Raw genomic sequence first — 42740 nt, forward strand, 5'->3', positions numbered from 1 at the left:
AGAATCGACGGAAAACTCGAGCCGACACGCCGACCTAACAAAGTACTACTAGGACACAACCAAGAATCAGCAGTCAGCGCAATAGTTGGTTTTTCAACTGCGCAACCTGCACGGTTTTCGGTCACAAATACGCGCTTATCTCGAGCTCGATGATTCATCACGAGGCGCGGCACCGAAGCGCTGTCATCATGCAGGAACGTTGCCCACTCCAGGGATCATGTGGGTCGTCACGCCGATTCGGTTCCAGGCATTGATCGTGAAGATCTGGGCGATCAACTGTGCGATCTGGTGCTCGTCGAAATGCTGCGCGACGCGCCCGTACACCTCGTCGGAAACTCCATCGTCGGAGATCAGTGTGACCGCCTCGGTCAGCGCCAGAACGGCCTGCTCTCGCTCGTCGAAGAAGTTCGGCGCATCGCGCCACACCGAGACGAGCGCGAGCCGCTCCTCGCTCTCCCCGGCTTTGCGAGCATCCGTGGTGTGCATGTGCACGCAGTATGCGCAGCCGTTGATCTGTGAAGCGCGAATCTTGATCAATTCGGCAATCGTGGGGTCGATACCGTCTCGGCTCGAAACGTCCAGCGCAACGAGCGCTGTGCGGACGGCAGGGGACGCGGCGGCGAAGTTGATTCGTGTTGTCATGGAGGAGAACGCTACGACCTAAGTTGACCATCTGTAAGGTGCAATTCGATGCCCAAACACGAGGTCAATTCCGGATTCGACCTGCACCTGAACCTGGCGGCCGACGGCTCCCGCAAAGCAGCCCTCGGACGGGCGCTGCGCGAGGCCGTCGGATCCGGTCGCCTCGAACCGGGCACGATGCTGCCGTCGTACCGCACTCTCGCGAAAGACCTGGACATCGCCCGCAACACCGTCGCAGAGACGTACGCCGAACTCGTGTCCGAAGGCTGGCTCGAAGCCCGACAGGGATCCGGCACCCGCGTCGCACACCGGGCCACGACCACGGCGGACATCCCTACCTCGACCGTGCCGCCTCAGCTGCGACCGACGTTCGACTTCCGTCCTGGCCGTCCCGACGCGGGGTCGTTCCCACGAACCGCCTGGCTTGCTGCGGCCAGGCGGGCGGTCGGCAAAGCACCCGTCGACGCCTTCGGACCGGGAGACCCACACGGACGCATCGAGTTACGGCGCGCGCTCGCGGGCTACCTCGCTCGGACCCGAGGTGTCTCGACGGATCCGCGTCGAATCTTCGTCTGTTCGGGGTTCATGCAGGCAGCGGGGTTCCTGACGCGGCTGCAGAGTACGGCTCCGTTCGCGCTCGAATCCTATGGTCTGCCGTTCCACCGCAGAATCTTCGAGGAGACCGGGCCGACGATCTCCGTTCCGGTAGACGAGAACGGCTGTTTCGTAGACCATCTGGCTTCGACACCTGCTCGGACGGTCGTCCTCACGCCGAGTCACCAGTTTCCGACGGGCGCTCCGCTGCACCCCGCGCGGCGAACCGCCGCAGTCAGATGGGCCCGTACACACGACGGTCTCGTCGTCGAGGACGACTACGACGGAGAGTTCCGCTACGACCGAAACCCGGTGGGAGCCATGCAGGCGCTCGACCCGGATCGGGTGTTGTACCTGGGATCGGTCTCCAAGAGCATGTCCCCGGCGATCCGTGTCGGGTGGATGGTCGTTCCCGAGCACCTTCACGATCCGATCCTCGCCATCAAGGGCGTCCGCGAGGGCACGGTCGGCGTCGTCGATCAGCTGACGCTCGCCGAGCTCATCACCAGCGGCGCATACGATCGCCATGTCCGCGCAATGCGGTCGAAGTATCGCAGGCGCCGCGACGAATTGTCACGGGTTCTCGCTCAGCACGCCCCGCACATCGGAACGATGGGAATCTCCGCCGGACTGCAAGCCGTCCTCACCCTTCCTGAAGGAACCGAGAAGACGGTACTGCGCATGGCCGGCGAGGCAGGAATCGCACTCGAGGGGCTGCAGTGGTTCCGGCACCCGCTTGCGCTGACCGACACCACGGATGCTGTACTCGTGGGCTTCTCGGCTCCGAGCGACGGCTCCTACACCGCGGCCGTGAACGCGCTCGTCTCGGTTCTTGCTCTCACCGCGCCGGACCGGCGGCGAGGGTAGGGCTCAGGCCCCCAACCCAGCACCCGCCCTCGTGACCACCAGACGCGGTACGACGGCTCGCGAGGACAGTCTCAGCACACTGGCCGCGAGCTCGACGATGTCACCGACGCGAATCATGGTGTCGGCGGGGATCTTGTCTTTCGTCCAGTCGCTCATATCGGTGTCGACATAGCCTGGCGCGATGGAGGTTCCGCTGATTCCATTTCCGCTTTCCTCTGCATTCAAGGTCTCGACCAGCGACAGCATCGCCGCCTTCGTCGCTCCGTAGACCGCCAAGCCCGCTTCCGAGTACACACCGGCCATGGAAGCGAGCGCGATGACCTTGGCGCCACTGTCAGGATTCTCTTCGACGCCGCGCCGCAGCAGCGGAATGGAGTTCTGCAGCACCTGGAACGGCGCCCGGAAGTTGACGTCGAGTGTCTTGTCGAACCTGCGCATCGGATAGTCGGCAATCGAACCTGCAGTTCCGACACCGGCATTGAGCACCAGCGCATCCATCGATCCGAACGCCGACGCGTGTGCCTCGACTATTCGGTCGGCGGCATCACGATCGGCGAGGTCGGCAGCCACCGTCACCACTCGCGGAGCACCCGCAGCCTCGAGCCCCTCGGCGACTGCGTCGAGTGCCGTCGAATCGCGCGCGGTGATCGTCAACGAATATCCCAATTCGGCCATGCGCATGGCGATTCCGTGTCCGATGCCGCGGGATCCGCCGGTGATCAGTGCAGACTTCATTCCTTGCCCTCCATCGCTCGAAGCCCAGCGGCCATGAACTCGTGCGTCGCTTCCGCTGCGGCAGCTGCACCGGACCCGGTGTCGGATCCAGCGAGTGCCCGATGCGTGATGCCCTCGCCGATGACTCCGAGCTTGAAATTCGCCAGCGCGAGGTAGAAGTTCCAGTCCGACAGCTCGGTTCCGGTTTCACGGCTGTAGCGTTCGGCGAGTTCGTCGGCCGACGGATAGCGGTCACTCGTCCACGCGGCACTCGCTCCCAGCACTGCGTCGAAGATCGGCTGTCGGTACACACACATCAATGCGACGTCGGTGAGCGGGTCACCGAGCGTCGACATTTCCCAGTCGACTACGGCAGCAATCGAACCCGGATTCCCCTCGGTCAGGATCACGTTGTCGACGCGGTAGTCGCCGTGCACGATCGAGGAGCCCGAACGCGCTGGAACAGCCGCTGCGAGCTTGTCGCGGAGACGCTCGACATCCGGCAGTTCCCGCGTCTTGACGGCTTCCCACTGTCGCGCCCAGGTCTTGACCTGACGTCCGACGAACCCTTCCGGCTTGCCGAAGGATCCTAGCCCGACGGACTCGAAGTCGACGCTGTGCAACAGGCCGAGAACGCGGATCAGTTCACTCGTGTTGGCGTCGATGTCGGCATCGGACAGGTCCTCGAGGTCCGCGCGCGTTCGGACGACCCGGCCCGGATCGAACTCGACAACCGTTGTGGGCGCACCTAATACCGTGCCCTCGGAGTCGAACGCGACCGTCTTCGCGACGGGGACGTCGGTCGACTGCAAGGCGCTCGTCACGGCCCATTCGCGAGCCATGTCGTGCGCGGATGGAGTGAGGCCACTCGTCGGAGGGCGGCGAACCACCCACGCCGATTTCTCGTCGTACGCCTTGAACGTCAGGTTGGATCGTCCGCCGCTGATCAGTTCGACCCGCAGGTCGCCGACGAGCGTCACGCCGCTGTCGGTGAGGAACTTCGTCAGCGCCGGCGTATTCATTCCGGCGAGCTCGGTCATCGTGCCGCCTTTTTCGCTGCTCCGACGACTCGCTTGGCGATCGCCCATCGATGGACCTCGGACGGGCCGTCGTAGACCCGGAACGGACGCACCTCCCGAGAGAGTCGCGCCAGAGGCAGATCGTCGGATACACCGAGTCCGCCACACATCTGGATGCTGCGGTCGACGATGCGGAATATCGCCTCGGCTGCAAAAGTCTTGGCGATCGAGGTCTCGTTGCCGGCATGCGAGCCCTGATCGAGCGCGAAGCACGCCTGAACCAGCAGGGCCCGCGTCGCGGCGATATCGATCTCGTTGTCGGCGACCATTTTCTGAACCATGCCGAGGTCGCCGAGCACCGATCCGAAGCCTTCACGCTGCGCCACCTGGGCGACGGCAATGTCGTGCCCGCGTCGTGCCGCACCGAGCCAACGCATCACGTGAGTCATGCGGGCGGGACCGAGCCGGACCTGCGCGTAGGAGAAGCCCTCGTCGACCGCCCCCAGTACGTTCTCGTCGGGCACGAACACGTTGTCGAAGAAGACCTCGCAGTGACCACCGATCATGGCCTTGTCGAGCGTTCCGATGTGCCGTCCGACCTCGATCCCTGCAGTATCGGCTGGAGCGAGGAACATCGTGGCGCCGCCGCGGTCCCCTGGCTTGCCTGCTGTGCGGGCCATGATGATGAAGAAGCCTGCCCCGTCGGCTCCGGTGATGAACCACTTGTGGCCGTCGACCTTCCACCCGCCGTCGACCTTCACCGCAGTGGTCGTCAGCGCAGACGGGTCGGAACCGGCTCCAGGGGCAGGCTCGGTCATCGCGAAGGCGGATCGAACGTCACCCGCCGCGAGGGGCGCGAGGAATTGCTCCTTCTGCGCGGCCGAGGCGATATGGGCGAGCATGTGGACGTTGCCTTCGTCGGGCGCGCCGATATTGAGGGCGACGGGACCGAACAGCGAGTAGCCACCTTCCTCGAACACAGGCGCACGGTCGCTCATGTTCAAGCCCGCTCCCCCGTACTCGACCGGTGCATGCGGAGCGAAGACACCCGCGTCCTTGGCTGCGCGCTGCATCGATACCCGCAGCTCGTCGCCGCCTGCGTCCTCGATGTTGCCGAGAAACTTGTCCTCGATCGGCAGGATCTCGTTCCGAACGAAGGTTCGCGTCTTGTCGATCAGGGCCTGAACTTCGGGCGAGTACGTCAGATCGATCGACACAGAAGCGCTCCTTCGGGCTTCGGGAACGACCGAGCGATCGCTCGGTCGGGGTTCAGATTTGCACGAGCAGTCGCTGCGCGTCAATACCCACGGTGCATGCTCGAGTGACGGTCGGCGGTGTTCATGCGCGCACCGGGGGCAGGGCGTCGAGAACCACCGCCTGCGCCGCGAGGAGTTTCACCCGCGCCTCCGCCACCGAGAACCAGGCGATCCTGTCGATCTCCGGAAACGACTGCATCCGACCCGACCTCGGCGGCCACTCGGTCTCGAACGTGTTGCTGACGAAGTGCGCCGTACTCGAGCCCACAGCATCCAAATCAGCTTCGACTGCGAACACGGTCACCACCTTCCCGCCCTTCTGGACGATCTTCGGCAGTTCCACCGCCTCGCCGTCGGGAACCTCGATGCCCGTCTCCTCGCGGAACTCACGTCGAGCAGCGGCCAGGGGGTCCTCGTCCGTGTACTCGCCTTTGATCACGGACCAGGCGCCGTCGTCCTTCCGTGCCCAGAACGGGCCGCCCGGGTGGCCGATCAGCACTTCCACTACATCGCCTCGTCGTCGGAACGGGAGAATCCCAGCGCTCGTTTTCGGCATCGCCCTACTGTGTCAGTCGAGGGTCGTGATTCGCCACGTGCGTCCACCGTGCCGTTTGGCGCGGTACAGCATCGAATCCGCCGATTCGACGACGAAATCGGGTGCGTGCCGACCCGACGCCCGTGCGGTAACAGCGCATACTCCGACGGACATGCCCACCCGATCCGAGTGCACGCCACTGTCCTCGTCCCGCGCATGGTCGTCTCGTGCATCGTCGCTGGCGCACCTATCAGCCAGGTCCTCGATCTCCTCGATCGTTTCGCGGGTCGCGACGACAGCGAATTCGTCCCCGCCAAGTCGACACACCCTGTCGTCGACGTGGGCGCAGCCCGCGATGCGGGCCGCGATGTCCACCAGGACCTGATCGCCGACGAGGTGGCCGTACTCGTCGTTGATCGCTTTGAAGCCGTCGAGATCGCAGTACAGGAACGCAACCACCTCGGTGTCGCGGAGGTCTCGCATCCGGTCGGCCAGCTCGATCAGCGCAACGCTGCGGATCCACAGACCGGTGAGGTCGTCACGCTCGGCTCGGAGCCGTAGGCCGTCGAGGGCTCGGTGCTCGGCGGTACGGTCCTCCGCCGTGCACACGTATCGGGTGCCCGACGCTCCCTCGATCTTCTGCAGCCTCACGTGGGCCCAACGGTCCTCTCCGTCCGTTCGCAGCACCTGCTGATCGAGGATGCCGAGGTGCTCGCCTTCGCCGCCGAACACTGCGCTGAGGTCGAGCCCACGCAGTTCCTGATCGGACTTCCCCACGAGCTGTTCGAAAGCCTGGTTCACCTCGACGATGCAAGAATCCAACCCGAGCATTGCAGTGGGAATGGGGGAATCGAGGAACACGACACGGTACTGAAGTTGCTCGTCGTGTGCGCTTCCAATACGCGCTGCTTCGGCGATGGCAGCACCAGCTTGACCGGCGAACAGCTCGAGCATCGCGCGCTGCTCGGCATCCGGGACGAGTCCCGACGCGGGAAGATCGACGCTGAGAACTCCGAGCAATTCCTTCGGCCCGGACCACATCGGAGCCAGAAGGGCGTACTCGGGACGCCACACATGGTCGGCATCCGCCTCGGGTGGAGCGAGGTAGTGCTCGCGGTTGGGGTCGCGGTAGGCGACGTCACCGTCCACGTCGACCTTCGAGAGGTTCTCGTGGAACCGCAGCTCACCCCACTGCTCACACACCGCAAGCAAGTCGATCCACGTCTCGTGCGACATCGTCTCGCCCACCATGTCACGCACCTCCGGCGGCCCCACCGCAGTCGTGACGACCAGGCCGCCACCAGGCACTTTCACGTTGACGACCACCGCTCCGAATCCCAGTACGTCGACGACGGCGTCGGTGATGCGAGCGAGAATGACGTCGAGACTGTCCCCGACACCGAGGCCTCTGACGACGGCAAGAATCCGCACCAACGATTCGCGGCGCAACGCCCTGTGGTCGACCACTCGTCGATTGTTCCAGACGGAGACGTGTATCACCGTTGTATATGGCACTCTCGTGAGGTGCACGAAGCGGACAAACACCCCGAAACGCCGGTGGAAGGGCCACCTGCGACTCGCGGCGTCCGGGATGTCGGTTGGGTGATCGGCGTCGGACTGGCGCCGCTGTTGCTGCTGGCGCTGACCACACCCGCCGTGGTGATCCTGGGGAGTCGTGACGGACTGATTCCGGCGGTGCTGAGCAACTGGAACCTCTACGCCGTATTCGGTCTCGTGATCTTCGCGCCCATCATGGTGGTTTCGTGCATCGGCGCGCTTGTGATGATCTCCAGATTTCGAGCCGGACGATGGATCTCGACGGCAGGAAACGTCGCGACGGCTGTGAGCATGGCAATCCTCGTGTACGCCGGTACGGCAGACCTCGTCGTTCGCCCTGCTGATCCCGGCCCCGACAGCTGGGTGTCGGCGCTGACACCCGTCGGCACAGTCTTGTTCGTCGTGCCCTACGTGGCACTGCTCGCCGCAAATCTGTACGTCATTCGCCGCCTGTGGAGGCAGTGACCCGTATCGTCTGAACCCATGAGCGGAGATTGGCGCAAGGACATCGTCGATGCGGTTCGCGATTCGATCGTGACCGCAGCTCCAGGCGTCGTCGAGGAAGCCAAGTGGCGCAAGGCGTCCAATCCCGACGGCGTGCCGACCTTCAGTCTCGACGGCCTGATCTGCACCGTGGAGACCTACAAGGACAAGGTCAAGGTGACCTTCGCGAAGGGTGCATCGCTGGAGGATCCGTCGAACATCTTCAATGCCAGCCTCGATGCAGGCACGCGGCGAGCGATCGATATCCACGACGGTGATCTCCTCCATACCGAGGCGTTCGAGGACCTGGTGCGGAGCGCCGTAGAGGCCAACCGGGGTTGAACCCCTGGGCTGAACCCTTGCTGGAGCCTGCACGCCCCCTCTGTACGGTGGACAAGACGACCTGACCGAAAGATCCCCGACGGAAAGGACTTGTATGCCGCAGCCCACACGACTGGAGAAGAATCCGGACAAGGGCTACGTCGCACTGCTGGGCTGGAGCCTGGCGGCAGTGGAAGCACTGGATGCATTCGACCGTAGATACCTGGTAGTGGCCCCGGAATGGGCCGAGCCGTACTGCACCGAGCACGACATTCCCTTCCTCCCGTGGAACTTCGAACGCCTCAACGATCGTTCGCTGGAGATCGCCGAAACGCTGCAGGACGAAGGCGTCGACGTCGCGATCCCGCTGTACGAAGAGACGGTGGAGTGGGCCGGGGCGATCAATTCCGTATTGCTCGGCAACCCACGACTGTTCGGCCAGGCCATGCTCCTGCGCGACAAGGCGCTGATGAAGCGACGCGCGCAGCTCGGCGGTATCCGCGTCGGAATCTTCGAGGAAGCGCACGACCGCGAGGACGTCATACGATTCCTGCGCCGGGTCAACCAGACGCTGCTCAAGCTCGACGGCGATCCCAACGACCCCATCCACCTCAAGGCCTTCGACAAGGCCGGGTGCCTCGGACACCGAGTCATCAGGACTCCCGACGAGGTCGACTCGATTCCCGACGACGAATTCCCCGTGCTGATGGAATCGCACCTCGACGGTTGGGAATTCGCAGTCGAGGCGTGGATCCACAATGGAAAGATCAAGTTCCTCAACATATCCGAGTACGTGACGCTCGGCTACTCGGTATTCGTTCCTGCCACACCGGAACTGGAGCGATACCGGCCGCAGATCACCGCTCAGATCGAGAAGCTCATCAAGACCTTCGACATCGAATTCGGGTTCGTTCATCCCGAGTACTTCGTCACGAGTGACGGTGAGATGTACTTCGGCGAAGTTGCGTATCGGCCACCGGGATTCAAGGTATTCGAACTTCTCGAGCGGGCGTACGGGTTCAACGCCTACCAGGGTCTTGCTCTGGCCTTCGACCCCAAGACGACCGAGGAGGAAATCGACGCCTTCTTCCCTCGCGAGGTCGTCGATGCCGCCGGTCACGCCGGATGCTTCGGCGTCTACCCGCGTCGACGCGTCGTCAGCCATCTCGAGATCCCGGAAGCGACCGCAGAAGACGACTACTACGAGACGAACGACTTGTCCGCGCCGGTCGAGGAGACCGTCACCAAGCGCACAGCGTTCGGAACTCACTGGGGTCTGCTGTATTTCTTCGGCGACGACCCCTACCGAATGCGGGATCTGTTGAAGCACCAGGAAGAACTGGACTTCTACGTGTGAGGCAGGATCTCGGGAACGCCGACAACGGACCGTCGCAAACACTGGACGCGCCCGTCGACCAAGCGCTGGTTTCGCGACTCGCGCAGCTCGATCACGCCACCCATGCACTGGCTGCCGCGCCGGACTTCTCCAAGGGCACGAAGGTACGACGAGTCCTCGACTCGCTTCATCGGGTGTTGACGCGTCCTGGTGGCTGCGCCGAAGTTCGTTCCCGCGCTGCAGTTCTCGACGAAGCGGGCTTGTTCATCGGTACCGACTGGGCACACCCGGATATTCTCGTGCCGGGCTTCGTCGGACCGAGTTTGCGCAGCGGCGTGATCGACACGGTCGTACTCGAGGCAACCAGCGAGCTGCGGTTGGTCGCGATCGCCGCGGGCGAGTACGACCATCCGGCGATCAGCGCCGAGGACGCCAAGCGATTCCTGTCGCAGATTCTGGCGATGAACCTGGAGGTGTTGTTCTCGTCGCCGTCGGAGGCGGAGCGAGTGCGACTCGGCCGCGTAGCGCATCTGATTCGTGACCTGTTCGCGTACGTCGCTGACCAGATCGGCTACGACAGCGTGCTCGGAGAACTCGGCGACGAGATCTGGCGAGTGTTGCGCCAACGGCCGATTCAGGTCGATCACGTCAAGGCGATGGTCACTCGCATCGCGGTGTACCGAGAAGATCCCGACGTCGATCTCGGCGCATCAGGCCAAGGACTCGATCGTCTGATCTCGGCGTTGTTCGGGCCGACCGAGGCGTGCCGTGAGGATCCTGGCGTCGACGTCTATCGCTCGCGTCTCGGCGCGATGGACGCCGAGGGTCTGGAGTTCGAGGCGCGCGGTTTTGCGCGCGCCATGCACGACACCGGCCTCGTGTCGCCGTACCACGCGACGCTCGCGCGCTTCCTGATCGAGCACAACACGTACCTGCTCGGCGAGGCGCTCGGTGTCTCCGAAACCGGTCGGACCTGCCTGCAGCGATATCCAGAGTTGGTGCACTGCTTGATCGTCGAGGCCGTGCACCCCGAATCCGCACAATGCCTGTACGGAATCGCGCTACTTCTCGACCGTGGAATTCTGCACCAGCCCCCGATCGTTCCGTCACTGTGGCGCCAACTGGCTCTCCGTCTCGCGCCCGAGGTACGTCAACGCCTGCTCGACATCTTCGGACCGACTCCGGAGCCCGAGGCCAGATTGCTCGGAGGCTTGCTGTCGATGCTCGGGCAACCCCTCGGCATCGGACAGGGCGACAATCCGACCTGTCAATCCGCACGGGCACTGTCGATGTGGGCGTACAACGACCCGGACTACCTGCTGCAGATGGTCGTGTGGGCGGCGCGCGACGACGAGATCGTGATGCATTTCGAGGGGCAGCCGCTCTCGTCCAACGACAGCTCGGGAGGAGTCGCGACTTCCTCACCGGTGGACCTCGATCCCGTGTCACAGTTGGTGGTGCCGCACCTCGACCGTATCTACGCCGAGATGATCAGGCAGTGCGCAAATCGGCCGGGCGATCCGCATCGCTGGGTCAACCCCGAGTTCCACGGGTGGTGGTCGGCGCGCGGATTCAACATCAACGTCGACGTCGAGACCGGAAAGCTGATCGACCTCGACGAGTTCCTGCGTGGGTTCTATGCGTCGTATCACTTGGAGTACAACGGCGGTCAGCCTCTTGTCCACCCGCAACCGGCGGGAATTGCCGTCACCGACAGCGCAGCTCGGTACGTCGGCTGGCATGCCATCACGATCTTGCGCGTCGCACTCGATCCCGATGCTGTCATGCGGGTCTACTTCTTCAACCCCAACAACGACAGCGGACAGGACTGGGGAGACGGCGTCGTCGTCGGGACGGCGAGCAACGGCGAACGAGCGGGCGAGGGCTCACTTCCGTTCGAGCAGTTCGCGTCTCGGCTGTACATCTTCCACACCGATCCGCTCGAACACGGTGAGCCGGAGAAGGTTCCCGCTGCAGACATCGAGGCGACGGTCGGGTACATCGAGCGTAGCTGGGGTGCAGATCGGATGCCCGGAGCGTCGACTTAGGTTCTGCCGCCGAGCTAGGTTGCCGAGCTAGCACGGTTTTTGCAAAGCTGGCACGGTTTTTGCAAAGCTGGCACGGGTTTTCACGTCATAGCGCCTGTGCTAGGTCGGCAAAAAAGGTGCTAGCTCGCCGCGCGCTTCGACCGGCGAACTCCGAACACGGCCAGTGCCAACGCAGTACAGCCAGTCACGACGGACACGATCGGCCCGTGTTGCGGCGCGGTGAAAATCGACACTGCTCCCGCAAACGATCCGACGACCAGCGCTGCGATAGCACCGATCCGCAGCGCCAGGTATTCGGTGTCACCGCGGGCAAGGTCGTCGACGACGTTCACCATCGTTCCGGTGACGAATGTCGTCGACAGCCCACCACCTACCGCGGACGTGCGTGCGACGACTGTCTGGAGTGCCATCGCCGCCGCCGACAGCGCGACGAGTCCGTCGACGACGATCGGATCGGTCGGACTGTGCAGGATCCACCAGGCCGCGAGGCTCGCGACCTGGACTCCCGCCGCCACGCCGAGCAACATTCTCGTCGACCGAACGGGTGATCGAGTCGTCGTGTGCGCGTAGCGGAATCCGACGAGAAGCACGACGAAGAACACAGCGATCGAAACGGCCGCTCCGACAAAGGTGGCGAGGTAGTCGTCTCGTCCTACTAGTCCGACCAACACCAGGTTGCCGGTCATGTTGGCAGTGAAGATTCCACCCAGAGCCAGGAACGCGAACGCGTCGGTTGCGCCTGCTCCGAACGAGAGCACCAGCAGGAGCCACGGTGAGCGCGTCTTGTCGGTCATGCGAAAACCTTAGTGGCGCTCCGCACCAGTCGTGCAGTGGCGCTCCGCACCAGTCGTGCAGTGGCGCTCCGCACCAGTGGCGCGGTTGAGTGCAGCCCAGTGCGCTTAACCGTGCTACTGGAGGCGGAGCCTCCCAGACCAACTGGAGTCAGAGTTGGCGACCCAGCAACGCCAACGTCGCCGACCATGCCAACGCGAACAGATCACGCACCGCCCCGAACGACGATGCCGTCGACCAGACCGTCGTGATGCCTGACGGTGGTACCGGCCGACCGTCGAACCTGTCCTGCAGCCAGTCGAGCGTCAACGGCGCCGACAGTGGATGCAGGGACAGATGCTCGCTGAGCCGATCACGCAGATACGTCACGTGTGCGCCGTTGTCGAGGTAGCGATCCACCTGACCGTCGACGTCGTCGACCGCAATGATCTGGTCGTGTACCGCCTGGACGACGAGCATAGGTACGGCGGGTGCACTACGTCCCGGCTGAATCTCCTCGAACACGTCGAGAATTTCGGGCTTGGCCAGCAGGTCCGCCAGCGGGATGTCGATGTACCTGTCGAGGTCGTGTCGCGCGAGTTTCCGGACTGCCGCGACGGTGGTGAGGTCGTCGACGGAGTCGAGCAGTGCCAGACCTTCGGCGTTGACGTGTTCACGCACGACTCGGTCCAGGTCAGGGTAGGTACGCCGAAGACCCTCCACAACCAACGTAGGCAGTCCCGCGTGCAGCGTCGCGTTGAGCCGCATGAAGGCTGACGCGGGGTCTCCGACGGGTGATCCGAGGGCGGCACCGACGATGTCGATCTCGGGCGCATATGTCTCGGCCATCTCGGCAGCCCACGACGTCGCTAGTCCGCCACCGGAGTATCCCCACAGTCCGACCGGAGTGTCGTACGACAATCCGAGTGGCGCGAATCTCAGCGACGCCCGCACTGCGTCGAGCGTGCAGTATCCGGGCTCGCGGGGTGATCCCCAGTGCCCGTCCGGCCCCTCGTGGTCGGGAATGGAGATGACCCAGCCGCGGCGCAACGCGTGCAGCACGAGTACGAACTCGAATTGCGGTACAGCTCCCCATGCCTTCGCGCCGCGCTGCATTGCATACGACGGGAAGCACACAGAAGACACGGCATCGATGGCGCACTGATAGGACAACAGACGGGGAGCTTCCGCGACGCTTCCGCGCTGCATCAAGATCGTCGTGACGCTGACCTGCGGGTTGTCGTGGAGATCGTTGGTTCGATACAGCAGTTGCCACGCATCGACCTGCTGCGGGATCGCTCCGTAGAGGGCGACCTCGACCTCACGATGACGCAGAACGGTCCCTGGCTCAGCCGTCTCGAAGCCTTCCGGCGCGGTGTAGAACGGGTCGTCGGCAGGCAGTATCGCCCGTCGGGGCCGAGGTGACTCCTCGGACTGCCACGGCGCACTGCCGGTTTCTCTGTCGACGCTCATCCCACACCCTTTTTATCCGGTTCTTACAGTCACAGTAACCCGATTCGACCGGGAGCAGCCTTCTGCATCCGACCGGGAGGACTCGAACAGGACAAAAGGGTTGCTTCTACGCAGCGTGTTTCGATCTGCCTTTGCACAGTGGGTGTGCGCTGCACATTGTGCACAATCAACAATCGAATTACTGTGCATCGGAATAGTCGACAGCGGTATCACGTGCGCACCGGACTGGACGTGATCGGCAGGTGAGCGAGCGTCGCCGTTAGCCGCTGCACGTGCTCCTGCGGCGACTCGACCAGTGGAAGTCGCACTGCCGCATCGTCGATGACACCGAGGGCGTGCAGCGCCACCTTTGCCATGATTGCCCCCTGCGATGTCCTCATGACTGCATCGGCGAACGGCAGCAGTCGCGACTGCAGACGACGAGCCGATTCGAGATCGCCGTCACGGACCAGATATATGAGTTCGCCGTTCTGTTCTGCCACAACGTTTCCCACGACGCTGACGAGTCCCGTTGCACCGATGGCAAGGTACGGCAAGTTCAGCTCGTCGATGCCGCAGTAGTAGTCGAGCGAAGTCCGCGACATCACTGACATGGCCTCGAACACATCGCCTTTCGCGTCTTTGACAGCGCGAATGTTCGGGTGACCCGCAAGTTCGACGAGTGTCGCCGCTTCCATCGCGGTCCCAGTGCGCGCAGGGACGTCGTAAAGCATCACCGGCAGGTCCGTCGCGTCGGCCACCGCTGTGCAATGTGCAACGATTCCGGCCTGCGTCGGCCGCGAGTAGTACGGGCAGACGACCAGCAGCGCATCCGCCCCTGCCACCTCGGCCCGACGAGCACGCTCGACGCTCGACGCAGTGTCGTTGGTGCCGACTCCTGCGATCACCCGTGCTCGGCCGTTCGCCTTCGCAGCCACCGATTCGATCAGCCCCGCCGTCTCGGTATCGGTGAGCGTGGGTGCCTCACCTGCCGTGCCTGCCACGACGACGCCGTCGCACCGGGTGGCAATCAAGTGTTCGACGAGCCGGTCCAGGCTGGATCCATCCACGGCGCCGCCAGCGCCCATCGGCGTGACCATGGCGACGAGGTTGGACCCGAAGAGCTGTTCACTGTTCATAGGCCGAGTGTGCGCACTCCGATACCAATGGTCCAGCGATGCTTTCTTTGCAATATTGCGTAATCTTGCTTCATGATCGATGTTGCCGCATTGCACGCGCTGCGCACGGTTGCCGCGCTCGGGACTCTGGCGCGGGCAGCCCGCGAACTCGGATTCACCGCATCCGCGGTGTCGCAGCAGATCAAGCGACTGGAACGCCAAGTCGGGGTCGAGGTGCTCGCACCTGCGGGCCGGGGAGTCGTGCTGACGCCCGCAGGCCGGGCCATCGTCGACTCGTCCCCCGACGTGTTCGACGCCCTCGAGCGGTGCGCGGGGGCAGCGCAGTCCGTGGCCGAAGGCGATCCGCGGGGCACCCTGCGCATCGTCGCTTTCTCGACCGCCATTCGCGGCCTACTGGCGACCGCGGCGGGCAGGCTGGCGAGCGAGTGCCCGGATCTCGAAATCCGAATCACCGAGCAGGATCCCGAGCGCGCACTGCACAGCGTGGACACCGGATCCGCCGATGTCGCGCTGGTCCACGACGCGGACGGTCTGCCCGCACCGATGCCTTTCTCGCTCGATCGGAGCCTCGTACACACCGACTTCGGCGACATCGTCGTACACCGACGACATCCCCTCGCACAGCTCACTCTGCCGCTGACTCCCGCAGCACTGCAGGGCCACTCATGGGTGACGAGCCCATCGGGAACCGTGTGTCACCAATGGTTTCGACGGCTGGTAGCGGACCTCCCCGAGGCTCCTGACGTTCGACATCTCGTCGACGACTTCTCCAGCCAACTCGCATTGGTTGCATCCACGAATGTCATCGCACTCATCCCCCGCCTCGCCCGCCCGCCTCTCGGAGATGATCTCGTCGCACTGGCACTGCAGCGGCCACCGACGCGAGAGGTGCATGCAGCGTGGCGTCGTAGCGCACAGTCGAGCCCGTCGATCCGAGCATTGGTCACCGAATTGTCAGGCGCGGCGTCAAGTTCGTTCGTATGAAGCATGTCGGCGCGGGCTATTCTGTGGTCGTTCGCACGACAGCCGACACCGGCCGACCATACCCGAGGAGACGCCGTGAGCACCGACAGCTTCTGGGACGATGCCGATCGCCATCTCGTTCGTTACGGCACTAGCTTCACCCCTCGCATTATCGAGCGTGCAGCAGGGGCGTACGTGTACGACAGCGAGGGTCGCGCAATCCTCGACTTCACTTCGGGGCAGATGAGCGCGGTCCTCGGTCACTCTCACCCCGATATCGTCAGGGCGGTGTCCGAGTCGGTCGCAACACTCGACCACCTGTTCAGCGGCATGCTGAGCAGGCCGGTGGTGGATTTGGCGAAGAAGCTTGCGGCAACCTTGCCTGCGGACTTGACCAGAACACTGCTGCTGACAACCGGCGCCGAGGCCAACGAGGCCGCGCTGAAGATGGCCAAGCTCTACACCGGTGGGTACGAGGTCGTCTCTTTCGACCGGTCCTGGCACGGCATGACCTCTGGCGCCGCAGCAGCAACCTTCTCCGCCGGCCGCCGGGGATACGGCCCGACGATGCCGGGCAATCTGACCCTGCCGACCCCGGACTCCTATCGCCCACAGTTCCGGCATATCGACGGCTCCTATGACTGGGAAACCGAACTGGCGTATGGCTTCTCGTTGGTGGACAGGCAGTCGACCGGCGCGCTCGCGGCATGCCTGGTCGAACCGATCCTGTCGTCCGGAGGCATCATCGATCCGCCTGTCGGCTACCTCGCGCGCCTGAAGGAGTTGTGTGTCGAGCGCGGGATGCTGCTCATCCTCGATGAAGCCCAGACCGGACTCGGTCGGACCGGTCAGATGTATGCGTTCGAGCGTGACGGCGTCGTGCCGGACATTCTGACGCTGTCGAAGACACTCGGCGCCGGCCTTCCGGTGGCCGCCGTCGTCACCGGCGACAGGATCGAGGAGGTGTGTCGCGAGCGTGGGTTCTTGTTCCTCACCACGCATGCGTCCGATCCCCTCGCCGCCACTGTTGCCAACACCGTCCTCGACGTCATCGAACGCGACAGCCTGGTCGAACGCGCCGCGAAGTTGGGCGAGCAACTCGTGGATCGACTCGACGCGCTGCGCGATACCTACGAGGTGGTCGGTGATGTTCGGGGCCGCGGATTGCTGCGTGGGATCGAGTTCGTCACCGACAAAACCACCAAGGCGCCTGCCGACGCCCTGGGGCACGCTGTGACAACTGCGTGCCTCGAACGCGGGCTGCACCTCAACATCGTGCAACTGCCCGGCATGGGAGGCATCTTCCGAATCGCGCCCCCGTTGACGACGAACGAAGACGAACTACACGACGGAATCGACATCCTCGACGCGTCCATCAAAGCGGTTCTCGCTGCTTCGTGAGCACCACTTCGACGCTAGGGACCCACGGCTCCACCATAGGTGGCGATCTTGTATTCGGTTGCCGCCAAGGATAATTGAAGCTCCCGTATCTGCCGACGGATGGTGTCGCGGTGTTCGACGAGGATGTCGAGCCGTTCCGGGACAGTGACGTCCCCGCGGTCGACGAGTTGGATGTACTGCTGCAGGTCCCGCATCGGCATGCCCGACAGGCGCATTCGCGAGAGAAATACGAGCCTTCGCACCGCCACGGCGTCGTACTGCCGGTGACCGTGCGAATCGCGGTCCACCTCGATCAGGCCACATCTCTCGTAGTAGCGCAGCGTGTGCGGTGAAAGATCGAGCAGTTCGGCCACCTCGGAGATAGCGAGAGGATCGGTTACCTCACCAGGGTCGACCAGCCCGTGAACGACGTCCATCGTCATCGGTGTGTCCGCTGCCGCCAGCGCTGCCAGCGCCTTACCCATCAAATCCACGGTCGCCATGACTCGAAGGTAGCCCTGGTTCAGCGCGCCGTACACCGCCGAGCCAAGGAATGACTACCTGCGAACCGGGTGACGCGGACGGGTTCGGGTTCTTCCGTTCGCGACGCCGCGCACCATCGGCCTCATCAGGAACTCATGAGGGAATCCAAGATCCACTGCGCTGACGTCGTCGAGCCTCTTCCAGTGCTCGTCGTCTAGTTCGATATCGAGCGCGCCAAGGTTGTCCTGCAACTGTTCCGGCGTGCGAGCACCGATCAGCGAACTGACCACCGCTGGATTCCGGAGCGTCCAGGCGAGCGCGATTCGCGCTGCAGTCACGCCGGTTTCTCGTGCGATCTCGACGACAACGTCCGAAATCTCCAGGCCTCGGGTGGTCAATGTCTGGTTCGCTACCGCGTGTTCGCGACGGGTGCCACCCGGGACGTCAGGTCCAGGAGCTATCAGGTCTGCGGCGGTGTACTTACCGGTGAGCACGCCACCACCCAGTGGCGCCCAAGGAATCACGCCGAGACCGAGATCTGCGGCCATCGGAATCAGGTCACGTTCGGTCGATCGCTCGATGAGGCTGTACTCGACTTGCAATGCCGCAAGAGTGGGCCACCCCCGAAGCTCGGCGATGGTCTGCATTCGGGAGACCTCCCACGCAGGAGTGTCGGAGATGCCCAGATAGAGGACTTTGCCGCCGCGGACCAGTTCACCCAGCGCAGCGATGATCTCGTCGCCGGGGGTGAGTCCATCCCACGCGTGCAGATACAGCAGGTCGATGTAGTCAGTTCCGAGGTTGCGGAGGCTGGCTTCGACAGATCCGATCAGACTCTTGCGATTTCCACCTCCCGCGTTGGGGTCAGTCGGATTGCGGGTTCCCGAATATTTCGTCGCGATCACCACCGACTCCCGACGGTCCCGGACGAACTCGCCAAGATACTGCTCGGACTGGCCGTCGGTGTAGATGCTGGCGGTATCGACCATGTTGCCGCCGGCCTCGACATACGCGTCGAAGATCTGCCGTGACGTTTCCCTGTCAGCTCCCCAACCCCAAGCGTCACCGAATGTCATGGTTCCCAGCGATAGTGGTGAAACGCGCAGCCCGGATCGTCCTAGCAACCGGTACTCGTCCAAAGTCGTCATTGCAGCCCTTTCGTCGGTGTGTCGGCCCCACCGACCGTGTTCTCTCCGCCGTCGTCGGGGAAGGGCGTGAATATCCTGGGAAGTTCTGTACCAGGCTGATTGCCGCAGTCTCGCCTAGCCTGGAGACCGTGAATCCGTCGCCGCCGTCCATCGCACGCCAGGAGCTGGCGGTATTCCTGCGCACACGACGCGAAGCGCTACAACCAGCCGATGTTGGGCTCCCGCCGCGCATCAGTTCGACGCGGACACCGGGACTTCGACGCGAAGAGGTAGCAGCGCTCGCGGGAGTGAGCGTCGACTACCTGATTCGATTGGAGCAGGCACGCGAGGTTCGGCCGTCACCCCAGGTAGTTCGGTCGTTGTCCGTCGCACTGAAGCTGACGACCGACCAGACCGGATATTTGTTCACTCTGGCCGGGCACCGGCTCCCGGAGCGATTCACCCGACCGAGCGTGCCCAGCGGACTTGCACAGCTGGTTTTCGACGTCAGCCCTCTGCCCGCCATGGTCCTCAACCATCGACTCGACATCCTGGCCTGGAACGACGTCATGGCCACGCTGCTGCTCGACCTCGGTGACCGATCCGATCACGATCGCAATGTCCTGCGAATGTGTTTCCTGGACAGTCGCTTCGACGGCTTCTACGGCCAACGCGACGACGTTGTCCGGGGTGCCGTCTCCGATCTGCGTGCAGCCTGGGCAGGTCATGCGCACGACGACGAGTTGGCACGACTCATCCAGGAACTCGAAGAGGGTAGCGACGAGTTCGCACGCTACTGGCGCTCACGCGAAGTCTCGGTACGGGCGCAGGGCGACAAGCCGATGGACCACCCACTCGTCGGACCTGTCACCGTGAGCTTCGACGTACTCAACCCACTCGGAGACCCAGATCTTCGCCTCATCATCTACCGAGCTGCCGACCCTCGATCACAGTCCGCGCTCGACGAACTCGCACGCATCGCCGAACAGCGAAAGAAGCGACACCTGCGGACGATCTGAGTCAGGCTCCAACCGGTTCGCGTAGTGCCAATCCGGGATAGTCGAGGATCAATCCTGTTTCGTCGTAGTGCAAGTCGGCTGTGAAGTCGAACCGAGGCGCGGTGTACGCGCAGTGAAATCGGTTTGAATCGATGGCCGGGATGTCGTAGGTCTGATCCAAGACGTCGACCGTGCAGTCGCTTCGCACCTACACCGCTTTCAGCGCGTGCACACCCGAATTTTCGCCGAGCCTATGGATGGGCAGGGTGTTGGTCACGACGGATGCTTCGAGATCGATATCGATGCAGCCCGCGAGATCCGGCCGGGCCCTTCCGTCGACGGTCCAACTGCCTCGCTCGTCGCGTAGGAGTTGGGTCGTCCGCGTCGACTCTCGGGTGTGCGTCTCGATGGTGGCCTCGCAGGTCTTCCAGTTCTCGTCGACGCTGACGCTGTAGGGCACTGCGTAGCCGACCCCGTCTTCCACGATCAGGCTGTTTCCCCACAGCCGGGTCATGCCGTCTCTGGTGCTGGTCGCGAAGTGCGCGATCTCGAAGCCGGCTCGGAGTCCGAGGTGCCTCCACGCTGCGGTCGCAGGGAGTGCAGCGAGCCGACCCGTGTCGATTGCCATCGTGCGGTCTCCTTCTCCGTCGAATGAACAGCGTGCCGAAACCTATCGATGCGGTCTTCCGGGCGGTCGAGGTCGGCGTCAGTGGCCCAAAACTTCGACCGGGTGACTCAGGCCTGCGCGGCCAACGCACGACCAGCCTGTCGCCCGCCGAAGATGCACCCACCGAGGAAAGTACCTTCGAGTGATCGGTAGCCGTGTACGCCGCCGCCACCGAACCCAGCGATCTCACCGGCCGCCCACAAGCCGGGCACAGCGGAGCCTTCGGCATCGAGGACCCGCCCGTCGAGGTCGGTCTGAATGCCTCCCAATGTCTTCCGGGTGATGATGTTCAGCCGCACCGCGATCAGTGGACCGGACTTCGGATCGAGGATCTTGTGCGGCGCGGCAGTACGCGCGATTCGCTCACCGCGCGATCGTCGGGAGTTGTGGATAGCCGAAATCTGCAGATCCTTGGTGAACGGATTGTCGACTTCACGGTCACGAGCAACGATCTGACGCTGCAGATCGGCAAGGTCGATCAGGTCGTCCCCGGAGATCCTGTTCATGCCCACCACAAGCTCACGCAGGGAATCCGCGACGACGAAGTCCTCCCCGTTCTTCTTGAAGGCCTCGACCGGTTCGCTGGCTCCGGGCAGAACCCGTCCGAGCACGAGTTTGAGGTTCTTGCCGGTGATGTCGGGGTTCTGCTCCGACCCGGACAGCGCGAATTCCTTCTCGACGATCTTCTGCGTAAGGACGAACCAGGAGTAGTCGTACCCGCTGTCCTGGATGGCTTTCAGTGTGCCGAGGGTGTCGAACCCGGGGAAGTTCGGAACCGGGAATCGTTGCCCACGCGCATCGAACCACATCGACGACGGCCCGGGAATGATGCGAATTCCATGGTTCTTCCAGATCGGGTTCCAGTTCTTGATGCCCTCGGTGTAGTGCCACATTCGATCCTTGTTGACGAGCCGACCGCCTGCACGCTCGGTGATCCCAAGCATCCGACCATCGACATGCTCGGGCACGCCGGAGATCATCCGTTTCGGAGCCGTACCCAAACGCGCGGGCCAATTCTCGCGCACCAGATCGTGATTCGAGCCGATGCCACCTGCTGTCACCAACACGGCACCTGCACGTAGGTCGAACTCGCCGACCTCGACGCGGGTACTCCCCGAGCCACGCTCGGAAGTACTGGGCTCGAGGACTGCGCCTCGGACGCCGTCGACGACGCCTGCCGTGGCGGTCAACTCGTCGACTCGATGACGAAATGCAAAGCGCACCAAGCCTTTGGCGGCCGCCTCGCGGACCCTCCGTTCGAACGGCGCCACTACACCAGGGCCGGTGCCCCAGGTCAGATGAAAGCGGGGAACCGAATTTCCGTGGCCTTCGGCGAGGTAGCCGCCGCGCTCGGCCCACCCGACGATCGGAACCCACCGCACGCCTTGTGCGTGGAGCCAGGACCGCTTCTCCCCTGCTGCGAAGTTCAGGTAGGCCTGCGCCCACTGGTGTCCCCAGTAATCCTCGCCCGCGGGATCGTCGACTCCTCGGTCGAATGTCGCGCTTCCGAGCCAGTCCTGCCACGCCAATTCGGGTGAGTCTTTGATGCCCATGCGCCGCTGCTCGGGGGTGTCGACCATGAACAAACCGCCGAGCGACCAGAACGCCTGCCCACCCAGGTTCTGCTCCGGTTCCTGATCGAGCAACAGGACTCGCTTGCCTGCATCGGCGAGCTCCGCGGTCGCCACCAATCCGGCAAGTCCCGCTCCGACCACGATGACGTCTGCGTCCATACCCCACTCCTTCACTCGGCACCCGTTCCTTCCCTCGCCCCTCGACTGTGCTCATGGTGCACGGAGAACTCAACGAATTGGTGTGAACTGACGATATGGTTTGTCACTGGATGACAAACACGTCACGCAGGGGGGTAACTCGATGGCCAGTGCTCGCGAGAACGTCGTCGCACACATCGAACAAGACCTGACCAGCGTCGTCGCGACGGCCGTCGACGCGATCCGGACGTCGATCCCCGCGTATCGAGATCTGCATGGGCCCCAGTTGGCCGATGTCGAAGCCATCGCGTTCTGGTCACTACGACGGTTGATCACAGTGTGGTCGGACGGATCCGAGGTGGTCGACCAACGAGATCAGAGCCGCTTCCGAGCGATCGGCGCCGCACGCGCATCGGACGGACGACCGTTGACCGACGTCCTCCGGGCGTATCGCGTCGCGTCGAGTGTGTTCCTACGGCACGTCGGAGGGGTATACCTCGACGATCTCGATCCCTCCGATGTCGTCGAACTCAGCGTCACCGTGCTCGAGGCCGTCGATGCGATTTCCGAGGAGATCACCGAGGCGTACACCACTGCCCGCGAACAACTTACGTCGAATCGCAATCAAGCACAGGCAACGTTGCTCGATGATCTCGTCGTCGGCCGTCGAACATCTCCCGGCGCCCTCTCCGACCGCTCCCGCGAACTCGGAATCGAGCTACCGGCGCACCCGCATCTTCTCATCGCACAGTCGATCGACGCGCCGATCACGGACAAAACCATCGACGCGCTGCTGACAAGGTTCGAACTGACAACACACACCCGCCCCAGCCACCTCTGTACCCGGCGCGAACAACGCGCAATTCTGCTGCTTCCCAACACTGTCACCCTCGAGAAGGTCGACGACGCCTGTCGGACGCTGCTGGTGCATGGATGCCTCGTCGAGAGACGACCGCTCGGAGACGTCAGCGTCTCGTACAGGGTGGCCTCGGAAGCGCTCGACACCGCTCCCGCGCACGCGTTTCAGGACAGGTCTGTGCTCGACGAGGGCGATGCGCAGTTGCTGGCCCTCCTGACGGCCCGGCCCACAGCGGATACGACGGCGGTAGTGCGGGCCGTGCTCGGACCGCTGACCGAGGCCGCCAACGGTCATATTCTCGACGGTGTGTCGGCGTTCATAGCCACCGGCACCGCAACCGCCGCGGCGTCCGAGCTGCGGATTCATCCGCAAACTCTGCGCTACCGGCTCCGTCGTGCCCGCGAGCTGACCGGCAGAGATCCACGACATGGATGGCACCGGCTCGCCCTCGACACCGCGCTCCAGCTCCGCCAACTCGCCAATACCTGAATCGATCATGATCGGTGTGGTGCACCCTGCTCGAGGCGCGGCTATCGGAGACGGCACGAGACAACCTCGCGTCCACGGACCTGGGGTGACGTCGGATTCGGACCCTCCCGTAACGTGAGTTTCATGTCGAGAACCTCACGCTCACGAAAGTCACCGGCCAAGTCGGGGCCGCGGCCCGCCGCTGCACCCAAGCCAGGACACCTTCGCGTCGTCGCGACCGGTGGCCTCGGCGAGATCGGCCGAAACATGACTGTGTTCGAGTACGAGGGCAAACTGCTCATCGTCGATTGCGGAGTGCTGTTCCCTGAAGAGCATCAACCGGGCGTCGACGTCATTCTTCCCGACTGGAGTTTCATCCGCGATCGGCTCGACGACGTCATCGCAATTGTGCTGACGCACGGCCACGAGGACCACATCGGTGGTGTCCCCTATCTCCTTCGTGAGCGCGGCGACATACCCGTCATCGGCTCCAGGCTGACGCTTCACTTCCTGGCCGCCAAGTTCGAAGAGTTCAAGGTCTCGACCAAATTGGTCGAGGTGACGGCCGGCGAGACGCGCCAGGAAGGCCCCTTCGAACTCGAATTCCTCGCCGTCAATCACTCCATCCCGGACGGGCTCGCGATCGCGATCCGCACCGATGCTGGACTTGTACTACATACCGGCGACTTCAAGATGGACCAGTTCCCGCTGGACGGCCGGATCACGGACCTGCGGGGCTTCGCCAGACTCGGCGAGGAGGGTCTCGACCTTCTGCTCATCGATTCCACCAACGCCGAAGTGCCGGGATTCATGGTCTCGGAACGAGATCTGGTCCCGGCCATCGAGAAGGTGTTCCGCGAAACGTCGGGACGGGTGATCGTCTCGAGCTTCGCCAGCCACGTCCACCGCATCCAACAGGTCCTCGACGCCGCACACGCGCAGGGACGCAAAGTTGCGTTCGTCGGACGTTCGATGGTGCGCAACATGAAGATTGCAACGGATCTCGGCTACCTCACCGTGCCGGACGGCCTGGTGGTCGACCTCCCGAAGCTCAATCGCCTACCGGCGCACAAGATCACACTCATCTGCACCGGGTCACAGGGCGAACCACTGGCTGCACTCTCGCGCATGGCCTCCGGCGAACACCAGATCAAGGTCGGCGACGGCGATACCGTCCTGATGGCCAGCAGCCTGATCCCGGGCAACGAAAACGCCATCTACCGGGTGATCAACGGTCTCGTCGACAAGGGTGCGCACGTGGTCCACAAGGGCAACGCCAAGGTGCACGTCTCCGGGCACGCGAGCGCCGGAGAGCTCGTGTACTGCTACAACATCCTTGAGCCCGCCAATGTGCTTCCCGTTCACGGTGAATCACGACACCTGCGCGCCAATGCCGACCTCGCGATCCGCACCGGAGTCCCCCGAGATCGTGTGCTCATCGCCGAGAACGGTAGCGTGATCGATCTGCACGACGGCATCGCCAGCATCACCGGCCGCACACCGATCGAGCTGATCTACGTCGACGCCAGCTCCGTCGGTGGAGTGACCGAGGATTCACTTGCCGAGCGTCGACTTCTCGGCAGCGAAGGCGTCCTGACCGTCATTGCCATCGTCGACCCCGATACCGGATTGCTGGTCGACGACGTCGACTTTATCGGTCGCGGATTCGCCCACGACGCAAATACTTTCAATGCGCTCGGGCCTGCGATCGGCAAAGCACTCACCCGTGAGAGCGACAGCAGCGTTGCATCGAGGGAGAGAATCGAAAGGCGAATCGTTCAGGAAGCTGCCCGCTGGGCCAAGCAGAGTCTGGGTCGTCAGCCCCTCGTCGTTCCGGTCGTCGTAGACGGCTAGAGCGTCGAAGGCTGGCAAGCATCAAATCTGCGCGGCAGCTCCGCGCGTCGACAGCAGCTCGGTGAGCTCTTCGGCGTAGGCGAGCTGCCTGCGCAGGTTGTTACAACTCTCCTCGGCCTTGGCATGACACTGCCGAACGAATGCAGCAGCCGAAGCACGGGCGTCATCGTCGGACGAACGGTCGGATGCACCATCGGACAACGTATCCAAGGATTCGAGGAGTTGCTTCATCTCGGCGAGCGTGAAATCGAGCGGCTTCATCCGCCGAATGACGAGCAACCGTTCGACGTCGGCTTCGGTGTAGAGCCGGAATCCGCCGACGCTACGAGCCGACGGTGTGACCAGCCCGACGTCGTCGTAGTGGCGAACCGTGCGAATGGACAGTTCGGTTCGCTGCGCCACTTCACCGATCTGCATGTGCAGATCGCGGTCTTCCACCATGTGCTGCCTTCCTTGCCCGATCACGTTCGAACCCCGGGCCGTTGTTGCCGAAGGGCTCGATCGTTCGCCCTGGCGGTCCCACTCTAGCCATCAGCTCCCAGGTTTCCGCTCAGACGGTCGTGACGCTCGATCGACGAGGCGTTCAACCCCACGATCGTCGCGGTCTTCCCCTTGGCTGCATACTTGGTGGTGATCGCGTCGAGGGTGGCGACGGTGGATGCGTCCCAGATATGCGAATCGGACATGTCGATGATGACGTTCTTCGGATCGCCAACGTAGTCGAACTGATAGACCAAGTCGTTGCTCGACGCGAAGAACAGCTCCCCCTTCACCGCGTAGACACGGGTGTCCTCATCCGGGTGGGCGACGTCGACAACCTCCGTCAGGTGCGCGACTCGTCGCGCGAAGAGCACCATCGCGGTCACGACTCCGACGACCACACCGTAGGCGAGGTTGTGGGTGATGACGGTGACAGCCACGGTAGCGACCATCACGAGAGTTTCGCTCTTGGGCATCCGCCGCAGCGTCTTCGGGTTGATGCTGTGCCAGTCCAGTGTGCCGACCGAGACCATGATCATGACTGCGACGAGCGCGGCCATCGGAATCAACGCGACGATGTCGCCGAGTCCGACGACGAGGATCAGCAAGAACAATCCGGCGAGGAACGTCGAGATGCGAGTACGCGCACCGGAAACCTTCACGTTGATCATCGTCTGACCGATCATCGCGCAGCCGCCCATGCCGCCGGTGAAGCCGGTGACGAGATTGGCGACGCCCTGGCCCCAGCCTTCGCGGGTCTTGTTCGAGTGCGAATCGGTGATGTCGTCGACCAACTTGGCGGTCATCAGGGATTCGAGCAGCCCGACCAGCGCGATGGCCAGCGCGAACGGAGCGATGATCGACAGTGTGTCGAGGGTGTACGGCACATCAGGGATCAGGAACGACGGCAGCGACGACGGCAGTTCCCCCTCGTCGCCGACGTCCGGGACGCCAAACGCGAACACGATGGTCGCCGCAGTGAGCAGCACGATCGCGATCAACGGCGCCGGAACGATCGTCGTCAGCTTGGGCAGGAAGAACATGATGACCAACCCCACCGCGACCATCGGATAGACCAGCCACGGAACGCCGATCAAATACGGGAGCTGCGAGGAGAAGATCAAGATCGCCAGAGCGTTGACGAACCCGACCATGACGCTGCGCGGAATGAACCGCATCAGTTTTGCCACGCCGAGGACACTGAGAACGATCTGCAGGACGCCACCGAGAATGACGGCCGCGATGAGATAGTCGAGCCCGTAATCCATGGACAACGGGGCCACTACCAGCGCAATCGCCCCGGTCGCAGCCGATATCATCGCCGGACGACCACCCACGATGGAGATGGTCACCGCCATCGTGAACGACGCGAACAAACCGACCCGCGGGTCGACGCCGGCAATGATCGAGAAGGAAATGGCCTCCGGAATCAGTGCCAGTGCGACGACGAGACCAGCCAGCACCTCCGTCTTCAGGCGCCGGGGCGAACGCAACGCGCCGAGTACCGAGGTGTCTTCGACTTCGGCGACAGACGTCCGGGCAGGTGTGGACACGACGAACTCCATTCGAATACGCAGCAGAAGGCGAAGCAGCAGCGAATCTACTCTCACCGGAGAGAAGGTTGTGAATCGGATCGGGGCCACCGGACTGTGGCCGCGGTCTGGCCCAGCGATGTGAGGACTTTGTGCTCTGCAAGGAATACAGGCAGCGATACAGACTGGGCTGGACAGCGCGTATCCGATCCGAGGAGATCATCTTGAGCAACGAACCAGTGGACTCGACCCGCGCGAACAGCATCTGCGTGGGCATCGACGGCTCACCGGACGAGGCAGGAGCCGTCCGATGGGCGGTGCGACTTGCACAGTTGCAACATTCGCACATCCACCTCGTGCACGCACTCCCCAGCGTCGAGTGGGTCTTCGGTGACACCGTGTTCGCCGCCCGTCAAGGGCTCGATTCCGAACTGCACCATGTCGGCCAGGGCTACCTCGACAAGGCTGTCCGACTCGTGCATGAGCTCGACCCGGATATCGAGGTACAGAGTTCCATTTCGGATGCGTCGTCGGTCGAACTGATGAAGTCTCTATCGGCGAACGCAAACATGATGGTTCTCACTTCCGTCGAGTCCGGGCCGTTGCGCGACTTCGCCTTCGGCTACTCCATCGTCGAGATGGTCAATGCGGCACAGTGTCCCGTGCTTGCGTGGCGGCCACGAACCGACGAGAACATGTCCGAGTCCCTTCCGATCGTGGTGGGCGTCGACGGTTCCGAACCTTCCCGACGCGCATTGGCGGCTGCATTCGAACTCGCCGACACACTCAGTGCCGCACTGATTGCAGTGCATGTCGGAGCTGTCCGGGAGAAGGACGAACTCGACTACGGCGGCGCAGTGGACTGGCAACATCTGCGTCAGGCCGAACGCACGTGGTTGCAGAAGATCGTCGATCCGCTTCGGGAGAAGTATCCATCCGTTCAGGCGACAACCCAGTCTTCGGGTTCGACGGTCGCCCGCGAACTGCGCGCTCTGTCTGCGGCCGCCCAGGTCATCGTCGTCGGAAGTCGTGGGCGCGGTCGCCTGTCCGGAGCGATTCTCGGTTCGGTGAGTCAAAACCTCATCCACCACGCCGAATGTCCTGTGCTCGTCGTCCACTGAGACGCTAGCCCCCCCACACGAAGGAGTCGATATGACCAACAACGCCCCGATAGTCGTCGGCGTCGATGGATCCGGCAGCTCGTTCGACGCCGTCCGGTGGGCCGCCCGCGCCGCGGAACTCCGCGGGGCTCCGCTGAAGCTGGTGTCGGCTTACCAGAACACCAACGTCTATACGACGCTCATCGCGATTCCGCCCAACATCGGCAGCGAGATGAAAGCCGCAACGACCAAAATACTGGAGGCCGCTTCCGAGATCGCATCGGCGACGGTCGACGACCCCGCAACGCTGTCGGTGACTGCCGAGGCCATCGTAGGTCCCGCGATTCCAGTACTGCTCGAACGGGCGTCGACGGCACGGATGCTCGTCGTGGGGTCACGAGGGAATGGTGAGTACTTCGCCGAATTACTCGGTTCGGTGAGCGCCGGGGTCTCCACACATGCGCACTGTCCGGTAGCCATTGTTCGCGGGGTGCCGGTCTCCGGCTACTTGTCCGGCCCGGTCGTCGTGGGTGTCGATGGATCCGAGCAGAACGAGATTGCGATCGGTGTCGCATTCGAAGAGGCGTCGCTTCGCGGCGCCGAACTCATTGCCGTTCATGCCTGGGCGGACCATGTTCTACTACGCCAGTTTCCCGACGACACCGACGAGCCTGTCGATGTGCCGGCTCTGGTTGCGGCGGGGCAGGCAATTCTGGCGGAAAGCCTCGCCGGGTGGCAAGAGCGATATCCGGAGGTGAAAGTGGAACGGATAGTGGTGCGCGACAGTGCAGTGAGCAAACTCCTCGAGCTGTCGAAGGGAGCGCAGGAGGTCGTAGTGGGCTCACGAGGAAGAGGCGGCTTCAGTGGGCTCATGCTCGGATCCACCAGTCGTTCGCTCTCTCACCTCGTCGACTGTCCGATGATCATTGCGCGAGAGCCCTCGGCATGAGATGACGTCGCCTGGTAACGGGAGGTCAGGCATGACGAGGACGACCGGACGCACCACAGGAATCGACCTGTATTGGCTTCCACTCGGTGCCGGTGGCCACTCGGTCCGCTGGAACGGCAGAATCTTCGAGGGCGTGCGCGCGCTGATCGAGCGCCGTTCAGCCCTCGCCCTGTATCACTCCGCCCTGATCGTAACCATTCCTCCGGACGAATACGTGGTCGAAATGACCCCGGTGTGGGGTGGACCGGATGTCGATCGAGGCGTTGCACTGGAAGGTCCGGTAGGACTCCGAGCAGCGGGATTCTCGAGTTTCTTCAGATACGAGGTCCATTGTTGGAAGAACGGATCGATCGCAGACCTGGAATACGCAGCCGATAGTCCGCGGCGGCTCGCGAAGGACACCGAGACTTGTCGACGGGTGCTCGAGGTTGCCGCGACGGTTCCTGCTCTGGTCTGGGGTCGCGACGAACTGAGAACCGGCGAGATGTGGAATTCGAATTCCGTCATCTCATGGGTGTTGATGCGCTGCGGTATCGACGCAGCATCCATCGCCCCGCCGATCGGTGGAGCTGCACCCGGATGGAATGCAGGCGTCGTCGCCGCCGAGAACGGAACCATGAGTAGGCCGTGATCGTGACGCCTATTCGAAATACCTTCGGCGGTCGCGTCGGGCACAAAGTCCCTTCTCGCATCGACGGGTCGGGGGCCACACTCGAGCCGGACGTTCTGCCGACCGACACCAGCACTTCGCCAGCAAAGGACAGGTGGCCATGCCGTATCAGCAAGGCACCGAGCGAAAGCAGCACAGCGACAACAAGTCCGAGTCGAGTTACCGGATCGAGGTCAGTGAACTCAGCAAGAGCTACGGCGACAAGCTGGTAATCGACCGACTGTCCTTCGTCGTCGAACCCGGAAAGGTGACGGGTTTCCTCGGACCGAACGGCTCGGGTAAGTCCACCACGATGCGCCTTATCGTCGGGCTCGACCACCCAAGTCACGGGCGTGCACTGATCGGAGGTGTGGACTACGTCCATCTCCGACAACCGCTACGCACGGTCGGTACGCTTCTCGACTCCGAGGCTGTCCATCCGGGTAGATCTGCGTACCACCACCTGCTGTATCTGGCTCAAACGCAATCCATCCCCCGTCGGCGAATCGATGAAGTTCTCGAACTCGTCGGTTTACGAGAGAACAAGAACGAACGCGCAGGATCGTTCTCCCTGGGAATGCGAAAGCGACTTGGGCTCGCCGCAGCATTGCTGGGTGATCCGCCGGTGTTGATCCTGGACGAACCGATCAACGGGCTCGATCCGGACGGCATCTACTGGATGCGCAACCTGATGCGGCACCTGGCGAGCGAGGGAAGAACAGTGTTCGTCTCCAGCCACCTCATGGGTGAAATGGCGCAAACCGCAGATAATCTCGTCGTCATCGAGAACGGTCGGCTGATCGCCGAGTGCACCACCGAAGAGTTGATCGCCAGAGCCAGTCACCCGTCCGTCGTAGTCAAGTCCTCCGATTCGACCGCTCTCGGCGAATACATCGAACAAGACGGCGGTCGAACCCTCCCGGGATTCGACGACGCACTGACGGTGCGTGGGATCCCTGCTCGCCGGATCGGTGAACTGGCCGACATGCATCGCATTGTCATTTACGAGCTGCGGCCAGTGGAGGCATCGCTGGAGCAGGCGTTCATGGCACTCACACATCCCGTTTCGTCGCACGATCCGTCGCCCGTTCCGTCGACCCTAGTATCCGCCACCCAAGGACCAGCGAGATGAGCCGTCCCTCCGAACTTGCGCTTTCGCCTGCACCTGTCGCGCGCCGGGAACCCACTACAGCTGCATCGCTAGCAATTGCACTGTTGAAGTCCGAGTGGACCAAGCTCGTGTCTCTGAGGTCGACCACCTGGTCTCTCGCACTGTTCGTGCTGATCACAATCGGATTCACCACCTTGTTCACGTGGTTGACCGTGGAGTACTGGGACAACGTCGATCCAGTGGGGCAGGGGCAGATCCTGGCTGATCCCGCCCGACAGATTCTCGGCACAGGTTTTCTGCTCGGGCAGTTGGCCGTATGCGTTCTCGGCGTCCTCGTGGTGACGAGCGAATACGCCAGCGGCACCATCAGGGCGAGCCTGATGGCAGTCCCGAAACGCACACCCGTCTTGGCCGCCAAATCTGGAGTGTTCGTCGTCGTGATCTTTGTCGTCAGCGAGATCGCCGCATTCCCAGCGTTCTTCATCGGGTCTGCGCTGATGCACTCACGTGCACCGGTATCTCTCGGCGATCCTGGTGTGGCGAGGGCCGTAATCGGCGCCGGGCTCTACCTTTCGCTGCTGGGCATCATGGCCATTGCTATCGGCACAATCGTGCGGCACACAGCAGGAGCGGTCACTGGCATCATCGGATTCGTACTGGTGTTGGCGCCGCTGGCCCAACTGTTGCCCGGCACCGTAGGACGACACATCTACGCCTATCTCCCTTCGCAGGCCGGGAGTCTGATCACCTCGCCCAAACAAGCGTCGACAGATCTCCTCTCGCCATGGCAGGGATTCGGTGTCGCAGCAATCTGGACAGTCCTGCTGATCTCAGTGGCTGCGTGGATCCTCAGGCGGCGCGATGCATGAACCTAATCCACTCCGATTCCCTGCGTCCGGGCGAGATGTGATGAGAGAGCCCTCGACAGCCGAAGACGCTGTGCACCAGTGGCCGGACGATGTCGAGTTCGACGAAACACTGATGCGCAGTCCGCTGGCCGCCCAACTTCGCGTCGTCGAGCATCGGATCGGACTCATGATGTCTCAGCAAGGGGTGTCGCACCCGAGTGAACTCGAGTGGCCACCTACGAGTACGAAACGATAGATCGTGTGTCGGCCCCGATAGTCCTTGGCGATCGGGACGAAAGACTCTGCTGAGATATCGATTTCGTGCCGAGAATCAGGAGGCGCGTCGAACAACTTACGAGAGGCCGACCATGAACTCAGCCACACAAATAGTCGTCGGAGTCGACGGATCAGCTTCCTCGTTGGACGCGGTTCGCTGGGCAACGGAGGAGGCCATCAGTCGTCGGGCACCGCTGCTGATTGCGACCTCGATATTTCTAACCACGGGAACCTACGCCGACGCGATGAACCTCGGCGCTGGAATCTTCTCCCAACAGAAATCGGCGGGGACCGCTGTACTGGTCGAAGCGACCGAAACCGCACGCAAGGCGGCGCAGGGCCGAACACTGAGCGTCGATACGACACTGCGCGAGGGTCCGGCAGCGCAATCCCTGATGGAACTCTCCGAGAGCGCTGCCATGGTTGTCGTCGGATCCCACGGTCGCGGAGAATTCACCGGCGGATTGTTCGGCTCGGTCAGTACCGCGATCGCCACTCACGCCCGTTGTCCGGTCGTCGTGGTGAAAGGGTCGCCCTCCGCTGATCAACCACTACGGGAAGGACCGGTCGTCGTCGGAGTCGACGGAGCTGCCACCAGCGAACCTGCCATCAGGGCAGCGCTGGAAGAAGCATCACTGCGTTCGGTTCCACTCGTGGCAGTTCATGCTTGGAGTGACTTCGACCTCAGTAGCGGATACATGCAGGGAATCGAATCCAATTGGGCCAGAATCGAAGCCGAAGAAGATGTCGCCCTGGCTCAAAGCATGGCCGGATGGCAGGAAAAGTACCCCGAGGTGTCCATCCGTCGTATCGTCGTCAAAGACAGGCCTGTCAGGGAGCTCGTCAAGGCTGCCGAAGCGGCGCAACTGATCGTCGTGGGCAGTCGCGGCCGCGGAGGCTTCACTTCACTGTTGCTGGGTTCGACCAGCCGAGCAGTACTGCACACAGTCGACATACCCGTGATGATCGTCTCGGGGCGAAACCAATGACACGCAACTAATAGCACGGATCGCCAGTTCCCTTCTGACATTACCGACACCGAGGAAGACCGCTGATGCGCATACTTATCGCCACCGCAAGCCGCCACGGTTCCACACGTGAACTAGGTCGCTGGTTGGGCACTTCCATCACCGACAGGCTCGCCACCGGCGACACTTCGGTCGAAATTCGCGACGCAGCAGATGTCGACAGCATCGCCGAGTACGACGCCGTCATCATCGGAAGTGCTGTCTACATGGGTCGCTGGTTGCGCGAGGCCCGGTCGTTGGTAGAGCGCGAACAGACCGAGCTCGAAAGCAGGCCAGTGTGGCTGTTCTCGAGCGGTCCGATCGGGAAAGATTCCAATGATGCCGCGTCTTCCAGTGATGCAGCGTCTTCCAAGTGGGACAAAGCACCCTGGGCTATCGAACACCGGGTATTCGGAGGCAAGCTCGACAGGTCGACGCTGTCTCGGTTCGAGCGCCTGGTTGTCCGCATGGTTCGCGCCGGCGACGGTGACGACCGATCACACGATGCAGTCGACGCCTGGGCCGACACCATCTGTACGACTCTGAAGACCGGCGCGTCCAGGTCAGCGACCGAACAATGAACCTGAAGACCGTCGGTGATCCTGGTTCGGCGCGGTGTCCTCACTGCAGGTACAGCGGGCGGTGACGGGGACAGAACGCATGACGTCGTCGACATGTTGGCCGCAGCCGTCCCAGCCGGTCTTGCCGCATGTCGAGCACGAGATTGGATAGCACATTCGAGTTCTCCTAGGTTGCGAGTCAACATGACTCAGGTTCGGTGTCAGGCGGGTTCAGTGTCATGCGGGGATGGTGTCAAGCAGGAACGTGCGCCTCGGACCAGGCGTCATAGCCGCCGAGCAGGTCCGAGACACTGTCGAAACCCTGTGCGCGGAGCAGCGATGCGGCCACACTCGAGCGCCATCCGCCGGCGCAGTGCACGACGATCGGCTTGTCGGTGGGGACTTGTTCGAGCCGGGTTCGCAGCTGTGCCAGTGGAATCGGAACCGATCCTGGGATCGTGCCGAATTCGCGTTCACCGGGGTTGCGGATATCGACCAGCGTCACCCCGTCTGCTGCCAGCAACTCCTCGAGCTCGTCAACCGTGGTGCGTGGAGCGCTGCGAACCAGCTCGGCCAGTTCCGCGGGGAACAGCCCGTCACGATCGACGCTGAGGTAGCCGACCACATGGTCCGAACCAATTCTGGCCAAGCGCATCGCTGCCTCTTGCTCGTCACCGGGATAGGCGATGAGCACGATCCTTGCGCCGACCTCGGCAACCATGCCGCCGGTCTCGGCGAAGCGACCATCGAAACCGACGTTGACGGACATGCGCAGATGCCCGGCCGCGAAATCATCGACGCTGCGCGCATCGAGTACGCGGGTGCCCGCCGCGAGTTCCTCCTTCACCGTTGCTGGCGTCAATTCTGGGACGACATGGTCTCGGGACAACAGCGGGTGCACGCGCTTGTTCATGGCAGCGTCCGCGGAGAAGTACGACGGTGCGGCCGGTTGCCCGTGGGTGACCAGCGCAACGAACGTGTCTTCGTCCATCGGCTGCACCGAAGGATTCGTCCTACGCTGCTCACCGATGGTGGAGGTCAGATCAGTGGACAAGTTCTTTCCGCACGAGGAACCGGCGCCATGGGCTGGCATGACAGTGACCTGATCGGGCAGCGTCAGCAGCTTGTCGTGCACCGTGTGGTACATCGCCCTGGCCAGATCAGCTGTGGATCCGTCACCGAGGTTGACCAGATCGGGGCGGCCGACATCGCCGATGAACAGGGAGTCACCGGTGAGCACGGCGGTAGGGATGGCGCTCGGGTTCTCACGGACCAACACCGAGATCGACTCCCACGTGTGGCCAGGGGTGGACAGGATTTCGAGTTCGACCTCTCCAAGGGAGATGCGCTCGCCGTCTCGGAGTCGACGGATGGGGTAGTCGGTTTCGGCGGCCTCACCGAAACCGATCCACGCGCCGGTGGCGTCGACCAATTCGAGATGCCCGGAGACGAAGTCTGCATGGAAGTGCGTATTGATGACGCCCTCGATGGTGAGGCCATGTTCGACGGCGTCGTCCAGGTATTCGGCGATGTCGCGGCGCGGATCGACGACAACTGCCCGACCGGTGCTTTCGTCGCCGATCAGGTAGGACGCGTGCGAAAGGCATTCGATGTAGTACTGCTCGAGAATCATGATTCCTCCGTAGGGCTGGACCCAGTTTCTGCGAGGGCCATAGACACAGTGTCGTATACCCCCTAGGGTATGTCAAGTACCCCTGGGGGTATATCAGTTAGGATGGCAGGAGTTCGGACATGAAGAATGGCGAAATACGCGGACGACCGGGTCCGGAGCGGAGAATTACCCCATGACGTTAGTGCTGGCGCTCGGATTCGGCGCCGTGATCGGTGTGCTGCTCGGCTTACTCGGCGGCGGCGGCTCGATCCTGGCGGTGCCCGTCCTGGTGTTCGCTCTTGGGCTGGAGATGGAACAAGCAATCCCCATCTCGCTGGTCGTCGTCGGCGCGGCTTCCGCGATGGGTGCGATTCCGAAGGTGCGCGCGAGCCAGGTCGAATGGCGACTGGCCGGCGTCTTCGCTGCGACCGGCATTCCTGCCACGTTCGCGGGCAGCGCCGTGGGACAACTACTTCCAGAATCAGTTCTGCTGGTCGGATTCGCGGTCGTGATGATTGCGGCCGGAGCCCGCATGCTCGCCGAGCGAGGAAATGCCGGAACAGCCTGCAGCACAGGAGGATCAGGAATCAACTGGAGACGGTGCGCGCCACGTTCCATCCCGGCAGGCCTGGCCGTGGGATTCATGACCGGACTGTTCGGCGTGGGAGGCGGGTTTCTGATCATCCCGGTTCTGGTGCTGATGCTCGGGATCGAGATGTCCGTAGCGGTGGGCACATCTCTTGTCATCATCGTTGCCAACTCCGCGGCCGGACTGGTTTCCCACCTGAGCGGTACGAGCATCGACTGGGCGATCACAGCTGCTTTCGCAGGCACCGCCATCGTGGGATCGGTGTTGGCCGGGCACTTCGGAACCCGAGTGAACACGGCCCGACTTCAACATTGGTTCGCGTACCTCGTCTTCGCCGTCGCCGCGTACGTGCTCGTCGACGCGTTCTTTCTGAGCTGACCTCGATAGCGCCGACGCCAACGGAATATCCGACTTCGATACGCCGCGACGTCAGAACGCTCGGTCACACGCCATGAGTCCAATTCTGCAGCGGCTTTGGTCTAGTTGCTTGCGTTCGAAGCGATCTCGGCAGCGATCGGCGGAACCCATACGCTCTAGTCCAACATCTCGGCCTGGCCGGCTACAACCGTGGACAAGATCGAGCGCGCCGTCGCCAACAGCTCGGCGATGTCGGGAGAAGTGAGCACGTACGACACGGAGAGCCCCTCCCTGCGGGAGGAAACAAGACCGGCGCGCTTGAGGATCGACAGCTGCTGCGACAGGTTGGCAGGCTCGATCCCGACTTCTGGCAGCATTTCCGACACCGCGTATTCGCGTTCGCTGAGCAACTCCAGGACGCGAATTCGGGCCGGGTGGCCGAGCGTCTTGAAGAAGTCGGCCTTCATCTGATTCAGCGGCTTTCGCACTTTCTGGGCCACGGTCACTCTCCTGCACTCCATCGGATCACCGGCGCAACGAGTCCTTCGCCTGAAGGGACGCACGAGCTGCGCTGTTTGCGAACTTTAGCAACACAGCAAAATGCTGCTGGTTGCAGCGCATCGATGACAGATACGTCACAGCTTTGCTACTTGCTAAACTTAGAAATTAAGTAGATCGTGTAGTTATAAAGTAATAAACCAGAAGGTCTGCAGTCAACCAGGAGGTCAGCGACATGAGGACACCACATATCCACGACGAGGTCTCGTCCTGGCGCGCTGTCCGACTTCCCGGCGTCGACGGACCGAACACCGTGACATGCGCTACCGAAGTCGGTGCGATCACAGTCGCGTTGGCGGCGGCTGTGGTGTCCACGCTCGCCAATCGTGGTGTTCCTGGAGGCAGTGGATGCGTGGTCATAGCGTGCCCAGAACACGCTCCGCTGCTGGGCCCGGTACTCCTCGCGTGCGGAATCGGCAGCATCACCAGCTGGAACACCCGTGACACCCAGGACTTCTCGCTGAGGCGCGTGAGCTCACACAACCACATTCTGGTCGACCTGCGTGTTCCGGAGGACCTCGACGACGAGATCGAGGACGCGATCACCGCCGGTCCCGATGTCATGTCTGCAGCCACAGTCTCGCTGGCGGGACTGTCCGACGCGCTCGGTAGACAACTGATCGCGCAGATCGATACACCGGTTCTGGCCGCGTGTGCTCGCGCGATGGTTCTGCAGACAACCCCCGGTGACGTCCTACCGACCTAGGCGAGCTGCTCGCCGCCCACGACGGCCACCCGATATCCACACCAGAGCCCTCTCCGAAGGAGCACACCATGACTACAGCGAGCACAGTGGACCTCGACTTCAGCCGCGGACCGACCTCGCATCCGGAGTTACAACGATGGGTGAACGAGGTCGTAGCACTCACGACTCCCGACCGGGTCGCATGGTGCGACGGCAGTCCCGAGGAATGGAGTCGATTGACAGCTGTTCTCGTCGATCGCGGCACCTTCGTCGAACTGAGCGAACCCGCGAACTCCTTCCGATGCGTCTCCGATCCAGACGATGTGGCACGCGTGGAAGATCGCACCTTCATTTGCTCGGACAACGAATCCGATGCAGGCCCGACGAACAACTGGATGGATCCGGTCGACATGACGACCGTGTTGACGGAGCAGTTTCGGGGCGCAATGGCAGGACGCACGATGTACGTCGTTGCGTACTGCATGGGCCCCTTGGACTCGAAAGATTCCGAAATAGGAGTCGAGATTACCGATTCCGAGTACGTCGCGGTGTCGATGAGCGTGATGGCGCGCACCGGCACACCAGTTTGGCAACGCATGGGCACCGAGACACCTTTCGTCAAAGGGCTACATTCAGTCGGCGCCCCCCTCTCTCCCGGCCAGCAGGACGTGCCGTGGCCGTGTGACCACACCAAATACATCAGCCACTTCCCGCAGACCCGGACCATCTGGAGCTACGGATCCGGCTACGGCGGCAACGCACTCCTCGGCAAGAAGTCGTTTGCCCTGCGTATCGCCTCTACCATGGCCAGGGACGAAGGCTGGCTGGCGGAACACATGCTCATCCTCAAGCTCACGTCACCCACCAAGGACGTCCGCTACATCGCGGCGGCGTTCCCGTCGTCCTGCGGCAAGACCAACCTGGCGATGCTCGAACCGACTCTCGACGGCTGGACCGCAGAAACGATCGGCGACGACATCGCCTGGATGCGCTTCGGCGCAGGCGGGCAGCTCTACGCCGTCAACCCCGAAGCCGGCTTTTTCGGGGTGGCCCCCGGGACAGGGATGAAGACGAACCCGAACGCGATGCGCACCATCGCCGGCGGCAACTCCATCTTCACCAACGTCGCACTGACCGACGACGGCGGAGTGTGGTGGGAGGGCATGACGAAACAGGCACCAGATCACCTGATCGACTGGCGCGGCAATGATTGGACTCCGGACACCAAAACCGCAGCTGCACATCCAAATTCGCGCTACTGCACCCCCATCGACCAATGCCCGACGGCTGCTCCGGAGTGGAACGACCCGCAGGGAGTCCCCATCTCGGCCATCTTCTTCGGGGGCAGACGCTCCACAACCATTCCCTTGATCACCGAGGCATTCGACTGGAAGCACGGGGTTTTTCTGGCCTCGATCCTCTCGTCGGAGACGACGGCGGCCTCGACAGGAACTGTCGGCGTGCTCCGCCGCGACCCCATGGCGATGCTGCCGTTCATCGGATACCACGTCGGCGACTACTTCCAGCATTGGCTCGACATCGGGGCTGACGCGATTGCCCCCAGAGCCCTACCGAAGATTTTCTACGTCAACTGGTTTCGCCGTGGCGACGACGGAAATTTTCTGTGGCCGGGCTTCGGCGAGAACCTCCGAGTCATCGACTGGGCGCTGCGCCGAATCGATGGTAGGGCCGATGCCACGCATACCCCTCTCGGCTTCGTCCCCACATCCGATTCACTCGACCTCACCGGACTCGACCTCGACCTCGCAGACCTCGACGAGGCGCTCGCAATCCAATCCGAGGAAATGCTCCGGGAACTCGCCCTCATCGATCAGTGGTACGCAACCATTGGCGGCAACAAACTTCCCGATGACCTTCGGCAAGAACTCAATTGGCTCAAAGTTCGCCTGAGCACCTACCCGAGTGGCGCCGCCACCGCCGCCGCCGAGCACCGCGATGTGCCGTACTCGCCTTCGTCCGACAGGAACCCCACACGATGACACCCGCACCTCGACCCAATCGTAGGCAGATCGCACGCTACATAGCGGGGCGGCCGTTACCCGAGCAGTTCAATGCCTGGGTGATCAACGACATCACCGGCCCCGGATCGACGCGGCACTACGCCACGCGGTGCATCGTCCCGCTGCTCCCGCTCTTGGGCGCGTGTCTGCTCGTGCCCGGTCCGCTGTTCATACGTGCAGGAATGTCGCTGATCCTCCTACTGCCCTTCGTTTACTTCATGATTGCTCTTCAGCCCATCTACCAGCGTCATCGGTTGGTCAGCCACGGACTCGACCCCGCACTTCTGACGGCCTACAAACAACAGGAAATCGACGACACGGTGGCGCGCTACAAGCAGCGGTACAGGGCCGCTCGATAGGAGTAGGCCTCGACATAGAACTGCCCCGGGGCGCCCGGCCGTACGCGCCGACCTCACTTCCGGCTCGAAAACGCGACGACGCTCTCAACGCCCGGTCACCCGGCGTGAGCTTCACGGTCGGAGTTTGTAACGCAAAGTCATCTCGCTCCTTACAACCGCGTTCTAGTGTTTTTGGACCTGGACTGGATGCGGAGCGCCCTGTGACTGCCTTTTGGACTACACGAGATCTAGATGCGCCCGATCAGATGAGTTACTGGGCTGACGTGCTGTGCCAAGCCTTCACGCCGCTGGCACCGTGGAGGTCACGCGATCACATCGAACGAAGCTCGGTACCGTCCGGGCTACCTGGATGGGTGCGTTCGAACCAGGTCGGCGGTAGCAATGCCGCGGAAATTGCCTCGTGCACTCAACGGATCGAGCACGGACACCGCGAAGTCGCTCGTACTTCGGAAGACGTCGTGTTCGTTAATTTGCAGTTGGACGGACACTGTCTGACGACTCAGGACGGCCGACAGTGCATGGTCTCACGTGGCGAATTCACCGTCGTCGATTCCACCCGTCCGTATCGCCTGGAGTTCGTCGAACCAGAGGAAGACGGATCGCTGTGGCGAGTGCTGTCCTTTCGGCTTCCGCGCGCCCAACTCGCCGATGTGACAACTCCCGACAGCTCCACCACTGCACGCAGCTTCGGAGGCACGTTTGGATCGGCTCGTCTCCTCAGCGCGTTGATGCTCGAGACGTGGCGCAGTGACTCGTCGTTCGCCTCGGTCGAACGGCAGATGATCGGCGCCGCGCACGTCGACCTATTGCGCGCGGTGCTCGGTGGTGCCGTTGACCAAGAGAGTCAACGCGGCCACGATACCGACGCCCTGCTGCGCGCCGCCGCAGGACGGTACATCGAGACGCACCTGCCATTCGGCCGCGTGACGGCAGCGGACACAGCACGACACCTGGGAGTGTCGGTGCGCACCCTGCATGCTCTGTTCGAACGCTCCGACACTACCTTCGGCACCCTCGTTCGTCAGCGTCGAGTGGAAGCGTGCCGTCGAGACTTAGCCGATGCCCACAACGACCGTTCCATCGCGTCGATAGCTACGACGTGGGGATTCTCCGACTCGGCTCATCTCGCCAAAGCGTTCCGCTCTCGATTCGGCTGCAGCCCGACCGACTATCGCAAGTCCATGCAGCTCTCACCGCCGAGGCTGGATTCTCGCAGGCAGCAGGCGTTGCCCGCGTAGTCTGCACGATTTTACCGAGGTCGGTGCCGTCGGATACAAGACCGAACAGATGCTCTCCGGAGATGCTTGGGATGAGGCAACGTCGCCCGTCCACTTCTTCCCACAGCATCCAGGAGATCCCGATGACTTTGAGCTTCGAACTCAGCCCTGAACAACTTGCTGTACGCATGATGGCACGCCAAGTCGCCGACGACATCCTCTCCGGCGTAGCCCCGGCAATCGCGTCCTTGCCTCGGCCGGAAGATCGCTTCTATGCATTGGAACCGATCTACAAGCAGCTCGCAGGACTCGGTTTCGTGAAAGGGCTGGTTCCCGACGAGTACGGCGGCGCGTACTTCGACAACCTGACTTTCAGCTTGGCCGCCGAGGAGCTTGCGCGCGTCGACATCAACGTTCCCTCGGCCCTTCTGGGCACTGGTCTCGGACTGAACCCGATCATAAATTTCGGCACACACGAACAGAAGCAGCGATGGCTTCCCCTGTTCTGCGACGGCACCGCCCGCCTCGCCGCAATCGCCTACACGGAGGTCACCGGCGGTGCGAACTACGATTCGCCGGACCCCACAGTCGGCATCCAAACTTTCGCGCGCCGTGACGGAGATGAGTGGGTCATCAACGGCGCCAAGCACTACACGACAAACGCGTCAGGCTGGGATGGAAACGGCGCCGACCTCATCAGCGTCGTATGCCGCACCGACCCCTCGCTCCCCCCGGCGGAATCACTCGCCGTCATCGTCGTCGAGCGCGGCACACCTGGTGTCGAGATCACCGGCATGATCGACACCATCGGACATCGCGCCACCAACTCGCCTCGCGTCGAATTCACCGATGTGCGAGTGCCCGTCGACAATCTGATCGGCAAGCCTGGAGATGGCCTCGACATCGTCGCCACCGCGTTTTCCTGGACCTGCTCGTCGATCGGCGCGGCGTGCGTAGGTCGAATGCGTGCAGCCTTCGACTATGCCTACGAGTTCGCCAAGACCGACCACCGTTCCGGGCCTGTGCCTGTCATCGACTACCAGAATGCGGGCTACATGCTCGCCGACATCAAGACCCGAATCGAAGCCGTCCGGTACTTCGCGTGGAAGGCCGCCGATCACTTCGACCGCACAGGCGGTAAGGACCGCGAGCTCGCCAACCAAGTCAAGATCTTCGCTTCCGAAACCGCAGTTCAGGTCGTCTACGACGCCATGCGCCTCGTCGGCGTCGATGCCTACACGAACCTCACCCCGATAGCCGCGATCATGGAAGATGTTCTCTGCTTCCCGGTCTACGACGGCGGAAACATGGGGGTCAGGCGGCGCAACATCCATACCCTGCTCAAGCAGGACGGTTTCGATCCGCTCGCCGCGTCCGAGAACCGGCTGTCGGTCGCCGGCCCGGCATAAAGTAAGCGACGGTAGACAGTGCCGCAACGGTAGACAGTGCCGCAACGGTAGACAGTGCCGCAACGGTAGAAAGTGCCGCAGTCGTGGGAAGCCACACCGCTCCCCGGCTGCGGCACTGGGCGCGCGGCGGGTGGGTTCGGGGGCTGTTCAGAATGGTGGGTAGCGGTAGCGTTCGC

Annotated in this window: 41 protein-coding genes and 1 pseudogene; 24 read left to right on the top strand and 18 right to left on the bottom strand. The window is 62.9% G+C overall.

Annotated elements, in window-relative coordinates:
- Nucleotides 1-186: 186 nt before the first annotated feature.
- Entirely contained in the window at nucleotides 187-642 is a 456-nt protein-coding gene (locus ACODSO_RS25735; RefSeq protein ID WP_489039503.1) for a carboxymuconolactone decarboxylase family protein, read from the bottom strand.
- 48 nt (nucleotides 643-690) lie between these two features.
- On the opposite strand from ACODSO_RS25735, the gene pdxR reads away from it, so the two are divergent.
- Nucleotides 691-2103 carry a MocR-like pyridoxine biosynthesis transcription factor PdxR gene (gene pdxR / locus ACODSO_RS25740; protein ID WP_489039504.1) on the top strand — a complete coding sequence of 471 codons (1413 nt, stop codon included), beginning with the start codon at nucleotides 691-693 and terminating at the stop codon, nucleotides 2101-2103.
- Nucleotides 2104-2106: 3 nt separating this feature from the next.
- On the opposite strand, the gene ACODSO_RS25745 is transcribed toward pdxR, so the two are convergent.
- From ACODSO_RS25745 to ACODSO_RS25765, 5 genes are all read right to left on the bottom strand, one after another.
- Nucleotides 2107-2838 (bottom strand): SDR family oxidoreductase, encoded by a 732-nt coding sequence (locus tag ACODSO_RS25745; RefSeq protein ID WP_489039505.1) that lies wholly within the window; start codon nucleotides 2836-2838, stop codon nucleotides 2107-2109.
- Nucleotides 2835-3857 (bottom strand): phosphotransferase family protein, encoded by a 1023-nt coding sequence (locus ACODSO_RS25750; protein ID WP_489039506.1) that lies wholly within the window; start codon nucleotides 3855-3857, stop codon nucleotides 2835-2837. Before ACODSO_RS25750 ends, ACODSO_RS25745 begins: the two co-directional genes overlap by 4 nt.
- Nucleotides 3854-5053, bottom strand: a complete 1200-nt coding sequence (locus ACODSO_RS25755; protein ID WP_489039507.1) for an acyl-CoA dehydrogenase family protein — start codon at nucleotides 5051-5053, stop codon at nucleotides 3854-3856. The genes ACODSO_RS25750 and ACODSO_RS25755 overlap by 4 nt, the downstream gene beginning before the upstream one ends.
- Before the next feature lie 121 nt (nucleotides 5054-5174).
- Nucleotides 5175-5648 carry an NUDIX hydrolase gene (locus ACODSO_RS25760; RefSeq protein WP_489039508.1) on the bottom strand — a complete coding sequence of 158 codons (474 nt, stop codon included), beginning with the start codon at nucleotides 5646-5648 and terminating at the stop codon, nucleotides 5175-5177.
- Between the two features lie 12 nt (nucleotides 5649-5660).
- The gene (locus ACODSO_RS25765) at nucleotides 5661-7094 is read right to left on the bottom strand and encodes a GGDEF domain-containing protein (protein WP_489039509.1); all 1434 of its coding nucleotides are present in this window, start codon (nucleotides 7092-7094) and stop codon (nucleotides 5661-5663) included.
- 57 nt (nucleotides 7095-7151) lie between these two features.
- Here ACODSO_RS25765 and ACODSO_RS25770 point away from each other — a divergent pair, with 57 nt between their 5' ends.
- The 4 genes from ACODSO_RS25770 (at nucleotide 7152) to ACODSO_RS25785 (ending at nucleotide 11372) form a co-directional block, all read left to right on the top strand.
- On the top strand, nucleotides 7152-7649 hold the full coding sequence (locus tag ACODSO_RS25770) for a hypothetical protein (RefSeq protein ID WP_489039510.1): 498 nt from the start codon (nucleotides 7152-7154) through the stop codon (nucleotides 7647-7649).
- 18 nt (nucleotides 7650-7667) lie between these two features.
- Complete coding sequence (locus tag ACODSO_RS25775; RefSeq protein WP_489039511.1) at nucleotides 7668-8009, top strand: DUF1801 domain-containing protein; 342 nt, start codon at nucleotides 7668-7670, stop codon at nucleotides 8007-8009.
- A gap of 94 nt (nucleotides 8010-8103) precedes the next feature.
- The gene (locus tag ACODSO_RS25780; protein ID WP_489039512.1) at nucleotides 8104-9345 is read left to right on the top strand and encodes an ATP-grasp domain-containing protein; all 1242 of its coding nucleotides are present in this window, start codon (nucleotides 8104-8106) and stop codon (nucleotides 9343-9345) included.
- 41 nt (nucleotides 9346-9386) lie between these two features.
- Nucleotides 9387-11372: a hypothetical protein gene (locus ACODSO_RS25785; protein ID WP_489039542.1), complete on the top strand. Its 1986-nt coding sequence runs from the start codon at nucleotides 9387-9389 to the stop codon at nucleotides 11370-11372.
- 119 nt (nucleotides 11373-11491) lie between these two features.
- On the opposite strand, the gene ACODSO_RS25790 is transcribed toward ACODSO_RS25785, so the two are convergent.
- The 3 genes from ACODSO_RS25790 to dapA form a co-directional block, all read right to left on the bottom strand.
- Nucleotides 11492-12166, bottom strand: coding sequence for a YoaK family protein (locus tag ACODSO_RS25790; RefSeq protein WP_489039513.1), 675 nt, complete (start codon nucleotides 12164-12166; stop codon nucleotides 11492-11494).
- Nucleotides 12167-12314: 148 nt separating this feature from the next.
- Nucleotides 12315-13616, bottom strand: coding sequence for a lipase family protein (locus tag ACODSO_RS25795; protein ID WP_489039515.1), 1302 nt, complete (start codon nucleotides 13614-13616; stop codon nucleotides 12315-12317).
- A gap of 209 nt (nucleotides 13617-13825) precedes the next feature.
- Nucleotides 13826-14734, bottom strand: coding sequence for a 4-hydroxy-tetrahydrodipicolinate synthase (gene dapA / locus ACODSO_RS25800; protein WP_489039516.1), 909 nt, complete (start codon nucleotides 14732-14734; stop codon nucleotides 13826-13828).
- 72 nt (nucleotides 14735-14806) lie between these two features.
- Here dapA and ACODSO_RS25805 point away from each other — a divergent pair, with 72 nt between their 5' ends.
- Entirely contained in the window at nucleotides 14807-15718 is a 912-nt protein-coding gene (locus ACODSO_RS25805) for a LysR family transcriptional regulator (RefSeq protein ID WP_489039517.1), read from the top strand.
- 75 nt (nucleotides 15719-15793) lie between these two features.
- On the top strand, nucleotides 15794-17098 hold the full coding sequence (locus ACODSO_RS25810; RefSeq protein WP_489039518.1) for an aspartate aminotransferase family protein: 1305 nt from the start codon (nucleotides 15794-15796) through the stop codon (nucleotides 17096-17098).
- Nucleotides 17099-17112: 14 nt separating this feature from the next.
- On the opposite strand, the gene ACODSO_RS25815 is transcribed toward ACODSO_RS25810, so the two are convergent.
- Nucleotides 17113-17580 (bottom strand): MerR family transcriptional regulator, encoded by a 468-nt coding sequence (locus ACODSO_RS25815; protein WP_489039519.1) that lies wholly within the window; start codon nucleotides 17578-17580, stop codon nucleotides 17113-17115.
- A 54-nt stretch (nucleotides 17581-17634) separates the two neighbouring features.
- On the bottom strand, nucleotides 17635-18708 hold the full coding sequence (locus tag ACODSO_RS25820; protein WP_489039520.1) for an aldo/keto reductase: 1074 nt from the start codon (nucleotides 18706-18708) through the stop codon (nucleotides 17635-17637).
- A gap of 128 nt (nucleotides 18709-18836) precedes the next feature.
- On the opposite strand from ACODSO_RS25820, the gene ACODSO_RS25825 reads away from it, so the two are divergent.
- Nucleotides 18837-19706, top strand: a complete 870-nt coding sequence (locus ACODSO_RS25825) for a helix-turn-helix transcriptional regulator (RefSeq protein ID WP_489039521.1) — start codon at nucleotides 18837-18839, stop codon at nucleotides 19704-19706.
- A gap of 1 nt (nucleotide 19707) precedes the next feature.
- Here ACODSO_RS25825 and ACODSO_RS25830 read toward each other — a convergent pair.
- Nucleotides 19708-20313, bottom strand: a pseudogene (locus tag ACODSO_RS25830) (putative glycolipid-binding domain-containing protein).
- Nucleotides 20314-20420: 107 nt separating this feature from the next.
- A complete protein-coding gene (locus ACODSO_RS25835) occupies nucleotides 20421-22085 on the bottom strand; it encodes an FAD-binding dehydrogenase (protein WP_489039522.1) in 1665 nt (554 codons plus the stop codon).
- Nucleotides 22086-22227: 142 nt separating this feature from the next.
- Between ACODSO_RS25835 and ACODSO_RS25840 the strand changes: the two genes are divergently transcribed.
- Nucleotides 22228-23412, top strand: coding sequence for a PucR family transcriptional regulator (locus ACODSO_RS25840; RefSeq protein ID WP_489039523.1), 1185 nt, complete (start codon nucleotides 22228-22230; stop codon nucleotides 23410-23412).
- Between the two features lie 123 nt (nucleotides 23413-23535).
- A complete protein-coding gene (locus tag ACODSO_RS25845) occupies nucleotides 23536-25245 on the top strand; it encodes a ribonuclease J (RefSeq protein ID WP_489039524.1) in 1710 nt (569 codons plus the stop codon).
- A 21-nt stretch (nucleotides 25246-25266) separates the two neighbouring features.
- Here the strand turns inward: ACODSO_RS25845 and ACODSO_RS25850 are convergent, their stop codons facing one another.
- Entirely contained in the window at nucleotides 25267-25686 is a 420-nt protein-coding gene (locus ACODSO_RS25850; protein WP_489039525.1) for a MerR family transcriptional regulator, read from the bottom strand.
- Between the two features lie 83 nt (nucleotides 25687-25769).
- Nucleotides 25770-27290, bottom strand: a complete 1521-nt coding sequence (locus tag ACODSO_RS25855; protein WP_489039543.1) for a SulP family inorganic anion transporter — start codon at nucleotides 27288-27290, stop codon at nucleotides 25770-25772.
- 191 nt (nucleotides 27291-27481) lie between these two features.
- Here ACODSO_RS25855 and ACODSO_RS25860 point away from each other — a divergent pair, with 191 nt between their 5' ends.
- The 8 genes from ACODSO_RS25860 to ACODSO_RS25895 all read left to right on the top strand — a co-directional run bounded on the left by ACODSO_RS25860 (nucleotide 27482) and on the right by ACODSO_RS25895 (nucleotide 33778).
- Nucleotides 27482-28378 carry a universal stress protein gene (locus tag ACODSO_RS25860; protein ID WP_489039526.1) on the top strand — a complete coding sequence of 299 codons (897 nt, stop codon included), beginning with the start codon at nucleotides 27482-27484 and terminating at the stop codon, nucleotides 28376-28378.
- A gap of 31 nt (nucleotides 28379-28409) precedes the next feature.
- Entirely contained in the window at nucleotides 28410-29306 is an 897-nt protein-coding gene (locus tag ACODSO_RS25865) for a universal stress protein (protein ID WP_489039527.1), read from the top strand.
- A gap of 31 nt (nucleotides 29307-29337) precedes the next feature.
- Complete coding sequence (locus ACODSO_RS25870) at nucleotides 29338-29937, top strand: hypothetical protein (protein WP_489039528.1); 600 nt, start codon at nucleotides 29338-29340, stop codon at nucleotides 29935-29937.
- Between the two features lie 139 nt (nucleotides 29938-30076).
- The gene (locus ACODSO_RS25875; protein WP_489039529.1) at nucleotides 30077-31087 is read left to right on the top strand and encodes an ABC transporter ATP-binding protein; all 1011 of its coding nucleotides are present in this window, start codon (nucleotides 30077-30079) and stop codon (nucleotides 31085-31087) included.
- Nucleotides 31084-31935, top strand: coding sequence for a hypothetical protein (locus tag ACODSO_RS25880; RefSeq protein ID WP_489039530.1), 852 nt, complete (start codon nucleotides 31084-31086; stop codon nucleotides 31933-31935). The genes ACODSO_RS25875 and ACODSO_RS25880 overlap by 4 nt, the downstream gene beginning before the upstream one ends.
- Before the next feature lie 40 nt (nucleotides 31936-31975).
- Nucleotides 31976-32170 carry a hypothetical protein gene (locus ACODSO_RS25885; protein ID WP_489039531.1) on the top strand — a complete coding sequence of 65 codons (195 nt, stop codon included), beginning with the start codon at nucleotides 31976-31978 and terminating at the stop codon, nucleotides 32168-32170.
- 112 nt (nucleotides 32171-32282) lie between these two features.
- Nucleotides 32283-33179, top strand: coding sequence for a universal stress protein (locus ACODSO_RS25890; RefSeq protein WP_489039532.1), 897 nt, complete (start codon nucleotides 32283-32285; stop codon nucleotides 33177-33179).
- A 65-nt stretch (nucleotides 33180-33244) separates the two neighbouring features.
- Nucleotides 33245-33778 carry a flavodoxin domain-containing protein gene (locus ACODSO_RS25895; RefSeq protein ID WP_489039533.1) on the top strand — a complete coding sequence of 178 codons (534 nt, stop codon included), beginning with the start codon at nucleotides 33245-33247 and terminating at the stop codon, nucleotides 33776-33778.
- Here ACODSO_RS25895 and ACODSO_RS25900 read toward each other — a convergent pair.
- Nucleotides 33761-33934: a hypothetical protein gene (locus ACODSO_RS25900; protein ID WP_489039534.1), complete on the bottom strand. Its 174-nt coding sequence runs from the start codon at nucleotides 33932-33934 to the stop codon at nucleotides 33761-33763. The genes ACODSO_RS25895 and ACODSO_RS25900 overlap by 18 nt on opposite strands.
- A gap of 76 nt (nucleotides 33935-34010) precedes the next feature.
- Nucleotides 34011-35390 carry an MBL fold metallo-hydrolase gene (locus ACODSO_RS25905; RefSeq protein WP_489039535.1) on the bottom strand — a complete coding sequence of 460 codons (1380 nt, stop codon included), beginning with the start codon at nucleotides 35388-35390 and terminating at the stop codon, nucleotides 34011-34013.
- Nucleotides 35391-35562: 172 nt separating this feature from the next.
- On the opposite strand from ACODSO_RS25905, the gene ACODSO_RS25910 reads away from it, so the two are divergent.
- Entirely contained in the window at nucleotides 35563-36336 is a 774-nt protein-coding gene (locus tag ACODSO_RS25910) for a sulfite exporter TauE/SafE family protein (protein WP_489039536.1), read from the top strand.
- Nucleotides 36337-36491: 155 nt separating this feature from the next.
- Here ACODSO_RS25910 and ACODSO_RS25915 read toward each other — a convergent pair whose 3' ends face one another.
- A complete protein-coding gene (locus ACODSO_RS25915; protein WP_489039544.1) occupies nucleotides 36492-36782 on the bottom strand; it encodes an ArsR/SmtB family transcription factor in 291 nt (96 codons plus the stop codon).
- 266 nt (nucleotides 36783-37048) lie between these two features.
- On the opposite strand from ACODSO_RS25915, the gene ACODSO_RS25920 reads away from it, so the two are divergent.
- The 5 genes from ACODSO_RS25920 to ACODSO_RS25940 all read left to right on the top strand — a co-directional run bounded on the left by ACODSO_RS25920 (nucleotide 37049) and on the right by ACODSO_RS25940 (nucleotide 42564).
- Nucleotides 37049-37579, top strand: a complete 531-nt coding sequence (locus ACODSO_RS25920; RefSeq protein WP_489039537.1) for a hypothetical protein — start codon at nucleotides 37049-37051, stop codon at nucleotides 37577-37579.
- Nucleotides 37580-37647: 68 nt separating this feature from the next.
- Nucleotides 37648-39558 carry a phosphoenolpyruvate carboxykinase (GTP) gene (locus ACODSO_RS25925; RefSeq protein ID WP_489039538.1) on the top strand — a complete coding sequence of 637 codons (1911 nt, stop codon included), beginning with the start codon at nucleotides 37648-37650 and terminating at the stop codon, nucleotides 39556-39558.
- A complete protein-coding gene (locus ACODSO_RS25930) occupies nucleotides 39555-39938 on the top strand; it encodes a DUF5313 family protein (protein WP_489039539.1) in 384 nt (127 codons plus the stop codon). Before ACODSO_RS25925 ends, ACODSO_RS25930 begins: the two co-directional genes overlap by 4 nt.
- A gap of 245 nt (nucleotides 39939-40183) precedes the next feature.
- Nucleotides 40184-41176 carry a helix-turn-helix domain-containing protein gene (locus ACODSO_RS25935; RefSeq protein ID WP_489039540.1) on the top strand — a complete coding sequence of 331 codons (993 nt, stop codon included), beginning with the start codon at nucleotides 40184-40186 and terminating at the stop codon, nucleotides 41174-41176.
- A gap of 122 nt (nucleotides 41177-41298) precedes the next feature.
- Nucleotides 41299-42564, top strand: a complete 1266-nt coding sequence (locus tag ACODSO_RS25940; RefSeq protein ID WP_489039541.1) for an acyl-CoA dehydrogenase family protein — start codon at nucleotides 41299-41301, stop codon at nucleotides 42562-42564.
- Nucleotides 42565-42740 lie beyond the last annotated feature (176 nt).

The sequence above is a fragment of the Rhodococcus sp. FG69 genome (assembly GCF_057808915.1).

Excerpts from the sequence above, each read along its gene's own strand:
- ACODSO_RS25735 (WP_489039503.1), bottom strand. The coding sequence starts at position 642 with ATGACAACACGAATCAACTTCGCCGCCGCGTCCCCTGCCGTCCGCACA.
- pdxR (WP_489039504.1), top strand. The coding sequence starts at position 691 with ATGCCCAAACACGAGGTCAATTCCGGATTCGACCTGCACCTGAACCTG.
- ACODSO_RS25745 (WP_489039505.1), bottom strand. The coding sequence starts at position 2,838 with ATGAAGTCTGCACTGATCACCGGCGGATCCCGCGGCATCGGACACGGA.
- ACODSO_RS25750 (WP_489039506.1), bottom strand. The coding sequence starts at position 3,857 with ATGACCGAGCTCGCCGGAATGAATACGCCGGCGCTGACGAAGTTCCTC.
- ACODSO_RS25760 (WP_489039508.1), bottom strand. The coding sequence starts at position 5,648 with ATGCCGAAAACGAGCGCTGGGATTCTCCCGTTCCGACGACGAGGCGAT.
- ACODSO_RS25775 (WP_489039511.1), top strand. The coding sequence starts at position 7,668 with ATGAGCGGAGATTGGCGCAAGGACATCGTCGATGCGGTTCGCGATTCG.
- ACODSO_RS25780 (WP_489039512.1), top strand. The coding sequence starts at position 8,104 with ATGCCGCAGCCCACACGACTGGAGAAGAATCCGGACAAGGGCTACGTC.
- ACODSO_RS25790 (WP_489039513.1), bottom strand. The coding sequence starts at position 12,166 with ATGACCGACAAGACGCGCTCACCGTGGCTCCTGCTGGTGCTCTCGTTC.
- ACODSO_RS25795 (WP_489039515.1), bottom strand. The coding sequence starts at position 13,616 with ATGAGCGTCGACAGAGAAACCGGCAGTGCGCCGTGGCAGTCCGAGGAG.
- dapA (WP_489039516.1), bottom strand. The coding sequence starts at position 14,734 with ATGAACAGTGAACAGCTCTTCGGGTCCAACCTCGTCGCCATGGTCACG.
- ACODSO_RS25805 (WP_489039517.1), top strand. The coding sequence starts at position 14,807 with ATGATCGATGTTGCCGCATTGCACGCGCTGCGCACGGTTGCCGCGCTC.
- ACODSO_RS25815 (WP_489039519.1), bottom strand. The coding sequence starts at position 17,580 with ATGGCGACCGTGGATTTGATGGGTAAGGCGCTGGCAGCGCTGGCGGCA.
- ACODSO_RS25820 (WP_489039520.1), bottom strand. The coding sequence starts at position 18,708 with ATGACGACTTTGGACGAGTACCGGTTGCTAGGACGATCCGGGCTGCGC.
- ACODSO_RS25835 (WP_489039522.1), bottom strand. The coding sequence starts at position 22,085 with ATGGACGCAGACGTCATCGTGGTCGGAGCGGGACTTGCCGGATTGGTG.
- ACODSO_RS25840 (WP_489039523.1), top strand. The coding sequence starts at position 22,228 with ATGGCCAGTGCTCGCGAGAACGTCGTCGCACACATCGAACAAGACCTG.
- ACODSO_RS25845 (WP_489039524.1), top strand. The coding sequence starts at position 23,536 with ATGTCGAGAACCTCACGCTCACGAAAGTCACCGGCCAAGTCGGGGCCG.
- ACODSO_RS25850 (WP_489039525.1), bottom strand. The coding sequence starts at position 25,686 with ATGGTGGAAGACCGCGATCTGCACATGCAGATCGGTGAAGTGGCGCAG.
- ACODSO_RS25855 (WP_489039543.1), bottom strand. The coding sequence starts at position 27,290 with ATGGAGTTCGTCGTGTCCACACCTGCCCGGACGTCTGTCGCCGAAGTC.
- ACODSO_RS25865 (WP_489039527.1), top strand. The coding sequence starts at position 28,410 with ATGACCAACAACGCCCCGATAGTCGTCGGCGTCGATGGATCCGGCAGC.
- ACODSO_RS25870 (WP_489039528.1), top strand. The coding sequence starts at position 29,338 with ATGACGAGGACGACCGGACGCACCACAGGAATCGACCTGTATTGGCTT.
- ACODSO_RS25875 (WP_489039529.1), top strand. The coding sequence starts at position 30,077 with ATGCCGTATCAGCAAGGCACCGAGCGAAAGCAGCACAGCGACAACAAG.
- ACODSO_RS25880 (WP_489039530.1), top strand. The coding sequence starts at position 31,084 with ATGAGCCGTCCCTCCGAACTTGCGCTTTCGCCTGCACCTGTCGCGCGC.
- ACODSO_RS25885 (WP_489039531.1), top strand. The coding sequence starts at position 31,976 with ATGAGAGAGCCCTCGACAGCCGAAGACGCTGTGCACCAGTGGCCGGAC.
- ACODSO_RS25890 (WP_489039532.1), top strand. The coding sequence starts at position 32,283 with ATGAACTCAGCCACACAAATAGTCGTCGGAGTCGACGGATCAGCTTCC.
- ACODSO_RS25895 (WP_489039533.1), top strand. The coding sequence starts at position 33,245 with ATGCGCATACTTATCGCCACCGCAAGCCGCCACGGTTCCACACGTGAA.
- ACODSO_RS25900 (WP_489039534.1), bottom strand. The coding sequence starts at position 33,934 with ATGTGCTATCCAATCTCGTGCTCGACATGCGGCAAGACCGGCTGGGAC.
- ACODSO_RS25905 (WP_489039535.1), bottom strand. The coding sequence starts at position 35,390 with ATGATTCTCGAGCAGTACTACATCGAATGCCTTTCGCACGCGTCCTAC.
- ACODSO_RS25910 (WP_489039536.1), top strand. The coding sequence starts at position 35,563 with ATGACGTTAGTGCTGGCGCTCGGATTCGGCGCCGTGATCGGTGTGCTG.
- ACODSO_RS25915 (WP_489039544.1), bottom strand. The coding sequence starts at position 36,782 with ATGAAGGCCGACTTCTTCAAGACGCTCGGCCACCCGGCCCGAATTCGC.
- ACODSO_RS25920 (WP_489039537.1), top strand. The coding sequence starts at position 37,049 with ATGAGGACACCACATATCCACGACGAGGTCTCGTCCTGGCGCGCTGTC.
- ACODSO_RS25925 (WP_489039538.1), top strand. The coding sequence starts at position 37,648 with ATGACTACAGCGAGCACAGTGGACCTCGACTTCAGCCGCGGACCGACC.
- ACODSO_RS25930 (WP_489039539.1), top strand. The coding sequence starts at position 39,555 with ATGACACCCGCACCTCGACCCAATCGTAGGCAGATCGCACGCTACATA.
- ACODSO_RS25935 (WP_489039540.1), top strand. The coding sequence starts at position 40,184 with ATGAGTTACTGGGCTGACGTGCTGTGCCAAGCCTTCACGCCGCTGGCA.
- ACODSO_RS25940 (WP_489039541.1), top strand. The coding sequence starts at position 41,299 with ATGACTTTGAGCTTCGAACTCAGCCCTGAACAACTTGCTGTACGCATG.